This is a genomic window from Saonia sp., assembly GCF_056326165.1.
This window is the reverse complement of sequence record NZ_JBWFBN010000002.1, coordinates 1-57671: the sequence shown is the minus strand read 5'-3', so window position 1 is coordinate 57671 and position 57671 is coordinate 1. Positions and strand designations below refer to the sequence as shown.

Annotated in this window: 55 protein-coding genes and 1 pseudogene (1 of these 56 running past the window's edge); 35 read left to right on the top strand and 21 right to left on the bottom strand. The window is 36.0% G+C overall.

The genetic code is table 11. The features are described 5' to 3' along the window. From AC000W_RS02955 to lptB, 3 genes are all read left to right on the top strand, one after another. On the top strand, positions 1-196 hold the 3' portion of the coding sequence (locus tag AC000W_RS02955; protein WP_474745887.1) for a KpsF/GutQ family sugar-phosphate isomerase. 770 nt of this gene lie to the left of the window's left edge; the window shows 196 of its 966 coding nt (coding positions 771-966); the start codon falls outside the window, past its left edge; its stop codon occupies positions 194-196. After that, positions 196-1035 (top strand): twin-arginine translocase subunit TatC, encoded by an 840-nt coding sequence (gene tatC, locus AC000W_RS02950; protein ID WP_474745886.1) that lies wholly within the window; start codon positions 196-198, stop codon positions 1033-1035. Before AC000W_RS02955 ends, tatC begins: the two co-directional genes overlap by 1 nt. A gap of 68 nt (positions 1036-1103) precedes the next feature. Continuing rightward, complete coding sequence (lptB, locus tag AC000W_RS02945; RefSeq protein WP_474745885.1) at positions 1104-1844, top strand: LPS export ABC transporter ATP-binding protein; 741 nt, start codon at positions 1104-1106, stop codon at positions 1842-1844. Here the strand turns inward: lptB and AC000W_RS02940 are convergent. Beyond that, positions 1841-2584 (bottom strand): CDP-alcohol phosphatidyltransferase family protein, encoded by a 744-nt coding sequence (locus AC000W_RS02940; protein ID WP_474745883.1) that lies wholly within the window; start codon positions 2582-2584, stop codon positions 1841-1843. The two genes, lptB and AC000W_RS02940, sit on opposite strands and share 4 nt — an antisense overlap. A 100-nt stretch (positions 2585-2684) precedes the next feature. Between AC000W_RS02940 and AC000W_RS02935 the strand changes: the two genes are divergently transcribed. From AC000W_RS02935 to AC000W_RS02890, 10 genes are all read left to right on the top strand, one after another. Continuing rightward, positions 2685-3866 (top strand): lipoprotein N-acyltransferase Lnb domain-containing protein, encoded by a 1182-nt coding sequence (locus AC000W_RS02935; protein WP_474745882.1) that lies wholly within the window; start codon positions 2685-2687, stop codon positions 3864-3866. A gap of 13 nt (positions 3867-3879) precedes the next feature. Then, on the top strand, positions 3880-5760 hold the full coding sequence (locus tag AC000W_RS02930; RefSeq protein ID WP_474745880.1) for an ABC-F family ATP-binding cassette domain-containing protein: 1881 nt from the start codon (positions 3880-3882) through the stop codon (positions 5758-5760). A gap of 208 nt (positions 5761-5968) precedes the next feature. Further along, positions 5969-6250 (top strand): hypothetical protein, encoded by a 282-nt coding sequence (locus tag AC000W_RS02925; RefSeq protein WP_474745879.1) that lies wholly within the window; start codon positions 5969-5971, stop codon positions 6248-6250. A gap of 67 nt (positions 6251-6317) precedes the next feature. After that, complete coding sequence (locus tag AC000W_RS02920; RefSeq protein ID WP_474745877.1) at positions 6318-6461, top strand: hypothetical protein; 144 nt, start codon at positions 6318-6320, stop codon at positions 6459-6461. After that, positions 6458-7033, top strand: a complete 576-nt coding sequence (locus tag AC000W_RS02915; protein WP_474745876.1) for a cob(I)yrinic acid a,c-diamide adenosyltransferase — start codon at positions 6458-6460, stop codon at positions 7031-7033. Before AC000W_RS02920 ends, AC000W_RS02915 begins: the two co-directional genes overlap by 4 nt. Positions 7034-7169: 136 nt before the next feature. Next, positions 7170-7394 (top strand): DUF2795 domain-containing protein, encoded by a 225-nt coding sequence (locus tag AC000W_RS02910; protein ID WP_013994285.1) that lies wholly within the window; start codon positions 7170-7172, stop codon positions 7392-7394. 215 nt (positions 7395-7609) lie between these two features. Next, positions 7610-10972 carry a preprotein translocase subunit SecA gene (secA, locus tag AC000W_RS02905; RefSeq protein WP_474745875.1) on the top strand — a complete coding sequence of 1121 codons (3363 nt, stop codon included), beginning with the start codon at positions 7610-7612 and terminating at the stop codon, positions 10970-10972. A 182-nt stretch (positions 10973-11154) separates the two neighbouring features. Beyond that, positions 11155-12372, top strand: a complete 1218-nt coding sequence (locus tag AC000W_RS02900) for a sensor histidine kinase (RefSeq protein WP_474745874.1) — start codon at positions 11155-11157, stop codon at positions 12370-12372. A 142-nt stretch (positions 12373-12514) separates the two neighbouring features. Continuing rightward, positions 12515-15028 carry a M14 family metallopeptidase gene (locus tag AC000W_RS02895; protein ID WP_474745873.1) on the top strand — a complete coding sequence of 838 codons (2514 nt, stop codon included), beginning with the start codon at positions 12515-12517 and terminating at the stop codon, positions 15026-15028. Positions 15029-15040: 12 nt separating this feature from the next. Beyond that, on the top strand, positions 15041-16630 hold the full coding sequence (locus tag AC000W_RS02890; RefSeq protein ID WP_474745872.1) for an amidohydrolase family protein: 1590 nt from the start codon (positions 15041-15043) through the stop codon (positions 16628-16630). 12 nt (positions 16631-16642) lie between these two features. Here AC000W_RS02890 and AC000W_RS02885 read toward each other — a convergent pair whose 3' ends face one another. Both AC000W_RS02885 and AC000W_RS02880 read right to left on the bottom strand, forming a co-directional pair. After that, the gene (locus AC000W_RS02885; RefSeq protein WP_474745871.1) at positions 16643-16900 is read right to left on the bottom strand and encodes a hypothetical protein; all 258 of its coding nucleotides are present in this window, start codon (positions 16898-16900) and stop codon (positions 16643-16645) included. A 194-nt stretch (positions 16901-17094) separates the two neighbouring features. Further along, entirely contained in the window at positions 17095-17313 is a 219-nt protein-coding gene (locus tag AC000W_RS02880; RefSeq protein WP_474745870.1) for a hypothetical protein, read from the bottom strand. A gap of 217 nt (positions 17314-17530) precedes the next feature. On the opposite strand from AC000W_RS02880, the gene AC000W_RS02875 reads away from it, so the two are divergent. After that, the gene (locus AC000W_RS02875; protein ID WP_476658664.1) at positions 17531-18259 is read left to right on the top strand and encodes a hypothetical protein; all 729 of its coding nucleotides are present in this window, start codon (positions 17531-17533) and stop codon (positions 18257-18259) included. 45 nt (positions 18260-18304) lie between these two features. Here the strand turns inward: AC000W_RS02875 and AC000W_RS02870 are convergent, their stop codons facing one another. From AC000W_RS02870 to AC000W_RS02860, 3 genes are all read right to left on the bottom strand, one after another. Beyond that, positions 18305-18523 carry a hypothetical protein gene (locus AC000W_RS02870; protein WP_474745867.1) on the bottom strand — a complete coding sequence of 73 codons (219 nt, stop codon included), beginning with the start codon at positions 18521-18523 and terminating at the stop codon, positions 18305-18307. A gap of 344 nt (positions 18524-18867) precedes the next feature. After that, a complete protein-coding gene (locus AC000W_RS02865) occupies positions 18868-19080 on the bottom strand; it encodes a hypothetical protein (protein ID WP_474745866.1) in 213 nt (70 codons plus the stop codon). A 168-nt stretch (positions 19081-19248) separates the two neighbouring features. Continuing rightward, entirely contained in the window at positions 19249-19947 is a 699-nt protein-coding gene (locus AC000W_RS02860; RefSeq protein WP_474745865.1) for a peptidoglycan DD-metalloendopeptidase family protein, read from the bottom strand. 137 nt (positions 19948-20084) lie between these two features. Between AC000W_RS02860 and msrA the strand changes: the two genes are divergently transcribed. The 3 genes and pseudogenes from msrA to AC000W_RS02845 all read left to right on the top strand — a co-directional run bounded on the left by msrA (position 20085) and on the right by AC000W_RS02845 (position 22998). After that, on the top strand, positions 20085-20753 hold the full coding sequence (gene msrA, locus AC000W_RS02855) for a peptide-methionine (S)-S-oxide reductase MsrA (RefSeq protein WP_474745864.1): 669 nt from the start codon (positions 20085-20087) through the stop codon (positions 20751-20753). A gap of 233 nt (positions 20754-20986) precedes the next feature. After that, positions 20987-21661: pseudogene (locus tag AC000W_RS02850) on the top strand (3-keto-disaccharide hydrolase); the annotation flags it as partial. Positions 21662-21669: 8 nt separating this feature from the next. Beyond that, the gene (locus AC000W_RS02845) at positions 21670-22998 is read left to right on the top strand and encodes a Gfo/Idh/MocA family protein (protein WP_474745863.1); all 1329 of its coding nucleotides are present in this window, start codon (positions 21670-21672) and stop codon (positions 22996-22998) included. A gap of 34 nt (positions 22999-23032) precedes the next feature. Here the strand turns inward: AC000W_RS02845 and AC000W_RS02840 are convergent, their stop codons facing one another. The 3 genes from AC000W_RS02840 to AC000W_RS02830 are packed head-to-tail and all read right to left on the bottom strand — an operon-like array spanning position 23033 to position 25611. After that, positions 23033-24532 carry a hypothetical protein gene (locus AC000W_RS02840; RefSeq protein ID WP_474745862.1) on the bottom strand — a complete coding sequence of 500 codons (1500 nt, stop codon included), beginning with the start codon at positions 24530-24532 and terminating at the stop codon, positions 23033-23035. Beyond that, on the bottom strand, positions 24504-25085 hold the full coding sequence (locus tag AC000W_RS02835; protein WP_474745861.1) for a hypothetical protein: 582 nt from the start codon (positions 25083-25085) through the stop codon (positions 24504-24506). The genes AC000W_RS02840 and AC000W_RS02835 overlap by 29 nt, the downstream gene beginning before the upstream one ends. After that, a complete protein-coding gene (locus tag AC000W_RS02830) occupies positions 25069-25611 on the bottom strand; it encodes an RNA polymerase sigma factor (RefSeq protein ID WP_474745859.1) in 543 nt (180 codons plus the stop codon). The genes AC000W_RS02835 and AC000W_RS02830 overlap by 17 nt, the downstream gene beginning before the upstream one ends. Positions 25612-25788: 177 nt before the next feature. Here AC000W_RS02830 and AC000W_RS02825 point away from each other — a divergent pair, with 177 nt between their 5' ends. Genes AC000W_RS02825 through AC000W_RS02810 form a run of 4 tightly spaced genes read left to right on the top strand, consistent with a single transcriptional unit; the run spans position 25789 to position 29249 of the window. After that, entirely contained in the window at positions 25789-26349 is a 561-nt protein-coding gene (locus AC000W_RS02825) for a DUF2911 domain-containing protein (RefSeq protein WP_474745857.1), read from the top strand. A 2-nt stretch (positions 26350-26351) separates the two neighbouring features. Next, positions 26352-27395, top strand: coding sequence for a methylmalonyl Co-A mutase-associated GTPase MeaB (meaB, locus tag AC000W_RS02820; protein WP_474745856.1), 1044 nt, complete (start codon positions 26352-26354; stop codon positions 27393-27395). Positions 27396-27433: 38 nt separating this feature from the next. Next, complete coding sequence (locus tag AC000W_RS02815) at positions 27434-28393, top strand: glycosyltransferase family 2 protein (RefSeq protein ID WP_474745854.1); 960 nt, start codon at positions 27434-27436, stop codon at positions 28391-28393. Continuing rightward, a complete protein-coding gene (locus AC000W_RS02810; protein ID WP_474745852.1) occupies positions 28377-29249 on the top strand; it encodes a lysylphosphatidylglycerol synthase transmembrane domain-containing protein in 873 nt (290 codons plus the stop codon). The genes AC000W_RS02815 and AC000W_RS02810 overlap by 17 nt, the downstream gene beginning before the upstream one ends. Here the strand turns inward: AC000W_RS02810 and AC000W_RS02805 are convergent. The 5 genes from AC000W_RS02805 to mazG all read right to left on the bottom strand — a co-directional run bounded on the left by AC000W_RS02805 (position 29246) and on the right by mazG (position 33960). Continuing rightward, a complete protein-coding gene (locus AC000W_RS02805) occupies positions 29246-30904 on the bottom strand; it encodes an ArnT family glycosyltransferase (RefSeq protein ID WP_474745850.1) in 1659 nt (552 codons plus the stop codon). The genes AC000W_RS02810 and AC000W_RS02805 overlap by 4 nt on opposite strands. Next, positions 30901-31470: a phosphatase PAP2 family protein gene (locus tag AC000W_RS02800; protein WP_474745848.1), complete on the bottom strand. Its 570-nt coding sequence runs from the start codon at positions 31468-31470 to the stop codon at positions 30901-30903. Before AC000W_RS02800 ends, AC000W_RS02805 begins: the two co-directional genes overlap by 4 nt. After that, complete coding sequence (locus AC000W_RS02795) at positions 31470-31697, bottom strand: hypothetical protein (protein WP_474745847.1); 228 nt, start codon at positions 31695-31697, stop codon at positions 31470-31472. The genes AC000W_RS02800 and AC000W_RS02795 overlap by 1 nt, the downstream gene beginning before the upstream one ends. Before the next feature lie 17 nt (positions 31698-31714). Further along, positions 31715-33079 carry an MATE family efflux transporter gene (locus tag AC000W_RS02790; protein WP_474745846.1) on the bottom strand — a complete coding sequence of 455 codons (1365 nt, stop codon included), beginning with the start codon at positions 33077-33079 and terminating at the stop codon, positions 31715-31717. Between the two features lie 107 nt (positions 33080-33186). Further along, a complete protein-coding gene (gene mazG / locus AC000W_RS02785) occupies positions 33187-33960 on the bottom strand; it encodes a nucleoside triphosphate pyrophosphohydrolase (RefSeq protein WP_474745844.1) in 774 nt (257 codons plus the stop codon). Between the two features lie 90 nt (positions 33961-34050). Here mazG and AC000W_RS02780 point away from each other — a divergent pair, with 90 nt between their 5' ends. Beyond that, positions 34051-36438 carry an alpha-L-rhamnosidase-related protein gene (locus AC000W_RS02780; RefSeq protein ID WP_474745843.1) on the top strand — a complete coding sequence of 796 codons (2388 nt, stop codon included), beginning with the start codon at positions 34051-34053 and terminating at the stop codon, positions 36436-36438. A 3-nt stretch (positions 36439-36441) separates the two neighbouring features. Here the strand turns inward: AC000W_RS02780 and AC000W_RS02775 are convergent, their stop codons facing one another. Then, positions 36442-37401 (bottom strand): sugar phosphate isomerase/epimerase family protein, encoded by a 960-nt coding sequence (locus tag AC000W_RS02775; RefSeq protein ID WP_474745841.1) that lies wholly within the window; start codon positions 37399-37401, stop codon positions 36442-36444. A gap of 166 nt (positions 37402-37567) precedes the next feature. Here AC000W_RS02775 and AC000W_RS02770 point away from each other — a divergent pair, with 166 nt between their 5' ends. The 5 genes from AC000W_RS02770 (at position 37568) to AC000W_RS02750 (ending at position 41595) form a co-directional block, all read left to right on the top strand. After that, positions 37568-38437 carry an alpha/beta hydrolase gene (locus tag AC000W_RS02770; protein WP_474745839.1) on the top strand — a complete coding sequence of 290 codons (870 nt, stop codon included), beginning with the start codon at positions 37568-37570 and terminating at the stop codon, positions 38435-38437. Positions 38438-38477: 40 nt separating this feature from the next. Further along, the gene (locus AC000W_RS02765; RefSeq protein WP_474745837.1) at positions 38478-39311 is read left to right on the top strand and encodes a sugar phosphate isomerase/epimerase family protein; all 834 of its coding nucleotides are present in this window, start codon (positions 38478-38480) and stop codon (positions 39309-39311) included. Between the two features lie 281 nt (positions 39312-39592). Next, the gene (locus AC000W_RS02760; protein ID WP_474745835.1) at positions 39593-40204 is read left to right on the top strand and encodes a DEAD/DEAH box helicase; all 612 of its coding nucleotides are present in this window, start codon (positions 39593-39595) and stop codon (positions 40202-40204) included. Between the two features lie 39 nt (positions 40205-40243). After that, positions 40244-41008 (top strand): SDR family oxidoreductase, encoded by a 765-nt coding sequence (locus tag AC000W_RS02755; RefSeq protein WP_474745833.1) that lies wholly within the window; start codon positions 40244-40246, stop codon positions 41006-41008. A 35-nt stretch (positions 41009-41043) separates the two neighbouring features. Further along, on the top strand, positions 41044-41595 hold the full coding sequence (locus tag AC000W_RS02750; RefSeq protein WP_474745831.1) for a hypothetical protein: 552 nt from the start codon (positions 41044-41046) through the stop codon (positions 41593-41595). A 66-nt stretch (positions 41596-41661) separates the two neighbouring features. On the opposite strand, the gene AC000W_RS02745 is transcribed toward AC000W_RS02750, so the two are convergent. The 6 genes from AC000W_RS02745 to AC000W_RS02720 form a co-directional block, all read right to left on the bottom strand. After that, the gene (locus AC000W_RS02745; RefSeq protein ID WP_474745829.1) at positions 41662-42765 is read right to left on the bottom strand and encodes a bile acid:sodium symporter family protein; all 1104 of its coding nucleotides are present in this window, start codon (positions 42763-42765) and stop codon (positions 41662-41664) included. Positions 42766-42892: 127 nt separating this feature from the next. Beyond that, on the bottom strand, positions 42893-44167 hold the full coding sequence (locus tag AC000W_RS02740) for a mandelate racemase/muconate lactonizing enzyme family protein (protein WP_474745827.1): 1275 nt from the start codon (positions 44165-44167) through the stop codon (positions 42893-42895). 10 nt (positions 44168-44177) lie between these two features. Next, positions 44178-45113 carry an RraA family protein gene (locus tag AC000W_RS02735; protein ID WP_474745825.1) on the bottom strand — a complete coding sequence of 312 codons (936 nt, stop codon included), beginning with the start codon at positions 45111-45113 and terminating at the stop codon, positions 44178-44180. A 142-nt stretch (positions 45114-45255) separates the two neighbouring features. After that, positions 45256-45846 (bottom strand): hypothetical protein, encoded by a 591-nt coding sequence (locus AC000W_RS02730; RefSeq protein WP_476658663.1) that lies wholly within the window; start codon positions 45844-45846, stop codon positions 45256-45258. A gap of 4 nt (positions 45847-45850) precedes the next feature. Further along, positions 45851-46855, bottom strand: coding sequence for a Gfo/Idh/MocA family protein (locus AC000W_RS02725; protein WP_476658662.1), 1005 nt, complete (start codon positions 46853-46855; stop codon positions 45851-45853). After that, the gene (locus AC000W_RS02720) at positions 46852-47835 is read right to left on the bottom strand and encodes an NAD-dependent epimerase/dehydratase family protein (protein ID WP_474745819.1); all 984 of its coding nucleotides are present in this window, start codon (positions 47833-47835) and stop codon (positions 46852-46854) included. The genes AC000W_RS02725 and AC000W_RS02720 overlap by 4 nt, the downstream gene beginning before the upstream one ends. Positions 47836-47985: 150 nt before the next feature. On the opposite strand from AC000W_RS02720, the gene AC000W_RS02715 reads away from it, so the two are divergent. The 8 genes from AC000W_RS02715 to AC000W_RS02680 all read left to right on the top strand — a co-directional run bounded on the left by AC000W_RS02715 (position 47986) and on the right by AC000W_RS02680 (position 57234). Beyond that, entirely contained in the window at positions 47986-49182 is a 1197-nt protein-coding gene (locus AC000W_RS02715) for a redoxin domain-containing protein (RefSeq protein WP_474745818.1), read from the top strand. A gap of 68 nt (positions 49183-49250) precedes the next feature. Continuing rightward, positions 49251-49670, top strand: coding sequence for a DoxX family protein (locus tag AC000W_RS02710; RefSeq protein WP_474745817.1), 420 nt, complete (start codon positions 49251-49253; stop codon positions 49668-49670). An 89-nt stretch (positions 49671-49759) separates the two neighbouring features. After that, entirely contained in the window at positions 49760-52207 is a 2448-nt protein-coding gene (locus tag AC000W_RS02705) for a T9SS type B sorting domain-containing protein (protein WP_474745816.1), read from the top strand. A 25-nt stretch (positions 52208-52232) separates the two neighbouring features. Continuing rightward, positions 52233-53081, top strand: a complete 849-nt coding sequence (locus AC000W_RS02700; RefSeq protein WP_474745815.1) for a 3-keto-disaccharide hydrolase — start codon at positions 52233-52235, stop codon at positions 53079-53081. Between the two features lie 19 nt (positions 53082-53100). Beyond that, complete coding sequence (locus AC000W_RS02695; RefSeq protein ID WP_474745814.1) at positions 53101-53964, top strand: alpha/beta hydrolase; 864 nt, start codon at positions 53101-53103, stop codon at positions 53962-53964. Positions 53965-54045: 81 nt separating this feature from the next. Next, the gene (locus AC000W_RS02690; RefSeq protein WP_474745812.1) at positions 54046-54693 is read left to right on the top strand and encodes an SGNH/GDSL hydrolase family protein; all 648 of its coding nucleotides are present in this window, start codon (positions 54046-54048) and stop codon (positions 54691-54693) included. Between the two features lie 9 nt (positions 54694-54702). Then, a complete protein-coding gene (locus AC000W_RS02685) occupies positions 54703-56319 on the top strand; it encodes a family 20 glycosylhydrolase (RefSeq protein ID WP_474745811.1) in 1617 nt (538 codons plus the stop codon). A 189-nt stretch (positions 56320-56508) separates the two neighbouring features. Continuing rightward, positions 56509-57234, top strand: a complete 726-nt coding sequence (locus AC000W_RS02680; protein ID WP_474745809.1) for a DUF6090 family protein — start codon at positions 56509-56511, stop codon at positions 57232-57234. The last annotated feature ends 437 nt before the right edge of the window (positions 57235-57671 follow it).

Sequence of the window (57671 nt, the reverse complement as noted above, 5' to 3'; positions counted from 1 at the left end):
ACATGATAATATTAGTGGATTAACCGCTAAAGATATTATGACTAGTAATCCCAAAATCATTGATGCAGATGTATTGGCCGTAAAAGCCTTGGAAATAATGCAAGAAAAGGGAATAACCCAATTATTGGCAATTGAAAACAACGAATATGTGGGTGTGGTACATATTCACAACTTAATAAATGAAGGTATTTTGTAATGGCTAAGAAAAAAGTTGAAAACCCCAATGAAATGTCATTTTTAGACCATTTGGAGGAGTTAAGATGGCATTTAATAAGATCCACAGTAGCAGTGATGATTATTGGAAGTGTGGCTTTTTTAATGAAAACATTCATTTTTGACACAGTCCTTCTTGGACCTTCAACAATGAATTTTCCCACCTATAAGTTCTTTTGCAATATTGCGACTTCTATTGGTTTTGATTCTGATTTTTGTGCCGATAAACTTCCGTTTTCAATTCAAAGCCGGCAAATGGCGGGTCAATTCTCTGCCCATATATGGACGTCTATTTGGGCCGGATTTATTGTTGGTTTCCCCTATATTTTATGGGAAGTGTGGAAATTTATAAGCCCTGGTCTGCACGAAAATGAGCGTAAAAATTCTAGAGGGTTTATTTTAATAGCCTCATTTTTATTCTTTATAGGAGTTTTGTTTGGTTACTATGTTGTTGCACCACTTTCTATTAACTTTTTAGGAACTTACCAAGTAAGTGCATCTGTTTTGAACGAATTTGATTTAGATTCATACGTAGGCACTTTAAAAGCTTCTGTATTGGCTTGTGGTATTCTGTTTGAACTACCTATCATAATTTACTTTTTGACCAAAGTAGGTTTGGTAACCCCAGAAATCCTAAAGAAATATAGAAAAATAGCCATGGTAATTGTTTTGATTTTGTCAGCTGTAATTACACCTCCAGATGTAGCGAGCCAAATTATTGTTGCTATCCCCGTGCTTATATTGTATCAAATTAGTATTTATATATCCAAAGTAGTTTTAAGAAAAGAAGCTAAAAAAAATGCAAAGCTTAAAACCCGTTAAGGTTAAATAATTTGTAATTCTTTTTTGCTCAAAAATATATGGCTTAGTTTTGACAACCAGCAAATAATATGAAGCTTAGAGCAGATAATATAATGAAGGCCTACCGAGGTCGACAAGTAGTAAGAGGAATTTCCTTAGAGGTTAATCAAGGAGAAATTGTTGGGCTTTTAGGGCCAAATGGGGCAGGCAAGACTACTTCTTTCTATATGATTGTTGGACTTGTTAAACCAAATGGGGGTAAAATTTTCTTGGACAACATGGAAATAACCAATTTTCCCATGTATAAAAGGGCCCAACATGGTATTGGTTATTTGGCACAGGAGGCATCTGTATTTAGAAAATTGAGCATAGAAAAAAATATTCTTAGCGTCTTGCAATTAACCAATCTTAGCAAAAAAGAGCAGGAAATGAAAATGGAATCTCTTATTGAAGAATTTGGTCTTGGGCATATTCGTAAAAACCGAGGAGATTTACTATCGGGTGGAGAACGTAGACGTACAGAAATTGCCCGCGCCTTGGCAACTGACCCAAATTTTATTTTACTAGATGAACCTTTCGCAGGTGTTGACCCTGTTGCTGTTGAGGATATTCAGCGTATTGTGGCACAGTTAAAAGATAAAAACATTGGTATTCTTATTACCGACCATAACGTACAGGAAACTTTAGCAATTACAGAGCGATCTTATCTTATGTTTGAAGGTGGTATTTTAAAATCTGGGGAGCCTGAAGAATTGGCTGCTGATGAAATGGTACGTAAAGTCTATTTAGGTCAAAACTTTGAACTGCGTAAAAAGAAATTGGATTTTTAGTCCTTCCCTATATTCGTTACAATTGAACTTATAATATAAAAAGCTATGATAATTGGTATGGCCAAGAATTTCATAGTTCCCAACAATACAATACTTATAATTATAAAAATATATCTTAAAGAATTATCCTTAAAACTCCAGTTTTTAAATTTTAAGGCAAAAAGCTCAATTTTGGAGTTTAATAAGTAACAACTCAAAAATGTTATCCCAGTTAGAAACCAAGGGTTAAGAATTATATTATTTAAATAGTCATTATTGTGATATAATAATATCAATGGTAAAGAAATAATAAGCAACGCATTGGCAGGTGTAGGCAATCCAATAAAAGAAGATGTTTGGTTTTCATCAATATTAAATTTTGCCAGTCGGTATGCTGAAGCCATAGTAATTAAAAAGCCGAAAAATGCCAGAGGAGTTACTTCAATTCCCATCCAATTTACAGCTCTATCAATCCCCATATAGTTCCACCCCCCATCAATGGACATATTCAACAATTGAAACATTACAATTCCTGGAACCAATCCGCTTGTAATCATATCTGCCAAAGAATCCAACTGCAAACCTAAATCACTTTGCACTTTTAAAGCTCTAGCGGCTAAACCGTCAAAAAAATCGCTTAAAACTCCAAAAGAGAAAAAAAGCGCTGCTAATTCCAATTGATTCAATACAGCAAATACAGCAGCAATACTACCAAAAAAGACATTCAATAAAGTGATAAAATTGGGTATATGCTTTTTCATATATGGATTTTCCCAAAAATAACATAAATTTTTGTTGGAAAGCACTCCACCTATGGTTACCTAAGAAATTTATTAGCATATTTGTTAAGCAACAATAAAAATGAAACATAACCTTCTTTTATCCCTATTGTTTTTTTGGCTAACAGGTGCTGTTTTTTCGCAAACTCCTGAATTATCTCCAAATTCGTACATAAGTGTTATTACCTGTAGTGCAGGGGAGGAATTGTATTCCTCTTTTGGGCATAGCGCCTTTAGGGTACAAGACTCTACCTTAGGTATTGATGTAGTTTATAATTATGGTACTTTTGATTTTAACACACCCAATTTCTATGTAAAATTTGCCAGAGGAAAATTACTATACTCATTAAGTAGAAATAGGTTTGAGAACTTTCTATACTCCTATGAATTGGAACGAAGATGGGTAAAGGAACAGATACTAAATCTTACTTTAGAAGAAAAAAATGAATTGTTCAAGTTTTTGGAAAACAATTACTTACCAGAAAATAGAGATTATAAGTATGATTTTTTCTTTGATAATTGTTCAACCAAAAAAAGGGATATTCTAGAGGAAGTTTATGGGGACAAGGTAGTATTTAAAGAAAATCATTTAGAGGAGCAATATACATTTCGAGAGCTCATCCATCAAAATTTAAAGACCAATTCTTGGGCAGCGTTTGGAATTGATTTAGCATTGGGTTCGGTTATTGATAAAAAGGCAAGTCCTAGAGAACATATGTATCTTCCTTACTACGTAATGAAACAATTGGATAATACAGATTTTAAAGGGAAACCAATTGTACAAAGAGAACGCACTATTTTGGATTTTGGTGAAAAGCAAGAGGGAAATTATCTTTTGGCATCGCCATTATTTTGGCTTATTCTTTTATTATTATTTGTAGCAATCATCACATATATTGATATTAAAAATATTACAAGGAGCAAGTGGTTGGATTTTTTCCTATTCTTTACAACTGGTGTTGCTGGTGTTGTAATTCTATTCCTTTGGTTTTTTACAGATCACTCCGCCACATCTGGAAACTTTAACATTCTATGGGCTTTTGCACCCAACTTTGTTATTGCATTTATTACTCTTAGAAAAAATAGGCTACCAGATTGGTTTGGCACCTATTTATGGGTTTTAATGGGTTTAATAATCCTTTGTATTCTCTTATGGGTAGTAGGTATACAGATCTTTTCCCCTCTTATCAGTATCCTTTTGCTTACATTGGGAATAAGATATCTATTTTTGCACCACGCCTTTAAAAAAGGTGAACTGGTCTAATCCACAAAACTCAATGAATCTCCTTACTGTAGAAAACATAGCCAAGTCATATGGCGAACTGGTTTTATTTGAACAATTATCTTTTGGCATCAATAAAGACCAAAAAATAGCTTTGATAGCAAAAAATGGTACTGGAAAAACCTCAATCCTTAATATTTTATCAGGAAAAGACTCTCCGGATGCTGGACAAGTAAACTACAGAAAAGGAATAAAAATGTCCTTTTTGGACCAAGAACCAGATCTTAATCCAGCTTTGACAATTGAAGAAACAATTTTAGATTCTGGCAATGAGGTTTTGAAAACAATTTCCAACTATGAGCATGCTTTGACCAATCCAGAAAACGAAGAAGCTTATCAACATGCCTTTGAAGAAATGGAACGCTTAAATGCTTGGGATTTTGAGACTCAGTACAAACAAATTTTATTTAAATTAAAATTGGAAGACCTTTCTGTGAAGGTAGGCTTGTTATCTGGAGGACAGAAAAAGAGACTGGCGCTTGCCAATGCTCTTATAAACAAACCAGATTTATTAGTTTTGGATGAGCCTACCAACCATCTAGATTTGGAAATGATAGAATGGTTGGAACTTTATTTTGCCAAAGAAAAAATGACACTTTTCATGGTTACCCATGACCGTTTTTTTCTGGAACGAGTATGTAACGAGATTATTGAATTAGACAATGGTAAGTTATACCCGTACAAAGGAAATTATTCTTATTATTTAGAAAAAAAAGAAGCTCGCTTGGAGCAAGAAGCCGTAGAACATCATAAATCCAAAATTCTGTTTAAAAAGGAATTAAATTGGATGCGAAGACAACCCAAGGCTAGAACCACCAAGTCCAAATCCAGAATAGATGATTTCCATGCCATAAAAGAAAAAGCTAGTCAGCGTAGAAAAGAGCATGAAGTACAGTTAGAAATTAATATGGAAAGAATGGGAAGTAAGATTCTTGAGCTCCATAATGTTTCAAAATCCTATCCCAATAAACCTATTTTGGATAAGTTCAACTATAATTTTATAAAAGGTGAACGCATTGGTATTATTGGGAAAAATGGAACAGGTAAGTCCACTTTCTTAAATATCATTACTAACCAAGATAAACCAGATACAGGAAAGGTGATAGTTGGTGACACCATAAAATTTGGATATTACACCCAAAAGGGAATCGATATAAAAGAAGGGCAAAAAGTTATAGATGTTATTCGTGAGTTTGGCGATTTTATTCCTCTAAAAAAAGGAAAACAAATTTCTGCACAACAGCTCTTGGAGCGTTTCCTTTTTGATAGAAAAAAACAGTATGATTTTGTTGAAAAATTGAGTGGTGGCGAAAGAAAACGGCTGTATTTATGCACCGTACTCATTCAAAATCCAAATTTTTTAATTTTAGATGAGCCCACTAACGATTTAGATATTGTTACGCTTAATGTATTGGAAAGCTTCTTGTTGGATTTTCCAGGCTGTCTTATCGTCGTATCTCACGACCGTTATTTTATGGACAAAATTGTAGATCATCTTTTTGTCTTTAGAGGCGATGCCGTTGTTGAGGATTTTCCAGGCAATTATTCAGATTATAGGATTTATGAGGATAGTTCTATTCAGGAAAAAAGAGAAGAGAAGAATACAAAAGCTGAAGAAGAAGCGGTAAAAAATACATGGAAGAATGAAGGAAAAACCAAAAAACTCTCCTATAATGACCAAAAGGAGTTTAATAGAATAGAAAAGGACATTCAGAAATTGGAAGAAGAAAAAGTAAATGTTCAAAACAAATTTTCCGATGGCTCGCTTTCTGGAGAAGAAATAGACCAACTTTCTATTGATCTAAAAATTATTATTGAAAAAATTGAAGCCAAAACCGAGCGTTGGTTTGAGCTTTCAGCGCTTATGGAAGGGTAATATGTTTCCATTCATTGCTTACATAAAATTTATTTTTTCGGCAACCAACCAGCATGGGGTGCACTCACCTTTTGTATATAATTATGTAACCCAATGTCTTTACTCCAAACAAAAATACAGCCAAAACAAGGTCCTTAATATTTTACTAAAAAGCATAGCTTATTTTAATGCGCAGAACATTCATGTTGATAGTAATAATCAAAAAATCATGAATGCTATTACTTTCCAATATCCTCAAAGCAATTTCAATAAAAAACCATATGATATCATTTATGTCAATTCTATGGAGGGGAAAAATTTGAAATTTAAAAATGTTAGCAATGATACAATGCTACTCATAAATGGAATTCATACCACTTCAAAAAATGAATCTATATGGGAGCATATAAAAAAAATGGACGAAGTACAGATAACAATAGATATGTTTCACTTTGGTACGGTTTTTTTTAGGAAAGAGCAGGCTAAAGAGCATTTTAAAATTCGGATATAATACAGTACATTTAATCAATAAAGAACCTCGGAGCATTAAAGTTTAGCTAACGAGTAAAATTAATTTCATGAGTAAATACCCAGTCTATATTATCCTTGGTGTGTGTGCATTGGTTTTTTTTGTTATTCAAATAAATAATAGGAAAAGAAGCAAGCGTAGAAAATCCAGAAAGTTTATGGATGGATATGGTGACAAGAAAAATGGAAAATGAAAATCTATACCAAAACAGGTGATACTGGTACTACCTCTCTTTTTGGTGGTACAAGAGTTGCAAAACACCATATTAGAATTGATGCATATGGAACATTAGATGAGTTAAACTCATGGCTAGGACTTATTCGTGATCAAAAGATTGACAAGCATTCACAAAAAACATTGATATTAATTCAAGAAAAATTGTTCACTCTTGGAGCAATTTTAGCAACTGACCCAAAGAAAGCGATTCTTAAAAATGGGGAAGAGCGACTTAAAATCCAAAAAATAAGTCCAGAAGATATTAGTCTATTGGAAAAAGAAATAGACGATATGAATAAATCTCTCCCACCAATGACTCATTTTATTCTTCCTGGGGGGCATCAAACAGTGTCATACTGTCATATTGCACGCACCGTGTGCAGAAGAGCAGAAAGACAAGCCGTACTTTTATATGAAAAAGTGCCTTTTGAAGAAAATGTAGTAGCATATATAAACAGACTTTCCGACTACCTTTTTGTCTTGGCACGGAAATTGTCCAAGGATTTGAAAGCGCAAGAAATAAAATGGGTTCCAAGCAAAAAAAGCTAATAAATTCGTGATTTCTTCGTTATCAAACTGTTAAAGTGAAAATAATCTTACAGAAACATCAAAATATATTAGAAATAACTTGACTGTCTCAGTTTAAAATTTATTTTTGCAAAAATTTCAAAATCACACTAGTACAATGTATTGGACTTTAGAATTAGCATCTTATTTAAGTGATGCACCGTGGCCAGCCACAAAAGACGAATTAATAGATTATTCCATTAGAACTGGAGCTCCCCTGGAAGTTGTAGAAAACTTACAATCCATGGAGGAAGAAGGTGGGGAGATTTATGAATCAATAGAAGAGATTTGGCCAGATTATCCCACAGAAGAGGATTATCTCTGGAACGAAGACGAGTATTAATTACAATATTACATACCGAAATACACTAAAAAAGTCTCATTTGAGGCTTTTTTTTTATGTAATTTTGACAGCTTGTCAGAAGTATTTACTCCCAGTTAAACTGGAATAGCTTTTGCAATAGAACAAAGGTCAATACTAATTTGACAATAACTGAACGGCATACAAAATTGTCTTTTGTGTTCAAGGCAATTTTTAATATAAAATAGATTACAATTATGAGTTTTATTAATTCTGTACTTAAGGTTTTTGTAGGTGACAAATCGCAGAAAGATGTAAAAGAATTACAACCTTTAGTAAATAAAATAAAATCGTTTGAGAAAGAATTTGAAGGACTAAGCCATGATGCATTAAGACAAAAAACGATTGATTTTAAATCTAAAATAAAGGAAGGCTATAAAGACCTCACAGAAGAAATTGAGGAATTAATGGAAGAGGTAAAAGCTTCTACCGATATTGATAAGAATGAAGATTTATATGCCGAAATAGATAAATACAAGGAAGAAATATATAAACGATCGCAAGATACTTTAAATGATATTTTACCTGAAGCCTTTGCTGTGGTAAAAGAAACAGCCAAACGTTTCGCAAATAACACAACCCTTTCTGTTACCGCTACCGAGTTTGATAGGCTTCTTTCTGGTTCTGCTGACTATGTTACATTAGACGGCGAAAAGGCTACTTGGAAAAACTCTTGGGATGCAGCAGGGAAAGAAGTTACGTGGGACATGGTGCATTATGATGTACAGTTGATTGGAGGTATTTGTCTGCACCAAGGTAAAATTGCAGAAATGCATACTGGTGAAGGAAAGACCTTGGTCGCTACCCTTCCTCTTTATCTAAATGCATTAACAGGGAATGGAACGCATTTGGTCACAGTAAATGATTATTTGGCAAAAAGAGATAGTGCATGGATGGCACCAATATTTCAATTTCATGGACTCACAATAGATTGCATTGATAAACACAAACCAAATTCTGATGGAAGAAGAGCGGCTTACAATGCAGATATCACTTATGGTACAAACAACGAATTTGGTTTTGACTATTTAAGGGATAATATGGCGCACACGCCAAGTGATTTGGTACAACGCCCTCATCATTATGCCATTGTGGATGAAGTAGATTCTGTTTTAATTGATGATGCCCGTACACCTTTGATTATTTCTGGCCCAGTTCCAGAAGGTGACCGCCATGAATTTAACGAACTAAAGCCAAAAGTTGGTGATATTGTACAAAAACAACGTCAGTTTTTAACCGGGGTTTTGGCAGAAGCTAAAAAGTTGATTTCCGAAGGAGATACCAAAGAAGGTGGGTTTTTATTACTAAGAGTTCACAGAGGTTTGCCAAAAAACAAAGCACTTATTAAGTATTTAAGTGAAGAAGGTATTAAGATGCTCTTGCAAAAGACTGAGAATTTCTATATGCAGGACAACAACAGGGAAATGCCAAAGGTTGATGCTGAGTTGCTGTTTGTAATTGATGAAAAAAACAATCAGATAGAGCTTACAGACAAAGGAGTAGATTACATTTCTGGTGACCAAAACAAAGATTTCTTTGTAATGCCAGATATAGGTGGAGAAATTGCTAAAATCGAAAATCAAAATTTAGAAATAGAAAAAGAAGCTGAGTTAAAAGAAGATCTTTTTAAGGATTTCGCTGTAAAAAGTGAGCGCATCCACACTATGAACCAATTGCTAAAAGCATATACCCTTTTCGAAAAAGACGTGGAATATGTAGTGATGGAGAACAAAGTAATGATTGTAGATGAGCAAACAGGTCGTATTATGGATGGCCGTAGATACTCGGACGGATTGCACCAAGCTATTGAGGCCAAAGAAAATGTAAAGATTGAGGCTATGACCCAAACCTTTGCAACCGTAACATTACAGAATTACTTTAGAATGTACCAAAAACTGGCTGGTATGACGGGTACTGCGGTGACCGAAGCAGGTGAGTTTTGGGAAATCTATAAGTTGGATGTTATGGAAATTCCTACCAACAGACCTATTGCAAGAGATGATAGACATGATCTTATCTACAAAACAAAAAGAGAAAAGTACAATGCCATTATAGATGAAGTAACCAAACTTTCACAAGATGGGAGACCGGTATTAATTGGTACTACATCGGTAGAAATTTCGGAATTACTATCTAGGATGTTAAGCATTAGAAAAGTTCCCCATAATGTATTGAACGCCAAGCTTCATAAAAAAGAAGCTGATATTGTTGCGGAAGCGGGAAATGCAGGTGTAGTGACCATTGCCACCAACATGGCTGGTAGGGGAACAGATATTAAATTAATAGATTCTGTAAAAGAAGCTGGTGGACTTGCAATTGTGGGTACAGAAAGGCATGACTCTAGAAGGGTAGATAGACAGTTAAGAGGTCGTTCTGGTAGACAGGGAGATCCAGGAAGCTCGCAATTCTATGTTTCTTTGGAAGATAACCTAATGCGTTTGTTTGGTTCTGACAAGGTTGCAAAAATGATGGATAGAATGGGCTTGGAAGAAGGCGAGGTAATTCAACATTCCATGATGACCAAATCCATAGAGCGCGCTCAGAAAAAAGTAGAGGAAAACAACTTTGGAGTTCGTAAGAGGTTATTGGAATATGATGATGTAATGAATGCACAGCGTGAAGTGGTATACAAGCGCAGACGCCATGCGTTGCAAGGAGAGCGCTTAAAAGTGGACATTGCCAATATGATCTATGATACCTGTGAGGTCATTACGGACACTAACAAAGCTGCTAACGACTATAAGAATTTTGAGTTTGAACTGATAAAGTATTTCTCAATCACCTCCCCTGTTTCGGATAACGATTTTGCTAAAATGGGAGTTCAGGAAATAACCAGCAAGTTGTATTCTGAAGTCTATGCGCACTATCAAAATAAAATGGAACGTAGTGCAGCAACAGCTTTCCCCGTAATTAAAAAAGTCTATGAGGACAATGCCAATAAGTTTGAACGTATTGTGGTTCCCTTTACGGATGGCATAAAAACCCTTAATGTTGTAACAAACCTTAAGGAGGCTTATGAGAGTGATGGAAAACAACTAGTAACTGATTTTGAAAAAAACATTACCCTGGCTATCATTGATGATTCTTGGAAAACTCATTTACGTAAAATGGATGAATTGAAACAATCTGTTCAATTAGCGGTCCACGAACAGAAAGACCCGTTATTGATCTATAAATTTGAAGCATTTGAGCTCTTTAAAAATGTTATGGATAAGGTCAACAAAGAAGTTATTTCTTTCTTGTTCAAAGGAGAATTACCTTCAAATGACTCCAATGAAATCCATGAAGCCAGAACTGTAAGCAGACCAAAGGAAAAATTGCAGACATCCAAAGAAGAAATCCCTAATAGCGATGAACTTGCCGCTCAAAACAGAGCTGTGGGTCAAAACCAAGGTGGAAGACCAGTAATTACTGAAACTATAACTAGGGAACGTCCAAAAATTGGCAGAAACGATAGGGTTACCATTAAAAATGTAATGTCTGGTGAAAGTAAGACCGTAAAATACAAACAGGCTGAACCACTGATTGACAAAGGGGAATGGGTTTTAATTGAAAATTAACTCTAGAAAACCAGCCCAGAATATTCTTTAAAAGAAAACGACAACTAATTTAAGTTGTCGTTTTTTGATTATATCCTTAAACATATTTAGTTTTACAGGAAATATTTTCGTTTATTCGACACATAATATTAACCACCTCTTTTGGTACTCCCCTTGGTTAAAAATTAAATGTAAGATTTATTATGCCAAAACCTTTCTTGGATCAAGAACGTTTAAAGGATAAAACCAGTTTAGCACTTACTATAAACTATTACACATCCTTTTTTTCTTTATTGTTCTTCCTAATTTGTATCAATTTATTAGATATTCAAAAAGTTATTCCATGGATATTCTTAGGGTTCGGCATTCTAAATTTAATCAACAGCTTACTTTATAGATTTCATAAAAATTTAACTTTATCCTTTTTAGTAACTTCTACACTTACCATTGTAGGGTCCATTATAATAACCCTTTATAGTGGTGGTATTAACAGCCCATTTATTTTTGTTTTAGCTATTGTCGTATTTGGAGGATATGTTACAACTAGGGTATATGGCAAAATCTATCTCTATTTAAATCTGGCCATTATTATTGGCATATATATCATTGGTCTTCCTAAGTATAACTTTATTCCCAATGTGATTCCTGTAGAATCTCAAAGTCTATTCAGCTTGGTAAGTATTCTATTTTCATTATATATTTTGGGTGGAGTTATGGCTAAATACCTTTTAAGGGCACATCATAAACTTTATAAGTCTAAAAGGGAAATAATTGCTAGAATTAATGAAAAAGACACTTTACTTAAAGAAATACATCATAGGGTAAAAAATAATTTACAGACCATTTCTAGCCTGCTAAGCTTGCAATCCAATAGCATTGAAGACAAAAAAATGAAAGGGCTCATTAAAAGCAGTCAAAACCGTGTTATGTCCATGGCCATGATACATGAGATGTTATATATGAGAGATGATATTTCAAAAATTGATTATAAATCCTATGTTATAGAATTATGTGAATATTTAATTCGTTCCATAAAAGGCCCAGACAGCAACATTAAATTAAGTTTGGATATTCCCGATATACGCTTGGGAATTAATACAGCAATTCCGTTAGGTCTCTTGATAAATGAAATTATAACCAATGCCCTAAAATATGGTATTAAAGACGATTCCAAAGGCAAAATTCATATCAATTTAAAGAAAGATGGCGAAAAAGGATATCTTTTACAAATTGGTGATAATGGTGTTGGATATCCAGATAATGTAAGTCACGAAAACACCAAATCATTAGGTTTAAAACTTATCCATAATTTAACTCGCCAACTTAAAGGTGTTATAATCAGAGATTTTTCTAAGAAAGGAACCAATTACATCATTAATTTTAATGAAATAAGCGAACACTTTCCAGATGAAGTGAGTTAACATTCAAGAATTCCACATAAATAGCACCTTCTTTTTTTTGAGTCAATAAAATCTTGGCACTTACTTCATTTGCAAGGTGATATTTTATGCTTCTTTGGCTTTATATTGTTATATTTAAAACAGCTAATTCAAACTCAATCTAATGTTTAAAAAACTACTCCTTTTGTTGGTGCTTTGTAGCACTTCTCTTTTTGGTCAAGATTATTTTTTTCAAAAATTTCATCCCTTCAATCAAGATATTCCATCACCAGAGCAATTCTTGGGTTATGGTATTGGTGAACACCATACAAGGCACGATTTAATTGTTGCTTATTTAGAGAAACTTGCCCAGGTTTCAGACCGTGCATCCATATATCAATACGGTAAAACCCATGAAGGAAGAAAATTGGTGATTTTAATTATTTCCACACCAGAAAACCTTTCCAATATTGATGCATTAAAGCAGCAACATCTTGCGTTCACTGACCCTAGTTCTAATGCTTCAAACTATGCAGATGTTCCTGTTTTCATAAATTTAGCATACAACGTACATGGTAATGAGCCTTCTAGTTCAGAAGCAGCCCTTTTAACAGCCTATACTTTAGTGGCATCAAACAATCCAGAAATACTAAAGTATATCAACAATGCAATCATTTTTGTGGATCCAACCATTAACCCAGACGGTAGGGACCGCCATACACAATGGGCAAATATGTACCAAGGAAGCCCTTTGGTAGCTGACCCACAAGATGCTGAGCACAATGAGTATTGGCCAATGGGACGTACCAATCATTATTGGTTTGACTTAAACCGAGATTGGCTCTTGGCCATAAACCCAGAAAGCAGAGGTAAATTAACCTGGTATCATGAATGGTATCCCAACGTGGTGACCGATTTTCATGAAATGGGCAGTCAAAGCACCTATTTTTTTGAACCCATGAAAATCAACGGGTCCTTAAATCCAATTATGCCAAAAGAGAATTATGTGGACCTTAATAACCTTTTTGGGGATTATTATGCCAAAGCATTGGATAGTATCGGATCTCTTTACTTCACGAAAGAAGCGTTTGATGGTACATATCCTGGCTATGGTTCCTCCTATCCAGATTTACAAGGCGGACTTGGATTATTGTTTGAGCAAGCAAGTTCTAGAGGCCATAAGCAGACTACGGCCTTTGGGGAAATAACTTTTCCTTTTACAATTAGAAATCAATATACTTCTGGTATTACCACGGTAAAGGCGGCAGTTGAAAACAAAGAATATTTGTACAAATACCAACAAGAGTTCTTTAAAAGTGCTTTGACCAATGCAGCTTCAAGTAAAATAAAGGGATACGAATTTGGTGATATTTATGATGCTAACAGAGTAAAAGCTTTTATTGATAAATTATTACTGCATAAAATTGATGTTTACAAATCTGGAAACTCATTTGTGGTTCCCACAAAGCAGCCCCAATATAGAATGGTACAAACAATGTTTGAAACGTATAACAAATATCGTGATAGTGTCTACTATGATGCATCTGCTTGGTCGGTAGCTAACTTCTATAATATGAAGTACAAAGCAGTAAATACAATAAAAACAGGTGACAAAATAGAATCTACGGATAATTTGGTGAATGTTGTTCCTGTCAAAAAATCTGATTATGCCTATATTTTGGATTGGGATGATTATAACACTCCAGCTGCCCTCTATCAATTACAATCAAAAGGATTGGTTTTATCATCCGCGTTTAAACCCTTAACCGTACAAATAAATGGTGCTTCCAAAACCTTTAATTATGGGGCATTGTTGGTTCCTGTAAGTCTTCAAAAAAAGACATCAGAGGAAGTTTTAAAATTGTTAACAGATGTTCAAAAGAAGTATAAAGTTCCTATTTATGGGTTAAAAACAGGATATAATGTAAAAGGAGTGGATTTGGGTAGTAGGTATGTACAACCAGTAACCAAACCAAAAGCCGCCATGTTGATTGGTAATGGAGTACGCTCCTATGAGGCAGGTGAAGTTTGGCACTTATTGGATACAAGAATGGATATGCCCATCACTAAAATTCCCCTTCGTAATTTTAATAGAATAAATCTTGACAAATACAATACATTGGTCATGGTTTCGGGCAGATACGCTCTTTCAACAAAGCAACAGGGTAAAATAAAAGATTGGGTGAGCAAAGGCAACACCCTCGTAACCATTGGGTCCGCTTCTAAATGGGCCATAGACAAAGAATTGGTCAAAGAAAAACTTACGAAAAAAGAAAAAGATTCTACTAAAATAGCAGTTAGAAAGCCCTACGTAGATGCTGCAGAAAATTTAGGAAAAGAAAGTGTTGGAGGAATCATTTTAAAGGCCGATTTGGATACTACCCATCCATTGGCATTTGGCTATCATGATAAAGCCATTCCCGTATATAAAAACAATGAAGTATGGTTGACTCCTAGTAAGAATGAATACGCGACTGTGGCCAAATATTCTGAAAACCCCCATCTTGATGGTTTTATTACCAATAAAAACATGAATGAATTTCTTAAGCCATCTGCCTCCCTCATTGTGAGCCCTGTTGGTAGTGGAAGAGTTGTAATGTTCGCTGACAATCCAAATTTTAGAGGTTCTTGGTACGGAACCAATCGTCTTTTTTTAAATGCACTCTTTTTAGGTGATAAAATAAGAGTTCCCAATTAATTTCTTGTTATTATGAAAGCAACGCTCACATACATTCTTGCATTATTTTTATTGACTTTTAATTTTATTGATGCCCAAGATAATAAGGTTGAAGGTCCATTTTCTCAATTGATTATTCGTGGAGTAACACTTATTAATGGAAATGGGGCACCGCCAAGAGGCCCTATTGATATTGTAGTAGAGAATAATAAAATAGTTAATATTCAGGTTGTGGGCTACCCTGGAGTAAAAATTGATGCTGCCAAAAGACCTAAATTAAAAGAGGGAGGCAAAGAGCTGGACTGTACGGGTATGTACCTAATGCCCGGCTTTGTAGATGCCCATACCCATATTGGTGGTGTTTCTCAAGGTGCTGAGCCAGAATATGTTTTTAAACTATGGATGGCGCATGGTGTTACTACTGTTAGAGAAGTAGGTGGCAGGGGAATTGATTGGTCTTTGGATTTAAAAAGAAAAAGTGCCAAAAATGAAATTATTGCACCTAGAATCTACACGTATACAGTTTTCGGTCAAAAAACAAAGGACTTTAACCCCTTGGACGACATACCTATAAGCACACCAGAACAAGCAAGAAAATGGGTGCGTGCCAATGCGGAAAAAGGGGCGGACGGTATCAAATTTTTTGGAGCAGCACCTGATATTATGGCTGCAGCTTTGGACGAAAATAAAAAAATGGGTTTGGGCTCCGCCTGCCACCATGCACAAATGGATGTTGCGCTCTGGAATGTCCTACATTCTGCAAAAGCGGGGTTAACATCTATGGAGCACTGGTACGGTCTACCAGAGGCCTTATTTGAGGATAAAACAGTACAAGATTACCCTCTTGACTATAACTATCAAAACGAACAGCACAGGTTTGAACAAGCAGGAAGGTTATGGAAACAAGCCGCTGAACCTTATTCTGAACATTGGAACAAGGTAATGAACGAACTACTTGCATTAGATTTTACTTTAGATCCTTCTTTTAATATTTATGAAGCAAGCAGGGATTTACAAAGAGCACGAAGGGCAGAATGGCATGAAGAGTATACAATGCCATCGCTTTGGGAGTTTTACCAACCTAGCAAAATATCTCATGGCTCTTATTGGCATGATTGGGGAACTGAACAGGAAGTAGCTTGGAAAGAAAACTACAAGCTTTGGATGACTTTTATAAATGAATATAAAAATAGAGGAGGAAGGGTCACAACAGGCTCAGATTCTGGGTTTATCTTCCAGTTATATGGTTTTGCCTATATCCGAGAAATGGAATTATTACGAGAAGCTGGTTTTCATCCTTTAGAAATTATACGTTCATCTACTCTAAACGGAGCTCAGCTTTTGGGAATTGATGATAAAATTGGAACTGTTGCTGTGGGTAAATTGGCAGATTTTGTAATTGTAGATGAGAATCCACTTAAAAATCTAAAAGTGTTGTATGGTACTGGTGCCGTGCGTTTAACCGAAGATAATAAAGTAGTACGCGTAGGTGGTGTAACCTATACCATAAAAGATGGTATTATTTATGACGCAAAACAACTATTAAAGGACGTAAAAGAAATGGTAGCCTTGGAAAAAGAAAAAAAGGGCTACAAAATATTACAACCTGGAATAAAAGAGTAATTACTATGGAACTTAAACAAGTATAGGCTTATCCTCTTTGGTCATAAAAGCCAGTTCTTTTTTAAGCTTGTCCATTTTAAACAATAAGATACGTACAATGCTATTGGTCTCTTCCACTTTAACTTCTGTAAACATAGGAGTTTTGGCTTCAGAAAAGGGTAGAACAACATCAATAGTACTAGTATGTACCTTTGAATCAGTTTTTACATCTTGCGCTACTGCATATGCTCCAAATACAATAACAAAGATTAAGGTTAAGATAGTTTTCATAATAATGGGGTTTTTATGTGCTTTGCTAACGTATACTTTTCAGTTATTAATGGAATAAATCGTTTAAAAGCACCTTTTTATCGATTTAGGATGAAAAATTCGATAAACTGCAAAGTACCCTATGAAAATTAATTGGTTTAAAAGAGCAGAAAAAAAATGAAGTAGAGTCCTTTAAAATATTACTTCTAAAAGAATTAAGCCAATTTAGCTTTGTTAGCCTTAGTAGAAAAAGACAATTCTTTCTTGATTTTAGAATTTTTAAACTTGTAAAGACGAGCAACACTGTTTTCTTTAGTTTCAGAAACCTTAACAGTTAATTCAACCGCATCAACTTTAGTTTCAGTTTTACCATCCTGTGCTTGTGCAGCTACTCCGATAAAAAGGATAAAGATTAAAGTGATAATGGTTTTCATAATATTGCTTTTGTTACACTATTAGAACGCCAAATAGTGTACTCAGCTAGGATATGAATCGCTGAAAACCCCTTATTACTCGGTATCTGTCCGATTATCGGTTAAAGTGCAAAAAAGTCTCGGTGAATGCACCAAACCATAAAAACAGCTCACCGATTGGATGTGTCGTTTATCGGTAACATGATTACTCAAAATGGGAAACTCCAAATAAAAAATGATGAAATATGGTTATATTTATATAACATACTACTATGTTACAATACAAATGAATCTAAAACCATTATTATTTATAATCACAATATATATTACTCTCCTAAGTTGTAGCACCAAGAAAACAGGTTTAGAATTTGAACAAAATGTATTGTATGAAATCTTTCCGGCACTAATTGACTCTCTACATAGAGACTTAAGACATACTGTTCCTCCCCCACCAATTCCATTGTATGATATAAATGACAATTATATAGGCTACGATACAATTCTCTCTAAAAAAATTATGGCTGATTGGGAGATTAAAAAAGCTGAATTAATGGCGGATTCTGTAAAACTTGTTATTGCTGTTAATGATAGTACATATCCTCTAAAAGATATTGAAGCAAGTAAATTAAAAGCGCATTTTGAAAACAAGTACTTAATTCCTGATTCTATTGATTTATCCAAAGGATATAAAATTGACCTAAATAGACTCAAAGCAAATCCAAAACTTAAATTTAAATATCGGTCGAGCTTTCCAAATGGAAGTGATATGTGGAAAAAGAAATATAGTTTTTATTTGTCTGGAACTACTGGATTTTCCAGAATTAGGTTTGACCAATCAAAAACTTATGGAGTGTTGAACAGTGGGTATGGTTGTGGAAAATTATGCGGGTGGGGCACTCAAATATTTATAAAGAAAATAAATGGCAAATGGACTATTGACAAAATAGTTGGAACTTGGATTTCATAATAAAATAATACATACTACATTATCCATGACTTACGAATAATTATATTAAGCCAATTTAGCTTTGTTAGCCTTAGTAGTAAAAGACAATTCTTTTTTGATTTTAGAATTTTTAAACTTGTAAAGACGAGCAACACTGTTTTCTTTAGTTTCAGAAACCTTAACAGTTAATTCAACCGCATCAACTTTAGTTTCAGTTTTACCATCCTGTGCTTGTGCAGCTACTCCGATAAAAAGGATAAAGATTAAAGTGATAATGGTTTTCATAATATTGCTTTTGTTACACTATTAGAACGCCAAATAGTGTACTCAGCTAGGATATGAATCGCTGAAAACCCCTTATTACTCGGTATCTGTCCGATTATCGGTTAAAGTGCAAAAAAGTCTCGGTGAATGCACCAAACCATAAAAACAACTCACCGATTAGATGTGTCGTTTATCGGTATGGTCAAAGGATTAAAAAGTAAAAAGAGAATGTAATCAATATAGGTTTCAATAAATCTTCCTTAAAAATTACTACTTATTGTAAATAAAAAATATGTCTGTAATTAATGTTTGGACTTGAAATAATCTTGGAATCCGATATAGTATAAAACTTATCGTAGTATTTATTAAGCCAATCTAGCTTTGTTAGCCTTAGTAGTAAAAGACAATTCTTTTTTAATTTTAGAATTCTTGAACTTGTAAAGACGAGCAACACTATTTTCAGCAGGAGTAACAATTGTCATAGTAACAGTCTCTACTTTAGTTTCAGTTTTACCATCTTGTGCTTGTGCAGCTACTCCGATAAAAAGGATAAAGATTAAAGTTAAAATAGTTTTCATGACGTTTTGTTTTGTTATATAAATTTAACGCCATGTGGGTGTTGGTACCCGTTTCAAATCGCTGAAAGACCCTTATTTTTCGGTATTGGGCAAGATTCTGGATAAAGTGTAAAATTTGCTCGACAAACGTATAGAACCTTAAAATCCGCTTACCGAAACTTTGTGTCTTTAATCGGCAAAAAAGAGCTCTGTTTTTAGAAGAAAGTATGGATTGGGACAATTTTTAAGGTAATATTCCTGCTCTCTTGTAGTACAAACCCCTGGATAATCCCCCTTATAGGTTCCAATATCCCTTATTATCTGAAAATGGAGGTGTGGTGCATAGTTTACATTTACTTCTGGTACACCCAAGCTTGCCAATGGTTCTCCTGTCTTAAATTCCTTACCTACATATAACCCTTCCAAAGAATCTAAGGACAAATGCCCATAAAGTGTATAAAAGACTATGTTATTGATGGTATGGGACAAGATAATCGTTGGTCCATAATCTCCTTTGGTATCATTATTCCTAAAGCTATGGACTTTTCCGGTGATAGGTACATGTACTATGGTTCCTGCTTTTACCCAAAAATCTGTCCCTAAGTGAATATTTCGTAGCTCCTCCCCTTCCTTATTAAAGTGAGAATTTGTTTTATATAGCCCTCTTTGCTCCAAATACCCCCCATAAGCCACAAGAGCATCATTCTTTTTTAAAATAGTCTCTATATATGCTTGACATACATCTGGGTCGGCCATATTAAGATTCTTAATAGCTTCATTCTTTAAAGACAAGTCTAGTGAAGTATATTTTGAAAGGGGAATAGAACTGTCCATAATTTGGATAGGCTCTATAGAAATCTCGTTAAGAATTTGCTCAAAAAGGGTCATTTAATTTATATTCAAAATATTGATTGAAAATAAAACTAAAATATCTCTTTAAGTAAAATTTATATTAACATCTTTTTAACCTCTTTTCACTGTAAGGATTTGTACTTTATAAGTACTAACCTAAAAATCTTTGCGAGATGAAACTATTACAAATATCCCTTCTTACACTTACTCTTTTAACCTCATTTAGTTGTAGACCAAAAGAAGCTGAGAACAAAGAGGTTTCTGCTATAATGGAAAGCACAGAAGCTGTTGACTTACAGCAATACGAAACTGCTTACTTTGCTAGTGGATGTTTTTGGTGTGTAGAAGCTGTTTTTGAAAGTGTTGAAGGGGTCAAAGAAGTAATCTCTGGATATTCTGGCGGTTCTGAAAAGAATCCCACATACGAAGACGTTGGTTATGGAAGAACTACGCATGCTGAGGCTGTGGAAGTTTATTACGACCCTAAGGTAATTTCTTTTGAAACCTTGGTACAGGTCTTTTTTGGCTCACAGGATCCAACCACTTTAAATAGACAGGGGCCAGACAAAGGACCTCAATATAGGTCTATCGCATTTTATAAAAATGATGTTGAAAAGAAGATTATAGAAGATTCTATCGCAAAACTAGAGAAAGATAAAGTATATAACGCCCCAATTGTCACCCAACTGGTTCCATTCAGAGTTTTCTACAATGCAGAGGATTACCATCAAGATTATGAAAAAAAACATCCTAACAATCCATATATAAGAAATGTATCCGTTCCAAGATTGGAGAAATTTCAGAAAAAATTTCCTATGCTATTGAAAAAGGAAGCCCATTGATTCGATAGATTCAACCAATGGTGTAAAAAGCGACTCATATGAGTCGCTTTTTTTGTGCCTCATTTTAGACTGTCTCTTTATAAATCGATATATTTAGTGGTCTCAATTTAAAAGAAATGAAAAAAACAGCTAAGTATTCTCTACTATTCTTAATGGCATTGACCATTCTAAGTTGTAAAAATGTGCCCAAAGATGCCAAGCAAATAGAAGCCGCTACCACTGTTTCCATAGACAATGAACTAACTCCAGACGAAGTGCAAAATGGTTGGAATTTATTATGGGACGGAAAAACCACTGCTGGTTGGCGAGGAGCAAAACTTGACCATTTTCCCAGCCAAGGTTGGGAAATAACAAACGGAGAACTTATTGTACTTTCAACAGGGGGAGCAGAATCTGCTGCGGGTGGAGATATTGTAACCACTGAACTTTATGGTGATTTTGAACTAAAAGTAGATTTTAAAATTACAGAAGGTGCCAACAGTGGTATTAAATATTATGTAAATACAAACCTCAACAAAGGTGAAGGGTCTTCAATTGGATTAGAATATCAAATTCTTGATGATTTACGTCACCCAGATGCCAAACTGGGAAACCATGATGGTAGTAGAACATTGGCTTCGGTTTATGATTTAATCCAAGCTGATACCAATAAACCTTTTAAGGGGGTTGGGGAATGGAATACTGCTTATATTTTATCCAACAATAATCATGTAGAACATTGGCTCAATGGAACCAAAGTACTGGAATATGAACGAAAAAGTGAAGAATATAGAAAACTTGTATCAGAAAGCAAGTATAAGATATGGCCAAATTTTGGAGAAGCAGATAAAGGCCACATTCTATTACAAGACCATGGGGACAATGTGTTTTTTAAGAACATTAAAATAAAACCAATAACAAACCAATAAATAAACCAATGACAACAAGAAGAGATTTTATAAAAAAAACAACTGTGGGAACAGCAGCAGTAAGCTTAAGTAGTATAGTTTTTCCTGAAACTGCTTATGGAAATATTTTAGGGGCCAATGAACAAATACAGGTTGCCGTTATTGGTGTAAGAAGCCGTGGAAAAGCACATTGTATGGCAATAAATGCTTATCCAAATGCAAAAATAATTTATAACTGTGATGTGGATGATATAATTTTAGAAGAGCATAGTGCTTGGTGCCAAAAAAATATTGGATATATACCCAAAGTAGAAAAAGATTTTAGAAAGATATTGGATGATAAAGATGTAGATGCCGTTTTTATAGCTACACCGGACCATATGCATGCTCCAATATCAATATGGGCATTACAGGCAGGTAAACATGTGTATGTAGAAAAACCATGTAGTCATAATCCCCATGAAAACGAGCTTTTAGTTGCTGCCCAAAAAAAATATGGGAAAAAAGTACAAATGGGAAATCAACAACGCTCTGCTCCCACTTCTATAATGGCCATACAGGATATTAGGGATGGTATCATTGGTGAGGTTTACAAAGGAGAATGTCATTATTCCAACAATAGAGGTTCCATGGGTAAAGGCAATGTAATTGATGTGCCAAAAACATTGGATTGGAATTTATGGCAGGGTACTGCTCCAAGACAGAGTTATAGAGACAACGTTCACCCATATAACTGGCATTGGATTAGAGATTGGGGAACTGGAGAAGTACACAATAATGGCACCCATGAAATTGATATTTGCCGATGGGCGCTAAATGTGGATCTACCAGAAAGCGTGACTTCTTTTGGTGGGAAATACACCTATGACGATGATTGGCAGTTTCCAGACAACCAACAAGTAACCTACAAGTTTGCAGATAATAAATTCATTACTTGGACCGGACATAGTCGCGGTATCATAAAACCGTCTAGACCTGGGCGTGCTACTATTATATATGGTAGCAAGGGAACAATTGAGTTAGATAGAAATTTCTACAAACTTTATGGATTGGATGGCAAACCCATCAAATTTGAGTTTGAAAAAGGTTCTAGTGAAACTACAGGTTCTATGGGAGAAGGTATGTTAGATGTGTACCATGTTGCCAATTTCTTTGATTCCATTAAAACTGACATTATATTGAATGCTCCTATTGCAGATGGTAGTATTTCTACAATGCTAGCTCACCTAGGAAATATGGCACAAGATGCTGGGGAAACAATAAATGTAGATGCAACTACAGGAAAAGTGGCTAATAATGAAAAGGTAATGAAAAACTGGAAACGAGAATATGAAAAGGGTTGGGAACCAAAATTGTAGGTAGTAAGAAGAAATATTTTTTGGTACTTTATATCTATTCCTCTAGTACTACCTTACTGTATTTGGAATTAATGACGATAGATTTATTGGTATCTCCATTGATATGATAGCCCTTATGGACTATGGTATTGTAATTTTTTGTTTTATTCAATGTTAAATTTAATGGAGCAACAAATTCTGACCCAGTTCCAGTTACAGTTATGGCAAATGGAGTAGATGGCATTTTGCATTTTATCTCACCATGTTCTACTGAAATATTCATTTCTTTGAATTTATCGGAAACAGAATTTATGACCAATGAACCAAGATTGTTTTTAATCAGTGCAGTACTAAGCAACTCATCTATAATAACATTGGAAGAAATTCCACTCATATTCAAGTTTTTAACCTGTTTTAGTTTCACATAATCAGAATAATCAGCCTTTAATTTACCATGGTTCCATTTTTGAATGCTCACAGGTGAATAGGAGGCATTTATAATGGTACTCTTTCCATCAATAGTTGCGCCAAGCAACCTTGCATAAGACAAGGTTGCGTTGATGTTTTGTGTATTCTCTGCCAATTTAACTTCTCCATGACGTACATTCATTTTAAGCTTAACTGATTTTGGCATTTTGATTTTGATGGTCTTTTTAACCTTATAATTTTTCTTTTCACCATCTGAAGAAAGGAAGAAAATATTTGATTCTCCATCCTCGTTTTTGTCCCTAGAAATAAAAAGGCTTCTTTGAACATTTCGCAAAGCTTTTTGTTGCTCTCTCATAACCTCTCTTTGTGCATGCATTTCCTCTCTGCGAGCTTCCATCTCTTCTTTTCTTTCTTCCATGGCTTCCCTACGCTTTTCCAATTCCTTTCCCCTTTTCTCCTTCATTTCTGAGTGGCGGGCTTCATATTCTTCCCTTTTGGTATCCATTTTTTCACTCCACTCTTCCATTCTTTTTTGATAGCCCTTATTAAAACTTTCATTAAATTCTCTTTTCCACTTTTTTAAATATTTATCCCCATCTTTTTTATAAGCCTTATAATCAAATTTAGCCATAGGTGGTAAGGGGGGCATTGGTGCCAACTCCGCTATTTCTGCTAATTCAATGACTTCTGCTATTTCTGGCATCTCTGGCATTTCAGGAAATTCTGGTATTTCCAGTAAAAAAGGTTCTATCCTAGGAATTTCAACATTAAAATCGTTCATCCCTCCAACTGTATGTCTAAAAAACCAAGTGTTTTCTACACCAGTGGTTATGTTCACCTCCTTACTGTTCCCCATTATCTTAATAACATCCTCCTTAAAAAAGTTTTCGGCTTCTTCTGCAGTCATCCCATCTACTTCAATGATAGCTTCTACTACCACCTCATTTTTATCCCAGGTCTCAAACTCAATGTCCGCATGGGTGGTGTTAATGTTCACCACGGCATCTGTATCTACATTAAACGATTCTTTAAATGTTTTGCTCTGTTTTTGTCCAAAAACCCCTATTGCAATAAAGCACAGGAGAAGTGGCATGGATTTAAATAGTGTTTGTCTCAATTTGTTCATTTTTTGATTGTTTTAATTGATTTAACTTACTTTTTAACTTCTGTAATAATTGCAACCGTAATTGCAAGTTCTTTATCAAGGCAGATATGGTTTGGTCATTGGGGCCCATTTCATTTAGCTCCACATTTAATGTGTTATACTCTTCGTTAAGTTCTGCCAAACGATCCATAAAACTATCTACCATATCCTTGTTTTCATCTGAAATTTCTAATCTAGAAAGCTCCATATTGATATTGGCCACATAATAGTTTTCCACTTTTTTAAGATCTGGAGACAAATCTCCTAAGGACAGTCCATTTTCTTTCTTATCTGCCTTATCCACCACAATAGTACTACTTATGGCATCCTCTCCCCCTTTGTTCAACATATAAGCTCCTATTCCTACTAATACAAGTACAGATGCGGCAATTTTTAACCAAAAGAAAGACTGCCTTTTGGTTTTAGGAAGTTCCTTGTCCAAACGCTCCATAAAACGTGTTTCATGACCATCCTTCATTGGAAACTTGTCTTTCTCTCTTTTTTCCTTGAACAATTTTCTAAGATCCTGTGCCATAATTTTTCTTTTTTAAAGCTTCTTTTAAGTGTCCCTTTCCACGTAGCAATCTTGTGCGACATGTATTTTCTGGCAAATCCAATATTTGCGAAATTTCACCATGGTCGTAACCTTCTACTAAATACAATTGTACTACGGTCCTATATTTTTCGGGTAAATTTTTCATTGCCAATAGAATTTCATCAACAGCAACTCCATCATCCACTGTCCAATCATCATCTTCGGCTATTTGCATATAAGTTTCATCTAACGCTACCATTTTTTCATGTTTAGATTTTAAAAAATCCAAACTTTTATTAATTACTATTTTCTTTAACCAAGCTCCAAACGTTACCTCTCCTTTAAATTGATGTATCTTTTGAAATGCCTTTATAAAAGATTCCTGCAACACATCTTCAGCATCATCTGCATTTTTTAAAAAGCGCATGGCCACACAATACATACCATCACAGTATTGTCTGTAAAGCTTTATTTGGGCCTTACGGTTGTTAGCCTTGCATTGTTCTACTAATTCAATTTGAAACATGTAGTCGTTTCAGTCTTTGGTTCTTATTGTTAGTCCTTATAAGGACGATAAAAAAAATTCAATGTTTCAAAAAATTACAAACTATTGGTAAGATTAAGAAACCCTTTGAAATAAATCTGATATTAAAAATAGGTTTTGTAATTTAGAAGTGATTGAAACCAAATAAACACAGATATCATGAAATATTTAAAATGGACACTTATCATTCTTGCTGTTATCATCCTTCTAATGGTATTTGTAGGCATGCCCTATATGCAAAAGCAGACCAAAAAGCATAGTCCAGAAACAACATCCGTTTATGCTAAGAAAGGAATGGATTTAGCTGTGAAATATTCGAGCCCCGCTAAAAAAGAGCGTGTCATCTTTGGAGAATTAGTACCCTACGATGTTGTTTGGAGAACAGGAGCCAATGAGCCCACAACGTTTACCACTAAAACGGACATAAAAATTATTGATAAAAATTTACCCGCAGGCACTTATTCCTTATGGACCAGACCTAAAAAAGATAGTTGGGACATCATGATTAATTCTGAAATACCAGATTGGGGCGTTACTATAATGAGTGGTGGAAAAGAAACTACCAGAAATGCAGAAACCGATGTTATCCAAGTAGAAGTTCCTGTAGAAACCTTACAGGAACCTGTAGAGCATTTTACAGTACGTTTTGATGAACATGACCAGTTATATCTAACCCTATCATGGGACAAAACCAAAGTTAGTATTCCCATTAACAAATAAACTTGGCGAACTTAAAAAACACAAGTAAAACCAGCATTACCAAGGTTCAATTATTGAGAAAAGAATCGCCCTCAACCGATGCTTTGATTGAAGGAATCTTTAATGGTGACACAACCATCTTAGGCAAGGCCATTACACTTATAGAAAGTTCCAATCCCCAGCATAGGAAAACAGCCAAGACCATAATAGAAAAATGCTTAGTAAAAAAAACAACGACTATTCGGGTCGGTGTTACAGGTGTTCCAGGAGTGGGAAAAAGCACTTTTATTGAAGTATTGGGTAAAACTTTGACTTCTCTGGATAAAAAAGTAGCAGTTCTTGCCGTAGACCCAACAAGTTCATTGAGTAAAGGAAGCATCTTAGGAGACAAAACTAGAATGCAAGAATTGGCAAAAGACCCCAATGCCTTTATACGACCGTCCCCATCTGGTAAGTCCTTGGGTGGCGTGGGCCGTAAGACCAGAGAAACCATAATTCTTTGTGAAGCTGCTGGTTATGATGTTATTCTCATTGAAACTGTTGGTGTGGGACAAAGTGAAACTCTTGTTCATAGTATGGTAGATTTCTTTTTGTTACTAAAACTGGCAGGTGCAGGAGATGAGTTACAAGGCATCAAAAGAGGTATAGTGGAAATGGCGGATGCCATTATAATCAACAAAGCTGATAATGACAATTTAAGCCCATCCAGACTTGCTCAAAAAGAATTTGAAAATGCACTGCATTTATATCCAATCAAAAAAAGTGGGTGGGCGCCTAAAGTTCTGCTGGCATCAGCTATCAATAAAGAGGGAATAACAGAAACGTGGAACTTGGTCAAGGACTATGTTAAGTTGACAAATATGAATGGGTTCTTTATAGAAAACAGGCACCTCCAAAATGAAAATTGGTTTTTGCAGACCATTGATGAGCATCTAAAGCATGAATTCTATCAAAATAAGGAAGTTAAAAAGCTTGTAAAAAGTTTGGTGAAAAAAATCCATGAAAACAAAATCTCTCCTTTCAATGCTGCAGAGGAGTTGTTACAACTTTCAAAAAAGAGAACTTAAATAAAAAGGCTAAATTTGCGCCGTATTAAATCCATTAGATGAATCCTGTTACCAATTCCTTACTTTCTATAGTTGTTCCGTTGTATAATGAAGAAGATAATGTAGTGCTTCTTACGGAAAAAATTCATGAAAGTCTTGTAGGGTATAACTACCAAATTATATATATAGATGATTTTTCCAAGGATTCTACTAGGAGGGTAGTAAAGAAAATGGCAGATGATAAGGTTCACCTTATTGAGCTAAAGAAAAATTATGGTCAGAGTTTGGCACTAGCTTCTGGAATTGATTATGCTGAGGGTGAATATATTATTACCATGGATGGGGATTTACAAAATGACCCAAGTGATATCCCACAAATGTTGGAATATGCCATTACTGGAGAATATGATGTTATTACTGGCATTAGACAAAAAAGAAAAGATTCTCTAGTAAAGAAAATACCTTCTAAAATTGCCAATTTTTTGGTCAGAAGGGTATCTAGTTTAGATATTCAGGACAATGGATGTGCTCTTAAAGTTTTCACCAAAGAAATTGCCAAGGAATTGAATCTTTATGGAGAAATGCACCGTTTTATAACGCTTTTAGCACATTTTGAAGGGGCTAAAATAAAGCAAGTACCTGTAAAACACCATGCAAGGCATGCTGGGGTTTCTAAATATGGTTTAGAGCGCGTTTTTAAGGTTGTTGCAGATATGATGCTGCTATTGTTCATCCGTAAATATTTCCAGAGACCTATACATCTTTTTGGAATTTTAGGAGTGCTACTTATTTTATTGGGAATTCTAATAAATATTTATTTAGCTATTGTGAAATTTGGATTTGGACAAGACATAGGAACCCGTCCTCTTCTAATATTTGGAATGATGTTTATTTTGGCAGGAGTACAACTGTTCACTATCGGTATCGTTATGGAACTGTTGATACGTACCTACTATGAGTCCCAAAACAAAAGACCATACCGAATCAAAAATATATCCATAGGTGGCAAAACAACGTAAAAAGCTACTTACCGCATTAAAGATTCTAGTTAGTGCCATTCTTGTCTATTTTATTTTCACCAAAATAAACCTGGAAGATGTTTTAAGTACTCTGAAAAAAGTAAATATTTTCTATTTTCTAATAGCTCTTTTTTTCTTTGTCGTTTCTAAAGTAATTGCTGCTTTTAGATTGAACTTATATTTTCATCAGCTAAATATTTTATTGGCGCACTTAAGCAACTTAAAACTATATTCATTGGGCATGTTCTATAACCTATTTCTTCCAGGCGGGATAGGGGGAGATGCCTACAAAGGATATGTTATTCAAAAAAAATATGAAGTTGGGACCAAAAAAGTAGTTTCTGTTTTGGTTCTGGATAGATTAAGCGGTTTGTTGTTATTGTTCATTTTTGCCTGCATTCTAACCTTTAATATTGAACATGCTTTTTTTGCTCAGTATAAATTATTGATTGGATTGGCATTAATCTTAAGTATTCTGGTATTCTGGTTTTTGAATAAGAAGTTTTTCAACTACACGCTTCCTGTATTTTGGAAATCATTTGGTTATTCAGCATTGGTACAATTATCACAACTGGTCTGTGTATACTTTATTTTAAAATCTTTGGGAATTCAAGAGAATACAATTGCCTATTTGTTTATTTTCCTAGTTTCATCCATTGTATCTGTTTTGCCATTGACCATTGGCGGGATTGGAAGTAGGGAAGTAACGTTCTTGTATGGTGCTTTGTGGTTAGGTTTAAATCAAAGCACCTCCATAAGCATCAGTATGCTTTTCTTTATTATCACTGCTTTGGTGTCCTTATGCGGAATTTTCTATCATTTTAAAAAACCAAAGCTTATTACAATGGAAAATTAACGAAGGTGAAGCAGGTACATTTTGTTTAAAATACCTTTCCTCTCTGTTGGCTTTAAAAATTTTGCCTGTAAACGCGTAATTCTAAATTGATCAACAACAAACCTTTTGTCCCAATCAAAATTAGAATTCCTAAGTTCTTCTAATTCTTTATCATCGGCATAGATCCAAACATTCTTTTTCCCCTTTAAGTCTTCCAATGATGTGGTCTGTACTGGTTTCTGATTATAGAAATCCAAAGCCCATGTGTACCTATTTGTAGTCTTGTATATTTTATCAACGGGAATATTATTTTCTTCTATCATCTTTGCCATATTAGACCCTCCTTGATACTTTAATAATGATGGATAAAAATGCATATTTAGGACACCGTTAAGCAACAAACAGCTATAGACAGATAAAGTGACTATTCTTATATAGTCCGCTTCTTGTTTTAAACAAAAATAAACCACAACCATCAAGGCAATAATGAGTATAATATATCCTTGGGGCTGTGCAAACTTAAAGACATAAAAACAGATGAGAAGTGTGCAAATAAAAACAATACTTAAAATAGCATATTGTATTGCCAACAAAGCCCTTATTTCTTTCTTCTTTATATAATGGTGCAAACTATGCAAATAAGAAGCTGTTAATATAGCGAACAAAGGCATTATTATATTTAGATAATGAGGGAGTTTAAATTGTGCAAAACTGATAGTTATAAATATAATAGAGATTCCGCCTACAGTCAAAAATTCAAACTTTCCGCTGTACTTAAATCGTAGTTTAAAAAACGCTTTGGCTCTCCACCAGTATGCAAATAAGGCCAAGACCGTCCATGGTAGAAACACCCATAAAAAGGTATGGAAAAAGAAAAAGTAATCACTACTATTTTTACCATGCCCTTCTCCGCTCAAGCGCTCAAAACTTTGTTCCCAAAAAATAAAGAAAATACCACTTCTATTGCTTTTTCCTCTAATTATTTTCTCTGGATGCAAATCAAATTGAAGGTAATATGCATATAACATTGGAGCAATACTAATTGCAAAAATCAAAAGTGCCACAAGCACTTTCCAACTTAAAAAAACCTTCCATTTACGCGTATAGGCCAAATGACAAAGAAGAGGAATACCTATTACCAACAGCGCTATTTGTCCTTTTGTAGAAAATGCCATTCCTGCTCCAAAAGCACCTAAAATTATGGCCCACAAAGACCTTTTTTCTATATATGCGGTCAACTGCCAAATAGAAAATATGGTAAATCCAGTTAGTACAGCATCTGTCCTTACATCTATATTGGAAAGAACAATGGTCTGTGCAGTTAAAAAAACCAATGCTGCCAATTTACCCACATTTTTATTGTAGAGTAAATTTCCCAACCCATAACAACTATACGCTGCCAATAGTGAGGCTAAAATTCCGGGGATTCTATACGCCCAATGACTAATTCCAAACACTTTAAAGGATAAAGCAGCTAACCAATAATGTAAATGCGGCTTGTCTAAATATTCTTCAGACCCCTTAAATAAGTTGATAAAATCATTTTCCTGAACCATTCTCATGGCCATAACGGCGAATTGGGCGGAATCATTCTCAAAAAGTGTAACAAGCATTCCAGATATATATACTAGAATAACAAGGAATAGCAAAAACCAATACCTAAGATTAGCAATCATAGATTTAATTTGTGGATTGCAAATATATACAACTTGGCAAATAACCAACTCATAATCAATCCAATTATCAAACCAGATACAACATCCAACGGAAAATGTACTCCAATATATATTCTACTATATGCCACCAAAAGCGCCCATATAATTAATAACCCTTTTAAATATTTAACATCTTTACCAAATAAGAAAATAAAAAAGAAAGCTACTGCGGAAGCGTTTGCCGCATGTGCAGAAAAATATCCAAATTTTCCTCCGCAAGAGTTTTTTACCAAACGCATTAAACTATTGACCTCCATATCATAACAAGGACGCAGACGTTGTACTCCATATTTGAAAAAGTTGGAAAGTTGGTCTGTAACCGTAATAAGAAGAGCAATAGTCACCAATAAAGCAAGAGTCTTTTTTAACCCTAGTTGTTTATATGATAAAATGAAGAGCAAAATATAAACAGGTATGGAACTTAGCTTATTGGTAACAAACATCCAAAAGGCATCCCATGTGGGTGTTCCCATATTATTGAGCCACAAGAATAGCTCTTTATCATATTGGACTAATGTTTCGAGCATTATTCTTCGTATCGGGCCACTTCCCTATCGTAAAAGGCAGTAGCGGCCTCTATTAGATTTTGTGTTTCAGCTTCCAATTCTGACTCATCTTCTTGTGAAAATTCTTCCAGCCATTCTACTTCATCATCTTCTAAGTTGATAATGAATCTTGGATATTCTGTATGTACAATGAAAATTGCAGTTGGAAAATCAGTATTATCACCCAATATAAATTTTGGAAGCTCCATTTTGACTTCTTTTTAAATCAATTAGTAATTAGTTTTTTGGTCAAATAATTAAATCGAATATACAACATAATGGCAGATGCTGACAGCCCCACCAATAGCCCTATCCATATTCCAGTACTCTTAAAGGAAGTGTACAATCCCAAATAAAAGCTTATCGGAAAACCTATTAACCAATAGGCAATAAAAGTAATAACTGTTGGAATTTTAACATCCTGCAATCCCCTCAAAGCACCCAAGACTACTACTTGTATTCCATCGGAAATTTGGAAAATTGCGGCTACCAATAGCAATTTTGCAGCCAAAAATATTACCTCGGTATTGTCCATTTGGTTTGCCACATCATCCACATCCAAGTAAATCGTAGGTAGCCAATGTCTTCCTAAAAGGAACAAAACGGCAAAAATAATTTCCAGTAAAAGTGTCAAGAAAAAAATTGATTGCGCTATTCTTCTTAAATCTCTATAATTCTGCAAACCTTTTTGGTTACCTACCCTAATCATTGCTGCCACCCCGAGTCCCATACCCACCATAAAGGTCATACTACTTAGATTCAGGGCAATTTGGTTTGCGGCCTGTGCATTTTTGCCCAACACCCCACTCAACCAAATTGCTCCGGTAAAAATAGCGACTTCAAAAAACATTTGTAAAGCAGATGGAAAACCAAGGCTAACTATTTTCTGCATTACTTTCTTTTCAATTTTCCTGAAATTAAAACCTGTAACATAGTCATGGAATTTTTTCTTGTTGTTCAATAAAAACCAAAGAAAAGCTACCATCACAAAGCGAGACACCAACGTCCCAATGGCTGCACCTACAATCCCCATTTTTGGAAATCCAAAGGCTCCAAAAATCAATAAATAATTTAAAACTATGTTGATAATGTTCGCAATTACTGTGGCATACATTGGGTACTTTGTCTGGGACAACCCGTCAGAAAACTGTTTAAAAGCCTGAAAAATAATTAATGGAACCAAAGAAAATGCTACCAAATCCAAATAAGGCATGGCCAGTTCCACAACCTCTACTGGTTGGTCCATGTGGTACATTAAAGGCTTGCAAAGTAAAATAAGCCCAAAAAGGGACAAACCCAACAATGTACATAGTACCAAACCATGTTTTAGTGCACTCTTCCCATCTGCTTTATTCCCGGCACCATCTGCTTCTGCAACCAAAGGGGTGATTGCAGTAGAGAATCCTATTCCCAATGACATTGCAATAAAAACAAAGCTGTTTCCCAAGGATACAGCAGCTAGCTCAGCAGTTCCCAACTGACCAACCATTATATTATCTGCAAAGGCCACAAACGTATGCCCTAGCATTCCCAAAATAACAGGATAGGCAAGCCTAAGATTATATGAGAATTCTTTAGTGTATTGCTTCAATGGTTCTTAGTTATTATTTTGTAGCCGTTAACTGTTAATTTGGCTTTTGCATTTATATTGTTAGGTTTCGACTTAAGCCTATCTTATGATCTCTAACCTCATATATCTTACATTCGTTTTGCTTCCTCCCAAAACACATCCATTTCTGCAAGTGTCATTTCTTTTAAGGATTTTCCCAGTTCTTTCGCTTTCCCCTCTAAATATTGAAAACGTTTAATAAACTTTTTATTGGTGCGTTCCAGGGCGTTTTCTGGGTTAATCTCAAGAAAGCGAGCATAATTAACCATGGAAAATATAACATCTCCAAACTCATCCTCAATCTTGTTTTTATCTCCATTTTTAACCTCATCCTTAAATTCGGAAAGCTCTTCCTCTACCTTTTCCCATACTTGTTCTGGCTTTTCCCAATCAAAGCCCACACCAGCCACTTTATCCTGAATTCTATTTGCTTTTACCAAAGCAGGAAGACTTGCTGGAACACCCTCTAAAACACTTTTCTTACCTTCTTTTAACTTAATGTTCTCCCAATTACGTTTTACATCCTCTTCATCTTCCACCTTTACATCTCCATAAATATGTGGATGCCTGTTAATAAGTTTTTCGCATATTCCATTGGCTACATCGGCTATATCAAAATCATTGGTCTCAGACCCAATCTTGGCATAAAAAACTATGTGAAGCAATACATCGCCCAATTCCTTTTTAACCTCATCCAAATCATTATCAAGAATAGCATCTCCCAATTCATAGGTCTCCTCAATGGTAAGATGGCGCAAACTCTCCATAGTTTGCTTTTTATCCCATGGACATTGAGCTCTAAGCTCATCCATTATGGTGAGTAAGCGGTCAAAAGCCTGTAATTGAACTTGTCTAGAATTCATTCAAAAAAATATTTATGTAAAAGTACAACTCTGGGAAGTTTTGTGTGCCTTCTTTTTTTAGGTATTTTAGAGAACAATATTCCATTCTAAATGAAAAAAGAACTTTTTTTCCTCACTCTTTTTTGCTTTTCTCTCTTCTTTAATGTTAAGATAGAAGCGCAACTCACTGACAAAATAAATCCTGATTTACTAATAAATCCCTGGCAGGCAAAATGGATAACACATCCTGATATTGCAGGGACAGAATATGGTGTTTACCACTTTAGAAAATCCTTTGAACTGGAAGAAGTTCCCAAGGAATTTATAGTGCATATATCTGCAGACAATCGCTATAAATTGTATGTGAATGGCAGCTATGTTGTTAATGGCCCCGCAGTTGGTGATCTTATGCGCTGGAATTTTGAAAGTTTAAATATTGCACCCTATTTAAAAGAAGGAAAAAACATAATTGCTGCCACAGTTTGGAATTTTGCAGAACAACGACCCATGGCTAATGCATCACATAGTACAGGATTAATTGTCCAAGGAAACGGAAACAAAGAAAGTGTTGTTAACAGTACATTGGGTTGGAAGGTAAAAAAAGACAGCTCCTACTCTCCTATTCCTTATGTTGGCACTGGTTATTATGTAGTGGGGCCCGGTGAGGAATTCAATGACAAAAATCATCCATGGGGTTGGCAACAAGAAAGTTTTGATACTACTTCTTGGAAAAATGCTAAAGAATTGGATAATGGTAGGCCTTTAAAAAGTGCCAAACAGTATGGTGGCGTACCCAGATATATACTGCAGCCCCGTAAAATTCCCTTAATGGAGGAAAAATTGCAGCAATTTTCCAGTGTGCGCCGCTCAGATTTGTCTGGTATTCATAACGGTTTTATTACTGGAAAGAAAACACTTGAAATTCCTGCACATTCCAACATAAAAATATTGGTAGACCAAGGAACATTGACCAACGCCTATCCAATCTTTAAGTATTCAAAAGGAGCTGAAAGCAAAATAAAATTCACTTTTGCAGAAAGTCTTTTAAATACTCAAAATGAAAAGGGCAACCGAAATGAGGTTGACAATAAAAAAATTGCTGGCACTCAAAATATGATCCTCGTGAATGGAGGTGATAACAGAACCTACACCACCCTTTGGTGGCGTACATTCCGTTATATTGAGTTGGAGATAGAAACTAAAGATGAACCCTTGCTAATTCATAATTTCAACAGTAAGTTCACTGGCTATCCTTTTGATGAGAAAGCCACATTTACGAGTAATTATCCAATTTTAGAAGATATTTGGGAAACAGGATGGCGCACGCAACGCCTTTGCACAGGGGAAACCTTCTTTGACTGTCCCTATTATGAGCAATTGCAATACGTTGGGGACACAAGAATACAATGCCTGGTTTCTTCCTATGTCACAGGTGACAATACTATGTTTAAGAATGCCATTGCCTCCATAGGAGATTCTCGTTTACCCATTGGTTTAACCCAGAGCAGATTCCCTAGTAGAGAAATACAGATAATCCCTTCTTTTTCATTGGTATGGATAACCATGCTGCACGATTATTGGATGTTGGACGGTGATAAGGCTTTTATAGAATCTTATATTCCGGGAATGCTGGAGGTTCTAAAGTGGTATGAAAACCGAATTGATGACACCCAAATGCTAGGTCATTTAGAATGGTGGAATTTTGTGGACTGGGTACCCGATGATAATTGGACCTCAGGTGTACCTTCAGGAGCTCAGTTTGGAAACTCGGCAATCCTAAGTCTACAGTATGTATACACGCTGCAAAAAGCTTCTGAACTATTAGAAGCTTATGGCTCTATTGAAAAAGCTAAAGAATATAATTCTCTGGCCGAAAAAATAAAAACCGCCGTATATAAAAACTGCTATGTTCCAGAAAAGGGAATATTGGCGGATACTCCGGAGAAAAAGAATTTTAGCCAACATGCCAATGCATTGGGAGTATTGACCAATACGTTCCCAACAGGAACAAACAAAACTGTTTTAAACACTATATTAAACAATCAAGACATTGCCCAATGCACCTACTATTATAGTTTTTACCTGACTGAAGCCATGGAAAAAGTAGGACTGGGAAGCAATTATATTGCATCTTTAAAACCATGGGAAGATATGCTAGGTCTGGGATTGACCACTTTTGCTGAAAAACCTGACCCTACACGTTCGGACTGCCACGCATGGAGCGCTTCACCTGTGTACTATTTTTTATCCATGGTATGCGGAATAAAACCCAATGAATCTGGCTTTAAATCCGTTCTTGTTGCTCCAAATTTGGGAGATTTGGAATGGGTAGAAGGCTCTGTCCCCCATCAAATGGGAACTATTTCAGTAAATCTAAAAAAGAAGGGGGCTACCGGATTGGCAGGCGAAGTAATACTTCCCAAAGAATTGACAGGAACATTTGTTTGGAATGGAGAAAATATGGCTTTAAATGGTGGTACCAATACTATAAATCTATAAAAGTTACAGCCCCACCAAGGCCAACGACTTTTTAATGGCTTCCATATTTATTTTAAGAGCCTCATCGTTTTCCAAATCATTTAAAACCTTGTTGAACGGTTCTGTTCTAACAGGCCCATCATACCCTATATCCAATAAGCCCTGTAAAAAATCTTTCATATTAATAATTCCAGTGGCCAAGGGCAATTCTCTTTTCCCATCTTGTTGAGTAATTCGTTCAAAACCTTCTCTAGCATCATTTAAATCTACCGTAATAATATCTTCTGGGGTTAAACTCCGTATATCATCAATTGTATCATTTGCGGTATACCAATGAAAAGAATCCAACACAAAACCCACATTACTTTCCCCAATTTCATTAATAAGCTCTTTACCTTCTTTCATGGAGCCAATAAACGGATACCTGCCCATGGTCATTAAAGTACGCATGCCTAAATATTCCAATCCAAGGCTAATACCATAATCTTTCATTACTTGGACACATTCGCCTAATCTGTACGCATGTTGTTTCATGTTCTCATTATAGGTGAGTTCATTGTGGGTAGAGATTATCCATGTGTTCATACGGGTGGCACCAACTTTCTCCAATGCTTCACAGTGCTTTCTAAGTCCTTTAAAATCTTCATGGAACTTGGTTTTGCCTTGTCTATATTCTACGGGAATATTTGTGGAACCCCAACCAATATTGTTTTCCTTCATTTTGGCATTTAGTTCATCTATTTGGCCAGTGGAGTACCCCATTAGCTCCCTTGGAGAAGAAACAATGGACTCATACCCATATTGTATGGCATAATCCAATGATTCTTGCAAATTTGCTTTTACACCAATGATTCCAGGATTTAAACAAATCCTGAATTTTCTTTCCACAAGAGGATTAGAGGTTCCCGCAGAAAAAAGATGTGTGGGTAAGGCGGTTGCAGCAGCAGCAGTTGCAGATGATTTTATAAATTTTCGACGTTCCATTTTAGGATTCATTTTTGCTTAAGTCACTAATTTACAAATTAATCGATTACCTAAAATATATTTTAACGGCTTATCTTAAAGCAATGTTAAGTTTTAAATTTCTTTCCTCTTCAACCTTAAAAAAGCAGTATCTTAACTGCTCTTTACTTAAAATCATTACGATAAAATGAAAACACTTAAAACACTTCTATTTTTTCTTTTTATGGCTCAGCTTGCAGTATCCCAAGAAATTATAAAATTACCTAACGACCAAGAAACCTCTGTTGTATGGGAAGGTGATGAAAAAGAATATTTTTCAGACATATGGCAAACCCAAGTGGTAACAAACGTATCCGTTCCCACTATGGAAGTTTTTAGACCAGAAAACCCAAATGGAACGGCCGTAATCGTTGCTCCAGGTGGTGGGCTCTATGCGCATAGTATTCTTAGTGAGGGCAATGATGTTGCCAAATGGCTGAACAAAAAAGGAATAACGGCCTTTGTTCTTAAATATAGATTGGTACCAACTGGTGAAGATGGTGTTAAAGAAATTACAGATGCGGGTACTACCAATCCCAATGCAATTTTTACAAATGTTGCGCAAGTATTGCCGCTTTCATGGCAAGATGGTCTCAATGCCATAAGCCATGTACGCCAAAATTCTATGACGTACAATATAGATGCCACTAAAATTGGCTTTATGGGCTTTTCCGCTGGCGGTGCCGTTACCATGGGTGTGGCCTTTAATTATGAAAAAGAAAACAGACCAGATTTTCTAGTACCGGTATATCCATGGATGTCAGTCTTAGGAGAGTATAAAGTACCTACAGATGCCCCTCCTATGCTTGTGGTTTGTGCATCAGACGACCCATTGGGTCTTGCAGCTCCAAGTGCAACCTTATATTCAGATTGGTTAGCAGCAAGCAAAGTTGTGGGACTGCATATGTATTCTAAAGGCGGACATGGCTTTGGAATGAGAAAGCAAAACCTACCATCCGATTCTTGGATAGAACGCTTTTATGACTGGGCACTAGTAGAAGGAATAACAACTAAATAATTTAGATTAATATAAATAACCAAAAACCAAAATTACTATTATGACTACCAGAAGAGATTTTATGATTAAGACGGCCGTATTTAGTGCGGGAACAGTTTTATTACCGTCTTGTGCTTTTGCCTCTAGCACGCAAAAAGACCTAGGTGTGCAGTTGTACACCTTTAGAGATGAAATGGCCAAAGATGCCATTGGCACCTTAGAAAAGATTGCTAAAATTGGTATTAAGAAGATTGAAACTGCACGAAGCGGAAAAGGCCATTATTATGGACTTACCCCCTCAGAAATGAAAACTGTTTGTAACGATTTGGGCATGAGCCTTGTTAGCGGACATGTGCATTTGGATGAAAATTTTGAAAAGACCATGGAAGAAGCGGTGGAGTCTGGACAAGAGTACCTTATCTGTTCTACCATGCCCAGTAGAGGGCAAACTGTGGACAACTATAAAAGTGTGGCCGAGCAGTTTAACAAAGCTGGTGAAAAGTGCGAAAAACTGGGACTGCATTTTGGGTACCACAACCATGCCTATGAATACGAGTCTGAAAACGGACAAGTATTGTATGATGTTTTGATGGATAACACGCAACCCGATTTAGTACATATGGAACTGGATTTAGGATGGGTTATTGTGGCAGGCAAGGACCCCATAGATTATTTTAAAAAGTACGAAGGGCGTTTTCCACTATGGCACCTAAAAGACATGGACATGACCGAAAAAGAAAGCACCGAGTTTGGTAAAGGTGGTTTAGACATTCCTTTGATGTTAGCCAACCAAAAACTTTCTGGTCTAAAACATATTTTTATTGAGCAAGAAGAATATGCCGGCGCTCCAATAGACAGTATGATCCATAACCTTGCGTATATGGACAAGCTATAAGCTTTATTATAATTACAAAAGACCAAGCTATGCTTGGTCTTTTTCTCTTCCCACTCCCCCATTTTTTTAAAAGTTATTTCATTAATAGATGATGAAGACATCCATTATTCTAAAGATTATTTTTTGGATTCAAAACCTGTTTAAAAGTAATGGTGCCATAGGTATTGAATAAACCAACCAATGCAAAAGCACAAGAGATTCTGCTTTCCCATTCATAGGCAGTATATTTGCCCCAGAAAATACCTAAAACTACTGGGTGCTTTCTTATAAACGTATTGGGTATGCCATTTAAAAAATTACACCCTCACCTTAAAGAGGTTTTAGAGCGTAAAGCTATAACAGAACCAACCTCTTTTCAGAAGAGCAGTATTCCTGTTATAAAAAGTGGTGCCGATGTATTTTGTACCTCACCCAAAGACGGGGGAAAAACAACAACCCTAATACTTACAACTTTACAAAAGCTAAAATGTGAGGCTGTTGGTGATGCGCCACGGGCTGTTGTAATTGTAGAAAACAAGGCCAAAGCCCTAGAATTATACCAAGCATTTTTAGAGTACACCAAGTACAGTTCTATTAGAGTGTACGCCAGTTATGAAGAATTGCACATTGATGTTCAAAAATCGGAAATTTATATGGGTATAGATGTGCTCATTACCACGCCCAAAACAATTCACAGGTTGTTTTTATCTAACGGTGTTAGCATTTCACAATTAAAAATTTTCAGCATTGAGGATGCCGATTTTTTAACACAGAACAGTACGTATACCGCTTTAGTGAACACTTCAGAAAGTATTAAAAAATGCCAATATGTAATCTATTCAGAAAAATTAGTGCCAAAATTAAAACGTTTGGAAGAACATTTTATGGAACATGCACAAAAGGTTTTAAAGTAGGGTTTTAAAAGAATTACAGAACTAAAAACTGAGGAAAAAATGGCAACAAATAAAATAGCTTTAGTAACAGGCGGCAGCCGTGGTTTGGGTAAGAACATGGCGCTTGCACTTGCTAATAAAGGATTAGACGTTGTAATTACTTATAATGCCAACGGCAAAGCAGCCAATGAAGTTGTTGCTGAAATTGAAAAAACTGGACAAAAGGGAGTTGCGCTTCAACTAGATGTTTCAAAAGTTTCAACTTTTAACAAATTCTTTGAAAAGAAATTAGCAGTTGCCTTGGAAGATAAATTCAAGGCTACAAGATTCGATTTTTTAATAAACAATGCAGGAACAGGCATTTATAAGCCATATATAGAAACCACAGAAGAAGATTTTGATGAGATGGTCAATATCCATTTTAAGGGCGTCTATTTTTTAACCCAAAAGGCACTACCCATGCTAAATGACGGTGGTAGAATTATTAATATTTCATCGGGTCTAGCACGCTTCTCACTTCCAAATTCATCAGCTTATGCATCCGCTAAGGGTGCCGTTGAAGTATTTACAAGATACTTGGCAAAAGAACTGGCACCACGAAAAATTGGTGCCAATGTAGTAGCTCCTGGAGCAATTGCAACCGATTTTGGTAACGGAGAAAATAAAACCAATGAAGAGAAAAGGAAAACAATAGCCAAATTTACCGCTTTAGGAAGGGTTGGCGAAGCGGACGATATTGGTGGTGTGGTTGCTTTCCTGTGTTCGGAAGATGCCAAATGGGTTAATGGACAACGCATTGAGGCGGCAGGAGGAATATTTCTTTAATACCTTAGAATTTAGAAATAAAGATTGATTTTTAAATGAACTACTTTTTCTGTAGACAAAACCTGTTTGAAAGTAATAGCGTCATTGAAATAGATGGGCATAACAAAGTAACGGGTAAATTTTTATGGACCACAGGAGCTAAAATTGAGAAAGATTTTGGAACCCAAACCTTGTTTTTGAATACGGACCATGGAACCAATTTTCCTGCTTTTTTTGACACCACTATTCCCGTAATGTCTAATGAACTCATAGAAAAATTACATTCCCTAGGCGTTACTAATTTTGATAGCTATTCCGTATTGCTTAAAAGAAAAGATACAGGAGAAGTGTATTCCAATTACAAAATTGTAAATTTTCTTACCTGCATAGATGCCTTTGACAGCGAGAAAAGCAATTATAATCCTAACGGTTTTGAACACGATGGTCCTGTTTTTATAAATGAGGATATCGACAAAGACATTGCTGCATTTAGACTAAAAGAACCCACAGATTTACTTGTTGTAAACGAAATTGTTGCAAAAGCGCTAAAAGAAGAAAAATACTTTAACCTACTACTCCAAAACACTTTGGAGTATGACGGCGTATAAAACAAAAGCCTAACATTCCTCTTTTATAAAGAACATTAGGCTAGGTGTTTTTTATCTAAAAAAGGATTACTCCACTTTTTCTTCTTCAACAACCTCATCTCCCAAGGGTTTATCTCGCCACCACATGGCCAGTGAAGAACCTGTAATATTCATAAGGGTGCCAAATACGGCTGGGGCAAGACCCACAGTAGCCATTTTACCCATTTCTTGGGCAAGACCCGATGCCAATCCACCATTCTGCATACCTACTTCAAAAGCAATGGTACGGGCAGAACGCTCATCTAGTCCAAATAGTTTACAGCCCCAATATCCAAACAAATACCCAGCTGAATTATGTAGCAAAGCAACCAAGATTAAAATAGCACCCATGGTCATAAGACTATCACGACCCGATGCCGTAATAATTGCAATAATCAAGGCAATACCACCCATGGAAACCAAAGGCATAGCTTTGTCCAACCATTCTGTTTTTCCATGAAAAAGTTTATTAAAAATGAGTCCAGCTACAATAGGGATAATGGTTATTTTGGTAATACTCCACATCATACCCAACACATCAATATCAATAAGTTCACCCCCAAAAGTTTTCATGAGTATGGGTGTTACAAACGGAGCCAGTAAAGTTGCCACAGTAGTTAGGGTAACCGATAATGCCAAATTGGCTTTAGCTATATAAGCCATTACATTAGAAGCCAGTCCACTAGGTGACGAACCAATTAAAATTACACCAGCAGCAATTTCTGGCGGAAATTTAAATAAGAATACCAAAGTAGCTCCCACAATGGGCATAATGGTAAACTGACAAACAAGCCCAATAAATACAGCCTTGGGACTTTTAATTACGGCGGTAAAATCCTTAATGCTCATAGCCGTACCCATACCAAACATAATGATTTGCAATAGGGGAACAATGAGTTTTTTTACCTCAAAATCGCCCCAATTGGTAAACAAGTTGGGATAGTTCATAGCCAATGTGGCCGATGCAAAAATGAGCAAAGCATAAGAAAAACCCTTTACAGCTGTATAACCCCTAAATCCAATGGAAAGCGCAAGAAAAAAGAATACCAGCAAGGGGCCAAAAATGGTATACTGACCAGTAAAATAAAAATAAGCACATAATACCGCTAGTAAAGCTGCGGTCCATAAAAGGTATTTGTAAATAGATTTCATAGTTGGTTGTTAGTTGGTTGTTATAAAGCGCTACGCTAATAGAAATTAGACCGCTACGTTGTTAGGTTATAGATTATTTATTAGTTCTCTTTTCTCACTTCTATCTTCTCTACTCTCTTTATCATCATTATTCAAAAAAGGGCACGCCTTCAACGGCATACTTCTTCATTCCTTCTTCATTGATTTCTACTCCTATTCCGGGTTTATCAGAAACTGTAATAAATCCGTCTTCTACCATTGGGCCATCAAAATCTACAATTTCTTGGAACATTGGATTTTTATGGAAATATATTTGCCACTCTAAAACCATAAAATTAGGTACAGAAGCACATACATGAGCTGAAGCCATAGCTCCTAAATACGAAGCTACCATATGTGGTGCAAAAGGTGTGTAGTAAAGATTTGCCAAGTTTGCAATACGCTGCCCCTCTCCTAGTCCACCTGCTTTTTGAAGGTCTGGCATAATAATGTTCACCGCTCCTTTTTCTAGCATCTCTCTAAAATCATACGCCAAGTAATGGTTTTCCCCTGCACAAATTGGTGTACTGGTAGAGTCTGTTATTTGCTTGTAAGCATCTATATTTTCTGCCGGAATTGGCTCTTCTAACCACATTAGGCCTAAAGGCTCTAGCATTTTGGCAACTTTCATTCCTGTTACCGCATCATAACGACCGTGCATATCTGCACAAATATCTATATTTGGTCCAACAGCATCTCTGGTTGCCTTCATTTGGTCGTACATGCGCTGCAATTCTGCTGGGCTTGCGGTCCAATTATATCTATCGTATTTATTAGGGTCATTGGCTTGGTCCAAATCGAACTTTACCGCAGTAAATCCCATTGCTACAGCCTCTTTGGCACTGGCAGCAAAATCTTCTGGTTTTGGCAACCTGCTTTGGTACAATGCCGTGTCCATATATACTCTTACTTTATCCCTAAACTTTCCTCCCAATAATTGATACACTGGCACGTTCAATGCCTTACCTGCCAAATCCCATAAAGCAGTTTCAACAGCCGAAAGCACAGCTACATACATTCCTGATTGTGCTCCCCTAAAGAATCCCGCTTTCCGAATATCTTCAAACAAGCGATGTACATTCAGTGGACTTTTATCCTTGAGCATGCGCCCGAACATTTTTACAAGTCCGTAGGTTCCAGGTACGGCATCTGCACCTTCCCCACACCCCCAAATCCCTTGGTTGGTGTGTATTTTTACAAACAAACCACTACCTCCTCTTATATAGGCACACTTAACATCGGTAATTTTTAAATCCGCTGGCGCAGATAGTTTTGGAATTTTATTGATGGCCGATTCGTATTCATTTCCGTAAGCAGAGACCATTCCCAGTCCTGCTCCTGCCATGATACTTTTTGAAATAAATGAACGTCTTGAATTTTTCATGTTGTTTGGTTTACCAGGTTCTTGTTTTTAATAATTCTTGAATTTGTGCTTTTGGCACTGGAAGTTCATCAATATGGTCATTTAGCCATTTGGAAAAATCCTTTTCAATTTCATCTGACCAACGGGTATCTATTTGACCGGCAGTATAGGTTCCTTCTCTTAATCGTTCGTGACCAAACATATCTCGTAAACGCACAATTTCCGAAGTTTTTGCTACTTTTTCAGCCAAATGTGGGGGTATAAAAACAACCACACCCTCTTTACCCAACACTACATCGCCAGGCATTACAGTCACTTTTCTAATTCTTGTAGGTTGATTAATACCTATAATCATCGTATTTAAATCTCCCTTTGGATTATGATATGATGGGTCGTAACTGGTATAATAGGACGTAAATCCTCCTATTTCCCTTAGCCCTTCCACATCTCTTAAAGCTCCATTATATACAATACCATTGCCAGATTTGGCATAAATGGCATTCCCAACATTGTCCCCAATGGTAGGGCCGTTTCTATGTGCCCCGAACTGGTCGCCAACATAAACATCTCCTTTGACCAATATATCTACGGGCCACGTATTCTGTCCTCTTTTCCCTTGTGCTTTTCCTCTATCATCAATCGCTTTCCAAACATCTGGACGAGCGGGCATAAATGTCGCTGTTACCGCACGGCCTACCAGAACACTATCAGGGTTTATCTGTTTCCATCCTTCAGCAACTTGGTACCCGTAACCTTCGCCTTTCATAACGGCCCAAGCTTCTTCCACGCTTACCAATTTTATTCTAGCAATAATATCATCTGGTACTTTGGGTCGGCCATCATCAAACCGTTCGCCTGTCCATTCAGGGGTTAAAAAAATAAGTTCTTCTTTTGAAATTTGTTGTGCGTACAGTGTAGTGCCAAACCCTAAAAAGAGTAGACAAAATAGTAGTTTTGGTAAAGACATAATATTGGTTATTTATTATTGATTCTAAGTATTCTCTATTTTATTACGAAATTATTTATCGAAACCCTATAAATTTAAAGGTAATTTTTAATAGTCGTTAATTTTACACGTTAAATAGTGTTAAAAAAGAAATAGCTGTTATTCAATTTTTTTCCACCTTCTTCCATTTAAATCCAATTTTTAAAAGAAGTGCAATTAATAATATTCCAAATAAGACAAAATAAATAAGCTCATTCCTCCCCGCTTTAATTCGTTTAACATAAGACAAAAAGAAAATAAGCCAGATAAAATAGGAACCAATAGTATGGATTCTAGACCAATTCTTTGCGTTTACTATGTTTGAGTATCTTTCAAAGGATGTGAAGGTCATTAGCAATATAAAACTATAAGCTATGGCACCCCCAACTCTAGAAGATATTTCGGTAGTTAGTAAAGTAGGTTCATAAATAAAATGTCTTAAGAACACCATTCCCAAATGTAGAATATGGATTATAGCAAAACTTACCCCTATATATTTTCTATTTTTTAAAAGCCATTTGGTAAAAGGCGATTTCTTTATTTTAAAAAATGTAGAGGCTAAAAAAGCCAACAAAAACAGCACTATGGCTATTCTGGCAGAAATACGGAGCATTGAAGATAAAGATTCTTCATTCCATCCTAAAACAGCAAAAAAGACGCCTACAAAAACAATAAAGCTGTAAACTATGACTTGTGTAAGTTTCCACTTTCGCAACATCCTATTTATCTATTCTTTTACAGATTTCCTGCATCACCCAATTGGTACGGGCTCCAGATACACCACTACTATCACATTTTCCTTTTCCCAAGAGTTCATCTACCATGGTCTGAATCAATGGTTGCTGAATATTCTTAGAAATATTAAAATTATATACCTCATCTGCTTTTCCATCCACTTGTAGAGTGACACTATGGTCACTAAAAAACGGAAACGAAACCTGCCCTTTGCTACCTACAATGGTAGTTACTTCTTCATCGGAAACATCTCCTGTATTAAAAGCCCAAACGCCATGCCCTAAGACACCACTTTTAAAACGGAAGGTTCCGACAGTAATATCTTCTGCGGGATAAATCCCCGCCTGATTTGCAGCATAACCCGTTGCTTCTTCTATAGGTCCAAAAAGAAAATCCATAGCATCCAATTGGTGTGATGCTAAATCGTAAAAATAACCGCCTCCAGCCACTTCTGGGAAAATACGCCAATTGTCTGGATCATCACTTGCACCCACTATATCTGGGCTTAAAGGCTTATGCAATTTAATATTTACAAATCGGATATCACCAATAACACCAGTATCAATAATTTCTTTCACCTTAAGAATATTAGGTAAAGCTCTGCGGTAGAATGCCACAAACAAAGGCACGCCAGCTTCCTTACAGGCATTGACCATAGAAAGGCATTCTTTATGGCTACGCGCCATAGGCTTTTCCACATACACAGGTTTGCCAGCAGCAGCGGCCTTCAAGGTATATTCTTCGTGAGAACTTGGTGGTGTCGCAATATAAATGGCATTAATATCTGGGTCGTTAATAAGCGCATCGGCATCATCATACCATTTGGGAACGTTGTGCCGTTTTGCAAAGTCTTGTGCTTTTTCGGCTGTTCTACGCATTACAGCAACGAGTGTAGAACCGTCTGCTTGTTGCAATGATGGTCCACTTTTAACCTCACATACATCGCCTACGCCTATAATTCCCCAGCGTACTTCTTTCATTGGTTTCATAATTCTCCGTACGCTTTTAGTATGTTCTCAATTTGCTTGTTTTTTTCTTCGTTGAAAATTTTCATTTCAGGATTATCATCCAACCATTTTAAGGTTCTTTTTATTCCCTCTGCAAAAGGAATGGTGGCTTTAAATGCTGGAACAAAGGTCTTTATTTTAGTATTATCAAAAATGACGCTTTCCCCCTTATCGGCCTGTAAACCTCCCGTAAAAGAAGGCTCAATTTTACAAATAAAATCAGAAGCTATATGTACTGCATTCAACTCTACCCCTAAGCTATCTGCTAAAATTTTATAAATCATATTCCAGGTAAGCACCTCATCCGAAGTAATATGAAAAGCATGGCCAATGGCCTGCGTTAAGCCCAACAGGCCAACAAAACCAATAGCAAAATCATCTGCATGCGTAACGGTCCAAAGTGAAGTACCGTCCCCATGGATTATTATCTTCTCCCCATTCAACATTCTTTGGGGTGTTGTATATTCCTTAAAACCACCGATAGCAATAGGTATTACAGTATCGTATGTTAAGGAAGGACGAACAATGGTAATTGGGAAATCGGCATCACGATAGGCTTTTGTCAGCAAATCTTCGCACTTAATTTTGTCGTTGGAATAATCCCAAATATTGTTCTTTAAAGGAGTAGATTCCGTAATTATTGGATAACTCAATGGTGTTTGATAACAGGATGCAGAGCTTATAAAAATATACTGCTTTGTTTTTCCACTGAACAATTGAATATCCTGTGCTACATCTTCAGGCGTATAAGCAATCCAATTGACTACCACATCCCATTCATGTTTTTTTAATTCTGACAGTGTTTCGGGCTTGGACATATCACCCAAAATAGTTTTAACACCATCAATTTTCACTTTGGTGGTTCCTCTATTTAAATGATACAGGTCAATTCCTTTTTCTATGGCCAGTCGGCTAGATGGAGTACTAATATTTCCTGTTCCTCCTATAAATAATACTTTCATTATGGGTTTTTGGTCGGTTAAAAATCAAGAATTTTCAAGATAAACATATTTAAGGAAATAATAATTTCTCTAACGTTTGTTTAACTTTTTGCTGTTTCTTTTTTGCTAACTTTATGAATTCTATATAAATAACCTCTCAAACCAAAATTAATGAAAACCAAAATTAAAAATTTAGCAGTCCTTCTTTTTGTAATTGCCTTTATAAGTTGCAATCAAAAGAAGAAAGATTCTGAAGAAGTAGAAACCGAAGAAACAACGGCGGAAGTGGCTAAAGTTGTTGCTCATGAAACTCCTAAACCAATTGAACCAGGCACAAAAGCTCCAGATTTTAATCTTCCTGGGGTTGATGGCAAAAATTACACCTTAAAAGATTTTGAAGATGATGACACACTAGTTATTTTATTTTCTTGTAACCATTGTCCAACAGCACAAGCTTATGAAGATAAGTTCATTAATATTGTAGACACATATAAGGATAAAGGTGTTGGTTTTGTAGCTATTTCTCCCAATTCTGATAGTGCAATTAGTTTATCAGAATTAGGGTATTCTGATATGAGTGATAGTTTAGAAGAAATGAAACTGCGTGCCAAAATAAAAAAGTACAATTTCCCCTATTTATATGATGGAGAAACACAAGAAGCTTCTCTGGCCTATGGTCCATTGGCAACTCCACATGTTTTTGTTTTTGACAAAAGCAGAACCTTAATTTATAGTGGAAGAATTGATGATACAGAAAACCCATATATAGAACCCAAAACAACAGATTTAATAAACACTTTAGATGCAATTGTGGCAGGTGAAAAAGTACCTGTTGATAAAACAAAAACTTTTGGATGCTCCATAAAATGGTCATGGAAAGGTGAGTTTGCCAAGGCACAACTTGAAGAATGGGCCAAGGAGCCTGTTACCTTAAATGAAGCTAGTTTGGAAGAAATTGGCGGGTTGGTTAAAAATGGCTCCGGTAAACTTAGACTCATAAATCTTTGGGCCACATGGTGTGGTCCGTGCATCATGGAAATGCCAGAATTAATAAGTATTAACAGAATGTATCGGGACCGTGATTTTGAATTGATTACAATTTCTGCCGATAAAATGAATAGAAAAGAAAAGGCTTTGGAAATATTAACAAAAAAGGAAGCATCAGCCACCAATTACATATACAACGGTAAAGACATTTATGATCTTATTGAAGTAGTAGATCCAGAATGGCAAGGTTCCTTACCCTATACTGCCTTAGTAACTTCTGAGGGGGATGTATTGTACAAAGTAGAAGGCACTTTTGACCCACCAGCACTTAAATTGGCCATCGTAGAGGAACTTGGGCGCTTTTACGCAGATAACGAATAATAGAAAATTCTCCATATAACCTCATAAGTAATCTCTACTTATGAGGTTTATTAATTAAACCAACCAACATGAAAAAAAAATTAGGGCTACCCTTCATACCATTAAATCCAGATTTGGGATTGTTATTGCTTAGAATTTGTCTTGCCAGTTTAATGATTGTTTTCCATGGTTGGGAAAAACTAATGACGGCAGGAAAACAGTTCCATACGTTTCCAGATTTAATTGGCATAAGCAGTGAATTGAGTTATACTTTGGTGGCATGGTTAGAAAATTTTGGAGCCATTTTAATTGCATTAGGCTTACTAACACGCATACATGCACTTGGATTGGCCTTTACCATGTTTGTGGCCTTTTTTCTTTGGCATGATATGAAATTCACGGGAAGCAATGCTGGGGAAATGGCGTTTGCCTATGGTTTTGGGTATTTAATGCTCCTTTTTTCGGGAGCTGGAAAATATTCTTTAGATTACAAGTTCGGAATAAAATAAACCCCTTAAAGAAAGGGAATTGGAAGCTCCAAAAGATGTATTTTAAGAACACATATTTTTTGATGATTGGTTTGTTGTGCATGTTTCACATGAGCTGGTCACAGACTAACATTCCTCCTACCGTTACTGCCACTGGTGACCAAATTTATTGTCCTTTGAGCCAAATAAATGTGGTTACCGCTATTAACATAGTTGACCCAGATGATACAGAAATTGAAGCGCTTTACATTCAAATCTCAACTGGTTACCAACAAGGGCAAGATGTTTTAACATTATCTGGTGCACATCCCAATATTAATACCACTTGGAATGCCAATCAAGGAAAACTAACATTGAGTAGTTCCAATGCTGCTTTGGCAAGTTATGTGGATTTAGTGGCGGCTGTAAGGGATGTAATTTTTGAGAGCAGTTCTCCTACTCCGTCTGGAGAGAAATTTTTCTCTATTACAGTGGGTGATGTTAATTACCTACCCTCAACCGACCATTATTACGAATATGTTCCAAGTCTTGGAATTACATGGACCGAAGCTAGAGCAGCAGCAGAAGGAAGAACCTATTTTGGTTTAAGGGGGTATTTGGCAACAATAACCTCTGCGGAAGAAGCACAACTCACTGGAGAACAAATATCTGGGGCGGGTTGGATTGGCGGCAGCGATGCAGGAACCGAAGGAATTTGGCGATGGGTAACTGGTCCAGAATCTGGTACCGTATTTTGGAACGGATTAGCCAACGGAAGTTCTCCAAATTATGCCAATTGGAATACCAATGAGCCCAATCAGGCTGGTGATGAAGACTATGCGCATTTAACAGACCCCAGTGTAGGAAATAGGGGAGCTTGGAACGACTTAAGCAATGAAGGTGCTCCTAACGGTGCTTACCAACCTAAAGGGTATGTTGTTGAATATGGCGGAATGCCAGGAGATCCTATATTGAACATCTCTGCGAGTACAAAAATTTCCATAGCATCTATTGACAGTGTTTCTGGTGCAGAAAGATGTGGGGATGGAAGCTTGTCCATAACTGCCCTGTCATCATCTGGTACAGTACAATGGTATGATGCCCTTGAAAATGGAAATCTGCTGTTTACAGGTGACACTTTTACAACACCAACTTTAACCACCAATACCACATATTACGCTTACGCATCAATAGGAGGATGTACAACTGGAGGCAGAACAGCTGTTGAAGCCATTATTAATCCTCTTCCAGCAATTACCTCTTCGCTAGAATTCAAAAATTGTGATGAAGATGGTGTTGCAGATGGTTATACAGATTTTAATCTAATGGAAGCAGATGAATTTATTACCAATGGCGATAGCACTTTAAATGTAACATACCATCTTTTACTTGCTGATGCCGAAACTGGAGCTAACCCACAGAACCCTACCCCATTTAACAACAATACTGCCAATACGATATATGCCCGCGTAGAGAACTCATATGGATGTCATCAAGTATCAACAATAAACTTACAAGTTTCCACTACTTCTTTTCCTGCAGGATATATGACAGAATTAAATACTTGTGATGATGATTCTAACCCAGATGGACTACATATTTTGGATATTTCTTTGGCCACTCCAGAAATTTTGAATCAGTTCCCGGCCAATCAAAATCTAAGTGTTCATTATTATAGAAATCTGTCTGACGCCACTTTAGAAGAAAATGAAATTTCCAATCTTAACTATACCAATGAAACACCAGATGAACAAATTTTATATGTTAGGGTAGAGAGTGATGATAATGGTGATTGTTTTGGTTTGGGTCCGTATTTAACTCTTAGGGTCTATCCTTTACCCGTTTTTGAGGTTGATGAAGAAGCCTCCGTTTGTACAAATTCTGAGGTAATGCTGTATACATATGCACCCAATGGAACTTATACCTATGAATGGGCAGATGAAAGCGGCTCGATTATCAGCAGTGATTCTTCAGCCATAGTTACAACTGGAGGAACCTATACGGTCATTGCTACATCGGTACATAATTGTGAATCTATCCCAAGGAATGTTATGGTACATGAATCTAACATAGCAGATATTAGCTTAGATGATATTGTGGTAAGCGACAATTCTACCAACAACACAATTACAATTAACAATGCAAACAATAATTTAGGATTAGGAGCTTATGAGTTTGCTTTAGATGCCAATTTTGGCGCATACCAAGATGAACCTTACTTTGAAATGGTGGAACCTGGATTACACACCTTGTATGTACAGGACAAAAATGGTTGTGGCGTTACACAAATAGAAGTAGGTGTTATTGGGTATCCAAGGTTCTTTACCCCTAACAATGATGGCAATAATGATAGATGGCAAGTATTGGGAGTAACTTCTGAATATTACCCAGAATCTGAACTACAAATTTATGACCGTTATGGAAGATTGATTGCACAAATAGACCCCTTAGGAGAAGGGTGGGATGGTTATATCAATAGCAACATCTTACCCTCCTCGGATTATTGGTTTAGATTACAATTGATTGATAATACTGGAAACGCGCATAACAGAAATGGTCACTTTAGCCTAAAAAGATAATAGGAAACCAACTAAAACACATAATATGAAAATAAGTCTAACAACAATACTTATAGGGTTTATGCTTCTCTTTGGCTGCAAAACTTCTAAAAAAACCATAAATGCGGAATGGGAAACATTATTCAATGGGGCCAATTTAGAAGGATGGGACTCCTATTTGGGGCCTCAATTTATTTCTGGTAGAACATGGGACAATATTAGGGAGTTCCCAGCTCTGGGCCTTAACAATGATACTCCAAAAGTTTTTACCGTTACAGAAATAGATGGTAAAAAAGTAATTAGGGTTTCTGGGGAATATTGGGGAGGTATATCGACCAAAAAAGAATATGAAAATTACCACTTACAGTTAAAGTTCAAATGGGGAGAGAAAAAATGGTATCCCAAAGAGAATGACAATAGGGACAGTGGGCTTCTTTACCATGGAGTGGGCGAACAAGGTGATGGGGATGGGTTTTGGCTTCGTTCACAAGAATTGCAAATACAAGAAACTGATTGTGGGGATTATTGGGGTGTTGCGGGAGCCATGTTCGATGTAAAAACCACATTGAATAAGGACACCTATCAATATGATAAAAATGGAACACTGCGCACCTTTAGCCAAGATGCAGAAATAGGCAGGCATGTAAAAAAACATCCTGATGCCGAAAAACCCACTGGTGAATGGAATACGGTAGATTTATACTGCTTTGGCGGCACCAGTGTTCATGTAATTAATGGGGTTGTGACCATGATATTAGAAAATTCCAAAATAAATATTGATGGAAAAATAAGTTCTTTAACCAAAGGAAAAATACAGTTGCAGTCTGAAGCCGCAGAAGTCTATTATACCGATATAAAAATTAAAACTATTAATGCATTACCCAACTTTAACTAAAAACTAAATCCAAGAACTCATGAGAAAAAATGTAGTATTAATTTTGTTAACAGCTATTTTGTCCTCCACTCTTTATGGGCAAACAGGAAAGGTATATGACAACCTTACTGTAACCAGTAAAATCCTTAAAGGAGAGCGTAAATATGCTATTTATTTGCCCCCAGATTATGAAACATCGGAACGTAGTTATCCTGTTTTGTATTTATTACATGGAGCTGGTGATGACCAAACCGGTTGGGTACAGTTTGGGGAAGTCCTAAACATTACGGATAAGGCCATTAAAAAAGGAAAGGCGACACCTATGATCATTGTAATGCCAGATGCTGATACGGGTAAAAGAGGTTATTTTAATGATATAAGTGGCAAATGGAGATACGAAGATTTCTTTTTTGAAGAGCTAATGCCACATGTAGAGCAAAAATATCGCATTAAAAGTGAAAAAAGATACCGTGCCGTTGCTGGGCTATCCATGGGCGGTGGTGGCTCTTTTATGTATGCCTTGCATCATCCAGAACTATTTTCATCGGCTTGCCCCCTAAGTGCCTATGTAGGTCCTTTAACTGTTGAACAATTAAAAGGTAGATTGGATAGAGGGGAAGAAACGTATAAGGAGGCCAATCTTCAACCTTATTTTGACCATCATAATGCTCTTTCTTTAATTGAAAGTGTACCCGTGGATGATATAAAGTCCATTAATTGGTTTATAGATTGTGGTGATGATGATTTTTTATATGAAAGCAACAGCTTAGTGCATATTGCCATGCGTAAAAAAGAAATTCCACATGAATATAGGGTAAGACAGGGAGCTCATAATTGGACTTATTGGAGAGAGTCTCTTCCTGTTGTATTGTCCTTTGTGTCTGACACCTTTCACCAGCACTAAAAAATCATACGGGCTTGTTCCATCTTCTTTTTTGGAACAAGCCTAAATTAAAAGTATCTTTAAAACTCAATTATTGATACTATGAAATATCTATTTTCCCTATTATTTTTAATTTCATTTTTTGTTGGTGAAGCCCAAGATTCCAACCGTTTTAAGGATGAAGTATTAGAACTAGAAAAAAAGTATGATTCCCTTTGGGACCCATCCAAAGAAACCATAGTATTTACAGGAAGTTCTAGTATTCGCATGTGGAAAAATGTGCAAGAAATGTTCCCGGAACACCAAATTGTGAACACAGGCTTTGGTGGCTCGCAAGCATTAGATTTATTGGCATATATAGATGAACTTGTTCTTAAATACAATCCAAAAAAAGTTTTTATTTACGAGGGAGACAATGATATTTTTGATAAAAAGAAACCTAAAAAGATTTTGGGCACCCTACAAGAAATTGTAGATCGAGTAAAACAGCACAATCCCAAAACCCAGATAGTTCTAATCTCTGCTAAGCCAAGTATTGCGCGGTGGAACCTCAAAGGAAAATATAAAAAATTAAACCGAAAGATGAGCAACTATTCGGAACAGCATCCACAGATAGCCTATAGTGATGTATGGAAACCCATGCTAAATAAAAGAAAGTTAAAAAAAGATATTTTTATACAGGACGGTCTCCATATGAATAGTAAAGGTTACGAAATTTGGTATGCCGTCATAAAAAACTACATCAACTAATTAAATTACATGAAAAACTCAATTCTTCTAAGAACCCTTATTGTACTTTTTGGTATAACCGCTCTTATCGCCTGTCAAGAAAAAAGAAAGCCTATTGACTTTCCGCCCACGGATCTGTCCATGGAAAACATGATACCAAAGCCCGTAAAAACAATTCCCACCAATACAGCTTTTGGTCTGGACCAAAATACAGTTATCTATACATCGCAAATTGATAATGGCTTTGTGGAAGTAGGTCAATTTTTAGCTGATAAAATTAAGAACAAAACTCAGTTGAGAATTCCTGTAAACAATGCAGGGGAAGGCCAGGTAGATAGAATTATCTACATCAACCAATCGGACAGTACAGACTTGGCCACAGATGAAGCTTACCAACTATATATTACACAAGATTCTTTGATTCTGAACGCAAAAACAGCCGAAGGTGCCTTTAGGGGCATACAGACCATTCGGCAAATAATCCCAGAAGTGAGCAATGATACGTTGGTGGAGCATCCTATGTGGCTGATTCCCACGGGAAAAATAATGGACAATCCAAATTTTGAATATAGGGGTTCCATGTTAGATGTTGCCAGGCACTTTTTTAGTGTGGAAGATGTAAAAAAATATATAGATATGTTGGCATACTACAAATACAATGTATTGCATTTGCATTTGTCCGATGACCAAGGGTGGCGCATAGAAATAAAATCATGGCCCAAGCTCACAGAAATTGGTGGTAGTACAGAAGTTGGTGGGGAATCTGGCGGGTTCTACACCCAAGAAGAGTACAAAGAGTTAGTTGCCTATGCAGCCAAACAATATATAACCATTGTGCCAGAGATAGACATGCCGGGGCATACCAATGCAGCATCTGTCTCCTACCCTATTTTAAACGGAAATGGGAAAACCCCAAAATTGTACGAAGGCATGCACGTAGGTTTTAGCACTTTTGACACCAGAAAGGATACCGTTTATGCTTTTATAGATGATGTGGTACGAGAGATTTCCGCTATGACTCCAGGTCCTTATTTTCATATTGGTGGAGATGAAAGCCATGTGACCAAAAAGAAGGATTATATATATTTTGTAAGCAAAGTGGAAAAAATTGTACAAAAACATGGTAAAAGAATGATTGGGTGGGACGAGGTTGCCAATGCCAATGTGGATTCCACTTCTATATCCCAATTTTGGGCCAGTGAAAAAAATGCACAAACAGCAGTTGCAAAGGGCATGAAAGTAATCCTTTCCCCAGCCACTAAAGCATATTTAGATATGGAGTACGATGAAAATTCTAAACACGGATTGCATTGGGCGGCCTATATCCCTACAGATACTGCCTATGTATGGACCCCAGAGCGTTTTACCAAAGGCGTACCCCTAGAGAACATTTTAGGTATAGAAGCACCCCTTTGGTCTGAAACCATAAGTGATATTGGAGAACTAGAGTATTTAGCTTTTCCCAGAGCCATTGGTTATGCAGAGTTGGGTTGGACCATAGAAGAAAACAGAGATTGGGAAAACTATAAGGTACGTTTAGCCAACCAAGCGCCTTTTTTGGATAGAATGGATGTAAAATACTACCCTTCTCCCCTAATAGATTGGAAAAAGAGCAAGTATACCTATAAAGATATTTTGAAGGATTAAAGCGTGCCCAAGGGGCTTACGATATTTGAGACACAAATACCAAAAAAAGTCAAATTCCCAAATAACAGTCACCCGATTTTGCTATATTTCCTTAAAATTCGCCGGACTTCACATAGCGCGGCGTTGTGCTTCATTATCAGAAACCGCTAACCAATGATAAAATTCTTTAGAAAAATACGATTCGACCTTATGGAAAAAAATAAAACTGGAAAGTATCTCAAATATGCTATCGGAGAAATTATACTTGTGGTTATTGGAATTTTGATTGCGCTTCAAATAAATAATTGGAATGAAGAAAGAAAAGAAAGTGCAATTATCAAAACCTATTTAAAAAGTATGTTGGTTGATTTAAATAATGACACTAACCGATTTGATGCGATGATTACAAATTTGGACAAACAAATAAAAGCTAATTCATCAATTTTTAAAAGTAAAAAATATCAAAATAATTCAATAGATTCTATTGTATTAAGTATAACGAGTTATTTCAATGATTATAAAATTGTAGACCAAACATTTCAAAAAATTAAAAATTCTGGACTTGCAAATCAGTTTGGTTCTAAAGAACTTAATGACGCTATTAACAACTATTATACTGTTGACTTATATAGTTTTAATTTATTTATTGACTACGATGAAGAGCATTCTTCAAACGATGATGAGTTTTGGTTTCTTGCCGACGAATATGAAATCAACCCACCTCATGGTCGAGGTCAAAAATTAATACTACCCTTTTCAGAAAATGAAGAAACAAGAAAACAAGCATTCATTAAAAAAATAGAATCTAATTTAGGCAGAAACAACTTGCGGAATAATATTACAAGAAAATCATTAGGAATAAAAATCACAGAAAGTCTAAAAAATAAAGCCGAACTACTTGCTGGACTAATTAATGATGAATTGAACGATAAATAACGAAAGCACAACACCGTGTATAATTAATTGCTTTGGCAAGTGATTATTTGGAAAATTCCTTCGGAATTTTCTCGCGTTCGTATTTGTTTACTAAATTAGTTGCTTAACCACGCAACTAACCATACACAAACACGATGATGTCGAATACGCCTGCGGCGTACTTTTGTTGCACTGCTACCGCAGCCAACGCACCAAAAGCAAGTCGACATCATCGCCGCGCTCTGTCAGATTGCTAAATCCGTAGGATAAGAGAACTTTTGCCAATATCGCCGCCAAGGCTCTATCACTCGACATATCAAATGCTATATGCAATCTGGTCGACCAATTTTATTCCCAATAACGCAAAATCCAAAAGATACGGCCACTTCGTGGCCTTCTTGAGGTCTGTTATTTGGGACACAAATACCAAAAAAAGTCAAATTCCCAAATAACAGTCA

Bases quoted from the DNA above. Each gene is read 5' to 3' on its own strand.
- tatC (WP_474745886.1), top strand. From the start codon at position 196: ATGGCTAAGAAAAAAGTTGAAAACCCCAATGAAATGTCATTTTTAGAC.
- lptB (WP_474745885.1), top strand. From the start codon at position 1,104: ATGAAGCTTAGAGCAGATAATATAATGAAGGCCTACCGAGGTCGACAA.
- AC000W_RS02940 (WP_474745883.1), bottom strand. From the start codon at position 2,584: ATGAAAAAGCATATACCCAATTTTATCACTTTATTGAATGTCTTTTTT.
- AC000W_RS02935 (WP_474745882.1), top strand. From the start codon at position 2,685: ATGAAACATAACCTTCTTTTATCCCTATTGTTTTTTTGGCTAACAGGT.
- AC000W_RS02930 (WP_474745880.1), top strand. From the start codon at position 3,880: ATGAATCTCCTTACTGTAGAAAACATAGCCAAGTCATATGGCGAACTG.
- AC000W_RS02925 (WP_474745879.1), top strand. From the start codon at position 5,969: ATGAATGCTATTACTTTCCAATATCCTCAAAGCAATTTCAATAAAAAA.
- AC000W_RS02920 (WP_474745877.1), top strand. From the start codon at position 6,318: ATGAGTAAATACCCAGTCTATATTATCCTTGGTGTGTGTGCATTGGTT.
- AC000W_RS02915 (WP_474745876.1), top strand. From the start codon at position 6,458: ATGAAAATCTATACCAAAACAGGTGATACTGGTACTACCTCTCTTTTT.
- AC000W_RS02910 (WP_013994285.1), top strand. From the start codon at position 7,170: ATGTATTGGACTTTAGAATTAGCATCTTATTTAAGTGATGCACCGTGG.
- secA (WP_474745875.1), top strand. From the start codon at position 7,610: ATGAGTTTTATTAATTCTGTACTTAAGGTTTTTGTAGGTGACAAATCG.
- AC000W_RS02900 (WP_474745874.1), top strand. From the start codon at position 11,155: ATGCCAAAACCTTTCTTGGATCAAGAACGTTTAAAGGATAAAACCAGT.
- AC000W_RS02895 (WP_474745873.1), top strand. From the start codon at position 12,515: ATGTTTAAAAAACTACTCCTTTTGTTGGTGCTTTGTAGCACTTCTCTT.
- AC000W_RS02890 (WP_474745872.1), top strand. From the start codon at position 15,041: ATGAAAGCAACGCTCACATACATTCTTGCATTATTTTTATTGACTTTT.
- AC000W_RS02885 (WP_474745871.1), bottom strand. From the start codon at position 16,900: ATGAAAACTATCTTAACCTTAATCTTTGTTATTGTATTTGGAGCATAT.
- AC000W_RS02880 (WP_474745870.1), bottom strand. From the start codon at position 17,313: ATGAAAACCATTATCACTTTAATCTTTATCCTTTTTATCGGAGTAGCT.
- AC000W_RS02875 (WP_476658664.1), top strand. From the start codon at position 17,531: ATGAAATATGGTTATATTTATATAACATACTACTATGTTACAATACAA.
- AC000W_RS02870 (WP_474745867.1), bottom strand. From the start codon at position 18,523: ATGAAAACCATTATCACTTTAATCTTTATCCTTTTTATCGGAGTAGCT.
- AC000W_RS02865 (WP_474745866.1), bottom strand. From the start codon at position 19,080: ATGAAAACTATTTTAACTTTAATCTTTATCCTTTTTATCGGAGTAGCT.
- AC000W_RS02860 (WP_474745865.1), bottom strand. From the start codon at position 19,947: ATGACCCTTTTTGAGCAAATTCTTAACGAGATTTCTATAGAGCCTATC.
- msrA (WP_474745864.1), top strand. From the start codon at position 20,085: ATGAAACTATTACAAATATCCCTTCTTACACTTACTCTTTTAACCTCA.
- AC000W_RS02845 (WP_474745863.1), top strand. From the start codon at position 21,670: ATGACAACAAGAAGAGATTTTATAAAAAAAACAACTGTGGGAACAGCA.
- AC000W_RS02840 (WP_474745862.1), bottom strand. From the start codon at position 24,532: ATGAACAAATTGAGACAAACACTATTTAAATCCATGCCACTTCTCCTG.
- AC000W_RS02835 (WP_474745861.1), bottom strand. From the start codon at position 25,085: ATGGCACAGGATCTTAGAAAATTGTTCAAGGAAAAAAGAGAGAAAGAC.
- AC000W_RS02830 (WP_474745859.1), bottom strand. From the start codon at position 25,611: ATGTTTCAAATTGAATTAGTAGAACAATGCAAGGCTAACAACCGTAAG.
- AC000W_RS02825 (WP_474745857.1), top strand. From the start codon at position 25,789: ATGAAATATTTAAAATGGACACTTATCATTCTTGCTGTTATCATCCTT.
- AC000W_RS02815 (WP_474745854.1), top strand. From the start codon at position 27,434: ATGAATCCTGTTACCAATTCCTTACTTTCTATAGTTGTTCCGTTGTAT.
- AC000W_RS02805 (WP_474745850.1), bottom strand. From the start codon at position 30,904: ATGATTGCTAATCTTAGGTATTGGTTTTTGCTATTCCTTGTTATTCTA.
- AC000W_RS02800 (WP_474745848.1), bottom strand. From the start codon at position 31,470: ATGCTCGAAACATTAGTCCAATATGATAAAGAGCTATTCTTGTGGCTC.
- AC000W_RS02795 (WP_474745847.1), bottom strand. From the start codon at position 31,697: ATGGAGCTTCCAAAATTTATATTGGGTGATAATACTGATTTTCCAACT.
- mazG (WP_474745844.1), bottom strand. From the start codon at position 33,960: ATGAATTCTAGACAAGTTCAATTACAGGCTTTTGACCGCTTACTCACC.
- AC000W_RS02780 (WP_474745843.1), top strand. From the start codon at position 34,051: ATGAAAAAAGAACTTTTTTTCCTCACTCTTTTTTGCTTTTCTCTCTTC.
- AC000W_RS02775 (WP_474745841.1), bottom strand. From the start codon at position 37,401: ATGGAACGTCGAAAATTTATAAAATCATCTGCAACTGCTGCTGCTGCA.
- AC000W_RS02770 (WP_474745839.1), top strand. From the start codon at position 37,568: ATGAAAACACTTAAAACACTTCTATTTTTTCTTTTTATGGCTCAGCTT.
- AC000W_RS02765 (WP_474745837.1), top strand. From the start codon at position 38,478: ATGACTACCAGAAGAGATTTTATGATTAAGACGGCCGTATTTAGTGCG.
- AC000W_RS02760 (WP_474745835.1), top strand. From the start codon at position 39,593: ATGCCATTTAAAAAATTACACCCTCACCTTAAAGAGGTTTTAGAGCGT.
- AC000W_RS02755 (WP_474745833.1), top strand. From the start codon at position 40,244: ATGGCAACAAATAAAATAGCTTTAGTAACAGGCGGCAGCCGTGGTTTG.
- AC000W_RS02750 (WP_474745831.1), top strand. From the start codon at position 41,044: ATGAACTACTTTTTCTGTAGACAAAACCTGTTTGAAAGTAATAGCGTC.
- AC000W_RS02745 (WP_474745829.1), bottom strand. From the start codon at position 42,765: ATGAAATCTATTTACAAATACCTTTTATGGACCGCAGCTTTACTAGCG.
- AC000W_RS02740 (WP_474745827.1), bottom strand. From the start codon at position 44,167: ATGAAAAATTCAAGACGTTCATTTATTTCAAAAAGTATCATGGCAGGA.
- AC000W_RS02735 (WP_474745825.1), bottom strand. From the start codon at position 45,113: ATGTCTTTACCAAAACTACTATTTTGTCTACTCTTTTTAGGGTTTGGC.
- AC000W_RS02725 (WP_476658662.1), bottom strand. From the start codon at position 46,855: ATGAAACCAATGAAAGAAGTACGCTGGGGAATTATAGGCGTAGGCGAT.
- AC000W_RS02720 (WP_474745819.1), bottom strand. From the start codon at position 47,835: ATGAAAGTATTATTTATAGGAGGAACAGGAAATATTAGTACTCCATCT.
- AC000W_RS02715 (WP_474745818.1), top strand. From the start codon at position 47,986: ATGAAAACCAAAATTAAAAATTTAGCAGTCCTTCTTTTTGTAATTGCC.
- AC000W_RS02710 (WP_474745817.1), top strand. From the start codon at position 49,251: ATGAAAAAAAAATTAGGGCTACCCTTCATACCATTAAATCCAGATTTG.
- AC000W_RS02705 (WP_474745816.1), top strand. From the start codon at position 49,760: ATGAGCTGGTCACAGACTAACATTCCTCCTACCGTTACTGCCACTGGT.
- AC000W_RS02700 (WP_474745815.1), top strand. From the start codon at position 52,233: ATGAAAATAAGTCTAACAACAATACTTATAGGGTTTATGCTTCTCTTT.
- AC000W_RS02695 (WP_474745814.1), top strand. From the start codon at position 53,101: ATGAGAAAAAATGTAGTATTAATTTTGTTAACAGCTATTTTGTCCTCC.
- AC000W_RS02690 (WP_474745812.1), top strand. From the start codon at position 54,046: ATGAAATATCTATTTTCCCTATTATTTTTAATTTCATTTTTTGTTGGT.
- AC000W_RS02685 (WP_474745811.1), top strand. From the start codon at position 54,703: ATGAAAAACTCAATTCTTCTAAGAACCCTTATTGTACTTTTTGGTATA.
- AC000W_RS02680 (WP_474745809.1), top strand. From the start codon at position 56,509: ATGGAAAAAAATAAAACTGGAAAGTATCTCAAATATGCTATCGGAGAA.